The organism is Kitasatospora sp. NPDC101801 (assembly GCF_044766665.1).
Taxonomy (GTDB): domain Bacteria; phylum Actinomycetota; class Actinomycetes; order Streptomycetales; family Streptomycetaceae; genus Kitasatospora.
The window spans coordinates 1-56,868 of record NZ_JBIWML010000045.1 but is presented as its reverse complement, the minus strand read 5'-3'; the positions used below and the strand labels follow the sequence as shown (position 1 = coordinate 56,868).

Here is a 56,868-nt window from a genome sequence, read left to right as displayed (position 1 = left end):
GGCGGCGGCTATCTGAACGTGGGCGCCACCGGCAAGGTGCTCAAGGTGGTCAAGTCCGGCTGACCGCACGGTGGTACAGGGGTCAGAGCCCGCCGAGGCCGGTCGAGTCGAGGTTGAACTCCTGCCGTGGCGGGTCCGGTTCGCGGGGTGGAGCCGGGGGAGGAGGTGGCGGCGGGACGGGCTTCAGCGGGTGGCCCGCCGGGAGCCCGCGCTCCAGGCCCTGGGTGGCCACCCGGCGCAGGAGTTCGGCGTCGGCGGGCAGCGGCCGAGCCTGGGTGGCGGCGACCAGGGTCCGGCCGAGGTCGGTGCGGCCGTAGTGTTCCGGTCGCCGGCGTCGGATCGCTGCCGCGAGCAGGACGGCGAGCTGGGCGGCGAGTGGCAGCCAGGCCCGGGAGAGGACGGCGACGGCCGCGCCGGTGAGCAGCAGAGCGACCAGGGCGGCGACGCACCGGAGGCGTAGGCGGCGCCGCTCGGCCCGCCAGGCCGCGGCGGCGGGTGAGTCGGCCAGCACCCCGGCGGGCATCGTCCGCTCGGTCACCAGGCCCTCGGTCACCAGCCGTTCGCGAAAGCTCCGGGCGAGGTGCGCGGGCGGATCCCGGTCCCAGCCCAGGTGGTCGGGCAGCCGGCCCTTCCTGGTCCTCGCGATCTCGGCGAGGAGCACGCCCTCGACCTCGTCGCGGGGCACCGGGTCCGACACCCGGAACCAGAAGGCGCCGAACTGCTTGCGGGTCAGGCTGATCCGCCCCTCGGCGTGCATCCGTACCAGGGCGACGGCGGGCGCCCGGTAGAGGCCCATGCCGCTGTACAGGTAGGCGAACTCGTACAGGTCCAGCTCGGTGGTGGCCGGGCGCGGCGGGCCGGCGGTGGCGGCCAGGGCCTGCCAGGCCCGCCGGACCGCCCGGCGCCAGGAGAACAGGACGGCGAACGACACCAGCGCCGCCACCGAACCGGCCGCCAGGCCCGGCCCGGATCCGATCAGATCCATTCGTTCCCCCCAGCGCAGGCGACGCACGGTCCCTACCCCGGGAGTGGCTGGTTCACCCGGTGGCCGACGAATCGAAGTCGGTTGTCCGGCGGCCGATGTGACGGCCCATCAGCAAGGCAAGGTGCCCGAGGCGGTGGGCTGGTGCAGGGGATGCACCCACCGCCTCGGGCGGGCCGGGTCCGGGGGCGGGGCAGCGGGTCCGGACCCGGGTCTGTGGTGGACCGTCAGCTGATGGTCCAGCGCTGGAGGGCGCTGCCGGTGTCGGGCTGCTGGGTGACCTTGGCGCCGTTGGAGGTCGAGGCCGTGGTGAGCAGGAGCCCGCTCTTCTGGGAGGTGATCTTGAATCCGCCGGTCACCGCGCTGACCAGCCAGCGCTGGTTGCTCGCCCCGGTGCAGGTCGCCTGGAGCACCTGGGCACCGGCGGCGGTGGAGCCGCCGCTGACGTCGACGCACAGCTGGGAGAGGCCGTTGACGAGTTGGTAGGAGCCGTCGCTCTGCTGGGTGAAGACCCAGTTCTGGTTGGTGCCGCCGTTCGGTGTCCAGGTGATGAGCTGGATGCCGGAGGCGGTGGAGTGGTCCGGGTCGTCCAGGGCCTTGCCCGAGCTGACGACGGTGTGGGTGCCGTCGGCCACCACCCCGACCGACCAGGTGAAGGTGCCGGTGCCGGTGGCGGTCCCGGAGGAGGCGGTGACGGTGACCGTCGAGCTGCCGGTGCTGCCGGGCGTACCGGTGATCAGGCCGCCGGGGCTGACCGACAGACCGGCGGGCAGGCCGGTCGCCGAGAAGGTGAGCGGCTTGTTGGCCGAGTCGGTGGCGGTGAGTTGGAGCGAGACCGCCGTGTTGACCATGCTGGACTGGTTGCCGGGGCCGGTCACGGACACGGTCTCGGGCACGCTGCCGGTCGCGGTCAGGGCGAGGGCCTGCTCGGCGGCGGTGCGGCTCGCGCCGACCGGGCTGCCGGTGGTGTTGGTCCAGAACCGGGTGGGCGTGGTCTCGGCCGGGCGCGCGGTGTCGGCGGACAACCCGATCACCAGTCCGCTGTAGCGGTTGACCAGGCGGTACGTGCCGTCAGGGGTGTTGGTGGTCGACCGGCCCGGGATCACCCACCACTGCTGGCCGACGGAGGGTCCGCCCGCGGGGGCGGCGGTGACGGTGGGCTTGGCGCCCCAGGCGCGGCCCGCGGTGACGCCGGAGTCGACGCCGAGCAGCTGGCCGGTGGACCCGTTGGTGATCCGGTAGGACCCGTCACCGTTGCCGGTGAAGCTCCAGGTCTCGAGACCGGAACCGGTGGCAGCCGGCACCGAGGTGGTGGCCGAGCTGCCGGAGACCTGGGCGAGCACCCGGCCGGCCCCGTTGGCGATGCGGTAGGACTTGGTCGCGTCCACCGGCGGTGCGGCGGGCGTGGCGTTGTCGACGGCGAGGTTGACGTACTCGCTGCTGGAGCCGCCCGAGCAGCCGAAGGAGCAGTAGGTACGGAAGTTCTTGCCGACGATGCCGCTGCCGGTCTTGCTGGCGCTGTCCAGGAACCAGCGGTACCAGGAGGCCGTGTGGTAGCTGCCGGTGTCGCCGATCTTGTACCACTTCTGGGTGGTGAGGTCGTCCGTGGCGTAGAGCTCCTGCGGCGCGTTGCCGGACTGGTCGACGGCCTGGGGCTCGCCGATGTACAGGCCCAGGTGGGCGTTGTAGGTGATGTCCATGACGAACAGCGGCGAGGTGGCGGGCATCTTGCCCGCGGCGACCTGCTGGTCGGCGGTGCCGGTGTTCGCCGGGTTGTACTCGGCGGCGGCCGGGGTGTAGCCGGTGCCGCCGGTGGTCCCGACCGGCACCATGTTGCTCTCCTGGCCGCCCTTGCCGGGCTGGGACCAGGCGCCGTCGTACCACTTCTGCCAGGAGTTCGGCGCCATCTTGGCCGAGATCGGCGACCGGGCGACGTGCTCGTGGAACGCCTTCCAGCTGCCGCTCTTGTCGACCACCCGGGAGCCGTAGAAGACGTAGAAGTACCCGGAGGCGGTGTCGACGAACAGCCGCTGGTCGCCGTCGCCGTAGTAGTAGGTCTGGTTCGGGAAGGCGGTGGTGTCACCCCGCTTGGTGCCGTACGGGGAGGTGATGACGTGGTCCTTGATGGTCCACGTCCGGCCCTGGTCGGTGGAGACGGCGTAGTCGATCGCGTCGTAGTGCAGGCCGTCGCCGAAGGGCTGCGGGGTGAACTCGTTGTGCACCAGGCCGTACCAGTCGCCGGTGTCGGGATCGACCCAGAGGCCGGCCAGGTCGCAGAAGTTCTTCTGGGAGTAGCCGGAGCCGGCCGGCGGCACGGTCGCCTCCAGCCCGGTGGGGCTGTTGTTGCAGCGCCAGGTGGTGTCGTTGTTCTTGTCGTTGGCGTTGGCGGGGTTCACCGCGTTGCTGAGGGTGGTGTTGAAGGTCGCGGTGTCCAGGTTGCCGCCCGAGTAGAAGTCCCACACCCGGCCCTGGTTCGCACCGTAGAGGGCGGCGGCCTGCTGGTAGTAGAAGGTGCCGTCCTTGTCGATGTAGGGGAAGGCCGGGGTGTCGGTCGGGTGGGTCCAGGCGCCCTTGGCGCCGACGGTGACGGTGTATCCGGAGGTGGGGGGCGTGGCCTGGGCGGTGCTCTGGGCGAGCAGGCCGCCGGTCACCGTCATGGTGGTGGCGAGGAGGAAGGCGGCGAGCCTGCTGCGGCGGGACGGCACGGGGGTCTCCTGCTGCGGGGGCGGAGTCGTGCCGTGGTGGTCGTGGGGGACGGGTGCGGCCCATGAGCGGGGACGTGGCATGGGGGTGGCCCTCCTGGTCGGTGCTCCGGGCCGGGCGGCAGGTGGTGCGCAGGGGGGTCGCACGGCACCGGAGGGGGTGGGGGATGAAGGCTGCGACACCGCGAGGTCTGCAGTTAGATGCAGTATCCGGCCCTGTATCGAGCAGATGTCAACACGATCGACCAAAATGTTGCATCATTGGCCGGGTGCCGCACGGCCGCCTGCGACGTTCCCCGGACGGGTGGCCAAGGGCTTCGTGGCAGGTCGGGGGCGTCGGTCGGTGCACGTGCGACCGTGGTGGACCGGGCGACCTGACGGATCGCCAGGTTTGGCCGGCGGATGCGCGGTCAGACGAGGGGGTGGTGGCGGTCCCGGGTGTCGGCCCGGAGGCCCGGGACCGCTCCGTCGCGCAGACCCGGCCGCCGCAGGCTCACCTCGCCCGGCGGCCGGGGCATGCGGGCAGGGGGACCGGGGCCGGGGGCGGAAATTGGCTGTTGCGTGTTCGGGCCGCGCTGGGAGGATGACCGCAACCCTCAGGCCCCAGCTGTACCGAACTCCGTCCCCAGGAGACGTTCATGGCGTTGCCGCAAGGCCCGCTCAGCCACCGCTACCGTGGCGAACACCCCATCCGCACCCTCTGCTACCTGTTCCAGCCGGACCGCCGGCGGGTGCTGCTCGCCGTCGTCGTGTACTTCGCCAAGCACACGCCGGTCTGGCTGCTCCCGCTGATCACCGCGAACATCATCGACGTCGTCGTCCAGCACCGGCCGATCGCCGGGCTGTGGTGGAACGCCGCCGTCCTGCTGGTCATCCTGCTGCTCAACCTGCCGCTGCACCTGCTCTACGTCCGCTGCATGCACGGCAGCATCCGCCGGACCGGCACCCGGCTGCGCTCGGCGCTCTGTCACCGGATGCAGCAACTGTCGATCGGCTACCACTCGCGGGTGAGCGCGGGTGTCCTGCAGGCCAAGGTGGTCCGGGACGTCGAGGGCATCGAGAACGCGTCCCAGCAGACCGCCGACCTCGGTCTCGGCGCCGTCGCCACCCTGGTCGGCGGCGTCGTCGTGGTCGCGCTCCAGGCACCGGCCTTCCTGCCGGTGTTCCTGGTCATCGTGCCCGCCTCCGCGCTGCTGGTGGACCGGCTGCGGGAGCGGCTGCGCTCCGACAACGAGTCGTTCCGGGTGCAGGTGGAGCAACTCTCGTCGCGGATCAACGAGATGACCACGCTGATCCCGATCACCCGGGCGCACGGGCTGGAGCGCACCGCGCTGCGCCGGGTCGACCGGACGCTCGGCTCCGTGCTCAGCGCGGGGCTGCGGCTGGACCTGCTGAACGGCCGGTTCGGTGCCCTGGCGTGGATTCTGCTGAACGCCATCGGGGTGGGCTGCCTGGCCGGCTCCGCCCTGGTCGCGTACTACGGCTGGATGAACGTCAGCGCCGGGCAGGTGGTCATGCTCAGCGCCTACTTCACCACCCTGACCGGGTCGGTGACCAGCCTGATGAGCCTGACCCCGGTGATCGGCAAGGGGCTGGCGTCGGTCCGCTCGGTCGGCGAGGTGCTGGAGGCCCCCGACCTGGAGGTCAACTCCGGCAAGGCGGAGGTCGAACGGGTCCGTGGCCGGGTGGACTTCCAGGGCGTCGGCTACCGCTACGAGGAGGCCGGGCCGCCGTCGGTCAGCGCCTTCGACCTGACGGTCCGTCCGGGCGAGACCATCGCCCTGGTCGGCGGCTCGGGCGCGGGCAAGTCGACGGTGCTCAACCTGGTGATCGGGTTCCTCCGCCCCACCGAGGGCCGGATCCTGCTGGACGGCGCCGACATGGAGTCGCTGGACCTGCGCAGCTACCGCAAGTTCGTCTCGGTGGTCCCGCAGGAGTCGATCCTGTTCGAGGGCACCATTCGGGAGAACGTCACCTACGGCCTGCCGGAGGTGACCGAGGACCAGGTCCGGACGGCGCTCCGGGACGCCAACGCGCTGGAGTTCATCGACCGGCTGCCGCAGGGGCTCGACACCGTGGTCGGGGAGCGCGGCGCCCGGCTCTCCGGCGGGCAGCGGCAACGGCTGGCCATCGCACGGGCGTTGATCCGCGACCCCCGGGTCCTGGTCCTGGACGAGGCCACCTCCGCACTGGACTCGCGCTCGGAGGCACTGGTCCAGCAGGCGCTGGGCCGGCTGGTCCGGGGCCGGACGGTGTTCGTGGTGGCGCACCGGCTGTCGACCATCAAGGGCGCCGACCGGATCGTGGTGCTGGACGAGGGACGGATAGCCGAGATCGGCTCGCACGACCAGCTGCTGCGGAGCGGCGGCGCGTACGCGGGGTTGCAGGCGGCCCAACTGGCCTGACCAGGACGGCGCTGACCGTTGTCCCCGGGGGCGACGGTCAGCGCCGGGCGGGCGGGTCCGGTCAGCGCGGGGCGCTGAGCAGCTCGCGGTGCCGGACGGCCGGCACCGCGCGGAGGGCGCGGCCGGCCGCCCGACGCCGTACGAGGCGGGTGACGCCGCGGTGGATCACGACGGCGTAGACCCAGCCGACCAGGATGTCGATGACGAAGTGCTCCGCGCCGTACACCAGGGTGAACGCCATCGCGAGCGGGTATGCCGCCAGCAGCACGCGGACCCGGCGGGTGGCGGTCGGCCAGAAGAAGAGCGCGATCAGCATCGGGTACGCGGCGTGCAGCGAGGGCATCGCGGCCACGTCGTTGGCGAACCGGCTGCCGTCCTCGAACACGGAGGCGGCACGCGGCAGTTCGGCCTGGGCCAGCACGTCGCCGACGATCCTGGTCACCGGGGCGGTGTCGCCCTGGGCGCCCGCCATCCACGGCGGCACCGCCGGGTAGAGGACGTAGGTGAGGAAGCCCGCGTAGGTGACGGCGAGGTAGCAGCCGAGCAGGTGCCGGAACCTGGCGTGGTTCCGCCGCCAGAGCACCGCGAGCAGCACGAAGACCATGAAGAAGTGCGACATGTACACCGTGACGGCGGCGTAGTCGTACCAGTGCGCCGCACCCGGGGTGTAGAGGGCGTGCTGCAGGCGCACCGTCCACGTCCGGCCGAACCCGAGCGCCGTGTCGAACGCCAACTGGGGCCGCAGGTGCGGCAGCCAGGGCGTGTGGGCACCGTAACCGCGCAGCAGTGAGTACGTCCACACCACCGCCATCACCGGCACCCAGTCGCGCAGCACCAGCAGGGTGCGGCGCCAGCCCTCACCGCCGTGCACGGCGGCGGCCAGCAGGGCACCGATCAGCCAGAGGAAGACCAGGTCCTCGGTGTAGGCCAGGCCGTTGTCGTACGTCCACCGGGCGAGCAGCGTGAAGTAGACCGGCCAGGCCGCCCAGCGGAGCAACCGCCATCGGCCGGCCGGCTTCGGGGTCGGCGCCAGGGCCGGCTTCGGTGGCGGTGGGGTGGTGACGGTGGCGGGGGAGGGGGACGGGTGGAGTTCGGTCACGGGCGCGTCTCCTCGGGTCAAGGATGCGGTCGGGTGGTGCTGCGGGAGGGGGGAGAGCCCGGGCAGGGGGAGGCGTGCGAGCTCCGTGCCGGTGTGGTCACAGCTGCTCCTCGCGCCCTCCGGAGCGCGCCCAGCCGCACTTCGGTCACCGGCTCCGGGGAGCCCGGCGCGGGAGTGACGGTGTCCCCGCGTACGAGCGGGGCGGGGCGGCGGCGTACGGGGGCGGGGGTCATGGAGCGAATACGCACGAACGAACTCTCCGGGGACTGCGGGTGGGCATCGGGCCCACGCGCGCCCAGGCAGCCTGCCACGCACGGATGAGCCTTACCTGAGAGTTTCCTGATGGTCGCTTGGGAGCGCAGGCGGCTGCGCTTCGGGTCCGTGCGGGGCCGGAGCACGCCGGTCGGCGGCAGGTGGTGCCGCCGACCGGCATGCTGCCCGGGTGGGTTCAGCCCGTCTTCCGGATGGTGTAGACGACGTAGACCCCGCACTGGGAGCCGGACCCCTGGCCGGTGACGGTCCAGCCGGTGGGGATCGTGGAGTTGCCGCACACCTGCAGGCCGGTCTCGTTGGTGATCTTCAGGATGGTGTAGTCCCCGTACGTCCCGCAGGGGGTGCCGGAGGTCCGGATCGCGGTGACCACCCAGCCGGTCGGGATCGCGGACTGGGCGCAGGTGGTGAGGGTGGTCTGGTCGGTGATCCTCAGCAGGTTGTAGAGCGGGTAGTTGCCGCAGCCCGCGCCGTTCTGCCGGCTCAGGATGACCCACCCGTTCGGGATCGCGGAGTTGGCGCAGGCCAGGATCGAGGTCTGGGTGGTGAGCAGGGTGACGGTGTAGGTGCCGTAGCTCCCGCAGGGGGTGCCGGAGGTCTGGATCGCGACGATGACCCACCCGCTCAAGATGGCCGACTGGGCGCAGTCGGTGACGGTGGTCTGGGTGGTGATCCTCAGCAGGGTGTACTGCGGGAAGCTGCCGCACCCGGTGACGTTCTGCATCGCGGTGATCACCCACCCGTCCGGGATGGGGGAGTTGGCGCACGCCTGGACGGTCGTCTCGGTGGTGAGCTGCATGATGGTGCGCTGTCCGTAGCCGCTGCAGCCGGCCGAGGTCTGACTGAGGATCACCCAGCCGGCGGGGACGGGTGTGTAGCCGCAGATCGTCGTCGTCGCGCCGCTCTGCGTCTGCTGCACGGCCGTCGCCGCCGGGGCGCCGGTCATGACCAGGCCGCCGAGCAGGAGGGCGACGACGGTCAGCAGTCGGGTCAGCTGCTGCAAGGTTCTCATGTGAACTCCCCTGATGAGCCTGTCAGTTGGAGCTGTGAGCCTGACATGGCCACGTCTCCTGCCGCCACCCCGCCCGAAGGGCCGACTGTCGTCGATGGGCTCGGCGTCATCATCGGGCGGGGAGACTGTCCGGCCGCCACCGGGGAGCAGTTGGGCTGTTGACCGGCCGGCTCGTGGGCAGAGGCCGAAACACTGGTCGGATGAGTGGCGGCCGGAGTTCCCTGGCGAACGGGTGACGCCCGTCACATCTCGCCGGCCGGTCGAAGTCGCGGGGGGCGTCACGGTGGACGCGTGAGGGGATGCGACGATGAGCCGGCCATGGAAACGGGACGAGTCGCACGGGTGGGGCGGGCCGCAGTGTTCGCGGCTGCCTGCGTGCTGCTCGCGGCGACCGGCCATGTCCTGACGTCCGGCGTCCCCGTGCCCGGCTGGGCGCTGGCCGCCGCGTTCGCGGGCACCGGGGCGCTCGCCTGGCTCACGGCCCGCTGGGAGCGCGGCCCGCTGCTGGTCACCGGGCTGACCGTCGGCGGTCAGGCGGCTCTGCACGCGGTGTTCTCGCTCGGTCAGGCAGCCTCCGCAGCACCTGCCCCCGGTGGATACGCGACCCAGTGGGCACGGCTGCTCCTGTGCAACGCCGGACCACTGACCGAGGCGCAGGCGACGCAGCTCGTCGAGGCCGCGGGCCTTGACCCACGGTCAGCTCCCGGCGGCGGCCTGACCGTTGTCCCGGTCGACCTGCCCGACCCCTCCGCCCTGGCCGACATGCCGGGCATGACGATGCCCGCCGCCGCGCTTCCGCACCACGCCATGGCAGCGGTGGCGCATCAGCACGGCGGCGGCATGCTCGGCATGCTGGCCGCGCACCTGCTGGCGGCACTGCTGCTGGGCCTGTGGCTGTCGGCCGGCGAGCGCGCCGTCCACCGGTTGGCCCGCACGGTCGCGACCCGGCTGTTCGCCCCGGTCCTGCTGCTGCTCGGCGCCGTCCGGTCCGTCAGCCCTCTCCCGCAGCGCCGCCTCCGCACCGCGGTCCGCCGTCCGCGGCGGCTGCTGCTCGTCCACGCCCTCACCACTCGGGGACCACCGGTCGCACCCGCCGTCCACTGACGGCCCGTCACATCGGGGCAGCCCACGGCTGACACCGCGCCCGTGCCGGCAGCGGTGTCGCCGTCGCACGCCCCGAACCGGTCCTGCGGCCTGCCCGGCCGCTCCCACCTCCCGAGTAAGGACAACCGGCGATGACGCCTGTCCTGCCGTCCCCACGCACCGTGACCCGGCGCGTACGGACCGATGATCCGACCGTGACCGCCTGGGCGCTGGCCGCCCGCGGCGGCGACCCGGTCGCCGTGGACCGCTTCGTCCGCGCCACCCGCACCGACGTGTGGTGTTTCGTCGCTCACCTCAGCGGTGAGCCTCAGGCCGCTGACGACCTCACCCAGGACACCTACCTGCGGGCGCTGCGCAGCCTGCCCCGCTTCGAAGGCCGTTCCTCGGCCCGCACCTGGCTGAAGTCCATCGCCCGCCGCACGGTCGTGGACCGGATCCGCCTCGCCACGGCTCGGCCCCGGCTGCTGGACACCGACGACTGGCAGAGCGCCGTCGAGAAGGCCCAGTCCTGCGACCTGCCCGACTTCCCGGAGGGCATCGCGCTGACCGAGCTGCTGCACGCCCTGCCCGCAGAGCGCCGCGAGGCCTTCGTGCTGACCGCCGTGCTCGGCTTGCCGTACGAGGAGGTCGCCGAGCTCACGGGCTGCCCGATCGGTACCGTGCGCTCCCGGGTGAACCGGGCCCGGGGTGTCCTGATCCGCCAGCTCGCCGACGCCGAGCGGGTCGGCCGGGCCCCGGTCGATCGCGTGGCCTGATCAGTTCCCCGCTCCACCCGAAGGGGGCACCGGGCGGCGTGTCCCGGTGCCCCGCCACCGTCCATGCGTTGTCGTGGACGCACGCACCACGGCCCGCGTCGCAGGCCGTGAACGACAGTCTCCGGAGGAACCATCCATGTCGAGCACCACCGTTTTCGCCGTCGAGGGCATGAGCTGCGGCCACTGCGAGCGGACCGTCAGCACCCAGCTCTCCGCTCTTCCCGGCGTCACCGCCGTCACGGCCGACGCCAAGGCCGGGCGGGTGAGCGTCGCCGGGCAGATCGACGAGGACCTGGTCCGGGCCGCCGTCGACGAGGCCGGCTTCACGCTGACCGGCCGCATCTGACCGGCCGGCCACCTCGGCCACCGCGCAGCGCCCGGCCCACCTGGGCGCTCGCGGCGGACGGCGCGGGACGCTCCGGCACCGGTGCGGGACGAGCGGCGCGGGTGCGCTCTCCCACCTGACAAAGAATTCGGCAGGTATCCGAAACTTCTCAGGGGTGCGGTCCGACTCGTTTGCCGGGTGCCGTTGCAGACGGTGCCCGGTTCCGCGAGGAAGGGCGGGGTATGCGGCTCAACAGACGCTCGTCACAGCGGTTCAGACCCACCGTCAGGGAGATATCCCGGTGAGCGCGCCGACCGCCCACGAAGTGCCGCTCGCGGCGGCGGACCGCTGGAGCCTGGTGGCGGTCTCCGGGATGCTGTCCTTCGTGGCGATGTTCGACATGAACATCGTCAACATCGCCCTCGCCGACATCGCCGACGGCTTCCAGGTTTCGGCCCAGACCGCCCAGTGGGCCGCCCTGGGGTACCAACTTCCGCTGGTGGCACTGCTGTTGCCCGCCGGCCGCTGGCTCGATGCGGTCGGTACGCGCGCGGCGGTGCTGACTGCCGTCGGCGGGTTCGCGCTGTGCAGCGCCGCAGCCGCGGCCGCGCCGTGGGCCGGTGCGCTGATCGGGGCCCGCATGCTCCAGGGTGCCTTCGGGGCCGTGCTGTTCGTGCTGATGCCGGTGCTCGCGATGCGCTCGGTCCGGCCGGAGCTACGGGGCCGGGCGATGAGCGTCCCGGCCACCCTGGGGCCGCTGGGCGCGGTTGCCGGGCCGGCCCTGGGAGGACTGCTGCTCGACCACCTCGGCTGGCGCGCCATCTTCCTCGTCAAGCTCCCCGTCTGCCTCGCCGCCTGGCTGATCGCCCGCCGCCACCTGCCCCGGAGCGGATCGCCGACCCTGCCCGCGCGGGCCGAGCTCACCGACGCCGCGCTGATCGCCGGCGCCGTCGCCGCCCTGCTCCTGGCCCTGACCTTCTCGGTGAACGCGCCGCCGTGGCTGCTGCTGGCCGCCCCGGCCGTACCGCTGACACTGGGGTGGCTGCGCCGCTCCGGGGGACGGCCCGTCAAGGCGGCTCTGCGGGAGAACCGAACCGCCGGCCTGAACACCGCCGTGCTCGCCATCGCGGTCGCCTTCGCCGGCGTGCACTACCTGATCGCTCTGCACCTGCAGCGCGACGAGGCCCGGAACGCCACCGCCACCGGCCTGACCATCCTGTGCTTCCCCCTCGCCATGGGGCTGGCCGGCCTGCCCGGCGGACGCCTCGCCGACCGCGTCGGCGCCCGGCCCACCGCCACAGCGGGCGCCGCGCTGACCGCGCTCGGCTTCCTCCTGCTCGTACCGATGGGCGACAGCTGGTCCCTGCCCGGCATCGCCTGGCGCCTCGCGCTGGCCGGCGCCGGCATGGGCCTGTACGGCGGGCCCGCCCAGACCCTCGTCATGACGTCGGCGGCGCCACGGTCCGTCGCCACCGCGAGTTCCACCGTGCAGCTCGCCCGCAGCCTCGGCTTCACCCTTGGCCCGGCCCTGGCGACCGCCGCCTGGAGCCTCGGCGGCTCCGGTACGGGGGGCCTGCACCTGGGACTGGGCCTCGCCGCCGGGTCCGCCTGCCTCGCGGTTCCGCTGCTGGCCCTGCACGGCCGCGCCGGCACCCGTGCGGCCTGACCCTCCCTTCCCGCCCCGTCACTTCACGTCAGGAGCACGCGCATGTGCGGAATCACCGGCTGGGTGTCCTTCCACAGGGACGTCCGCCACAGCCCCGCCGTCATCGAGGCGATGACCGTCACCATGGCCCTGCGCGGCCCGGACGCCGGAGGGGTCTGGCTCGGCGCCCACGCCGCACTCGGCCACCGCCGCCTGTCCGTCATCGACCTCGAAGGCGGCGCCCAGCCCATGGCCGACCGCCCCGGCCACCCGGGCGCCGTGCTGACCTACAGCGGCGAGGTCTACAACCACCACGAACTGCGTGCCCAGCTCACGGCCCGAGGGCACCGGTTCGAGACCCGCAGCGACACCGAGGTCGTCCTGCGCGCCTACCAGGAGTGGGGTGAGGCGCTGGTCGACCGCCTGGAGGGCATGTACGCCTTCGGCATCTGGGACGAGCGCGAGCAGCGGCTGCTGCTGGTGCGCGACCGGCTCGGCGTGAAGCCGCTGTGCTGGGCCGAGGTCGACGGCGGCCTGGCCTTCGGCTCCGAACCGAAGGCCCTGTTCGCGCACCCCGAGGTCACCCCGGCGGTGGACGCCGACGGTCTGCGCGAGGCGTACAGCCTGCTCTTCAACACCGGGCCCACCGTCTGGGCCGGCGTGCGCGAGGTTCACCCCGGCGGCCTGCTGGTCCTCGACCGGGACGGCATCCGGGAGCGCTGCTACTGGCAGCTGGAGGCCCGCCCGCACACCGACGACCTCGCCGGCACCACCGAGCAGGTCCGCTCGCTCGTCAACCGCGCGGCCCGGGCCCAGCTGGAGGCCGACGTCCCGCTCTGCAGCCTGCTCTCCGGCGGCCTCGACTCCACCGTCGTCACCGCCCTGGTCGCCGACGAACTGCGTCTCGCCGAGGGCCCCGGGGCGAAGCTGCGTTCCTACGCCGTCGACTACAGCGACCAGGCCGAGCAGTTCACCGGCGACGTGCTGCGCACCGGCCACGACACCCCGTTCGCGACCGAGGCCGGCGCCTTCATCGGCACCGACCACTCCACCGTCATCCTCGACCCGCGCGCCCTGCTCGACCTCGGGCACCGCCGGGCCGTCGTCGTCGCCCGGGACTCGCCGATCGGTGTCGGCGACATGGACACCTCGCTCTACCTGCTGTTCGGCGAGATCCGCAAGCACTCCACCGTCGCCCTCTCCGGCGAGGCCGCCGACGAGGTGTTCGGCGGCTATCCGTGGTTCCACCACCCCGAGGCGCTCGCCGCGCAGACCTTCCCCTGGCTGCTGGTCACCGGCAACGAGGCCGCGATGCCGATGAACCCCGAGCTCTCCCGGATGCTGCGCATCGCCGAGTTCCGCGACGACACCTACCGCACCTCCCTCGCAGCCGTTCCGCATCTGGACGGGGAGAGCCCGGCCGAGCACCGGGGACGGGAGATGCAGCACGTCTCGCTCACCCGCTGGCTGCGCCAACTGCTGCACCGCAAGGACCGCCTGAGCATGGCGCAGGGCCTGGAGGTCCGCGTCCCCTACTGCGACCACCGCCTTGTCGAGTACGCCTTCAACGCCCCCTGGGCGCTCAAGAACCACGACGGCCGGGAGAAGGGCCTGCTGCGCTCGGTCGGCCAGGGCATCGCCCCCGACTCGGTCCTGTGGCGGCCCAAGAACCACTACCCGGCCACCCACCACCCCGACTACAACAGCGGCCTCCAGGACCTGGCCCGGGAGGCCCTGGACGCACCGCACGTGCGCGACATCGCCGACGAGGCGGTCATCAAGGCGACTCTCGACACCCCGGCCGACCAGCTCCAGTGGGGCCACCGGCTCCGCCTGGAACGGGTGGTGGACCTCGCCCTGTGGCTCGACCACCACAAGCCCGCAGTCACCCTCTGACCTCCCCTGTCCCCGTTACCTCCGAGGAATTCGCCATGACCACTCCTGACCGTGCCGAGGGCCGCTGCCCCGTCACCGGCGCGACCGCCGGCGAGCCGATACCGCTGTACGGCGCCGCCTACAAGACCGATCCCTACGAGCTGTACCGCCGCATGCGCGACGCCGGTCCCGTCCACCGTGTGCGCTTCCCGTCCGGGATCGCCGCCTGGCTCGTCACCGGCTACGAGGCCGCCCACTCCGCGCTCAACGACCCGCGCCTGGGCAAGAACCACCGTCTGGGCAACGACAACTGGCGTGCGCTCGCCTCGATCATGCCCGAGCCCCAGCACTCCCAGCTCCAGGTCCACCTGCTGCACCAGGACCCGCCGGAGCACACCCGGATGCGCCGCCTGGTCCTGGACGCGTTCGCCCCGCGCCGCATCGAGGCCATGCGCCCCCGCTTCCAGGAGATCGCCGACCGGCTCGTGGACGCACTGCCCGCCGAGGACGGCGCCGACCTGGTGGCCGGCTTCGCCGCGCACTACCCCTTCCGTGTCCTCGCCGAGGTGATCGGACTGCCGGCCGAGCAGGCCGCCCGCTTCGACCGGGACTGGGGCAAGGTCGTCCAGCCCGTCGGCCCCCAGGATCCCGGCCGCCCCGCCTACGAGGGCCGGTTGTCCGGCCTGCAGACCTACATCGCCGACGTCGTCGCCCACAAGCGCGAGCACGGGGAGGACGACCTGCTCTCCCGCCTGGTCGTCGCCCGCGACCGGGGGGAGCTCACCCCGGAGGAACTCGACTCGATGATCTTCCAGCTCCTGGTCGCCGGCCAGGAGCCCGTCACCAACCAGATCAGCACCATGATGATCACCCTGCTGCGCCACCCCGACCAGCTGGAGCGGCTGCGGGACGAACCGGAGCTGATGCCCCGGGCACTCGAGGAACTCCTGCGCCACGACGCCGCGTTCGAACTGACCACCTGGCGGTTCTTCGCCGAGGACAGTGACCTGCACGGCACCCGCATCCCGGCCGGCGACTCCGTCATCGTCTCGCTGTGCGCCGCCAACCGCGACGAGCGGCAATTCCCCGACGCCGACGCACTCGACCTGGAGCGCAGCCCGAACGCTCACCTGGCCTTCGGCCACGGCGTCCACTTCTGCCCCGGCGCCGCGCTCGCCCGTGCCGAACTCCAGATTGCCGTCGCCACCCTGCTCACGCGCCTGCCGGGCCTGCGGCCCGCGGCTGACCTGGACGAGTTGACCTGGATCCCGGCGGTCCTCGCCCGCGGCGTCGACAGCTTGCCCGTCGCGTACGACCAGCGCGTCTGACCCGGCCCACCCCAGCCACCCACCGGTCCCAGCGCCCGGGCACCCGCCCCATCGAACAGCGGCAGGAGCCCGGGCGCCATCTCGCCATGCCCTCACGGAGGAGAGACGTGCCCACCACCGAAACCGTCATGGCCCCACCCGCATCGACCTCCAGCGACGTCCGGCAGACCTGCGCCGCCGTTCTGGAACTGCTCCTGCCACACCGGCGCAGCACCGACACCGACCTCCCGGCGGCCGTTGGCGACTTCCCCGAACAGCTGTGCCAGATAGCCGAGTTCGTCGAGCAGGGCGACCCGATCGTCTTCACCCTGCTGGGTTTCCCCTGCAAGTCCCCGAGCCCCGCCAAGGTGCTCGGACACCTCCCGGACGAGGGGGAACGCCTCTCCCTCACCTTCCTCGACGACCTGTGCCGGAGGGTCGGCGAGGTGTACGGGCCCGGGGCGAGAATGGCGATCTGCTCCGACGGTCACATCTTCGGCGACCTGATCCGCGTCCCCGACCCGCACATCGACGCCTACGCCGACGAACTCGCCGCCATGATCCGCCGCGAGAACCTCACCCACCTGTCCGTCTTCGACCTGCGCGACGTCCTCGGCGACCTGGCATACGACGAGAAGCGCGCCCGCGTCCATGCCAGGTACGCGCCCACCGTCGAGGCCCTGCGCGCCGAGGTGAGGGCGGATGAGCACACTCTCGCCCTCTACCTGGGCATCACCCGTTTCCTCACCGAGGACACCGTCGACTTCACCGGCACCAGATCCGCCCTCCAGCGCGAGTGCAGACAGCGGGCCTACGGCGTCATCCAGCGCAGCCGCGCCTGGGGCGACCTGATCGCCGAACACCACCCGCGCACCGTGCGCCTGTCCATCCACCCGCAGCCGCGCGGCGCCGCCAAGTTCGGTATCCGCCTGCTCGACGCCCCCGACGCCTGGGCCACCCCCTGGCACTCCGCCGTACTGCACCGCCCCGACGGCACCTGGGAACTGGTGCGCCGACCCGAGGCCGAACGGCAGGGTCGGCTGGTCCTGCGTGACGGCCGCCCGAGCCACTTCGAGACCGGCTGACCGTACCGGGAGCCGGGCGGCCCCAGGTCCCGTGGGGACCTGGGGCCGCGCTCCGGCGAATCGTGCACCAGGCTCGGATCACACCGCCGTGCGGGACTTCTCGGCGGCCGGCGCGTCGGCGGTGAGCCGGTGGTCGAAGGCGATCAGCGGGTCTCCCGTCAACGGATGGTCCAGCACTGCGGCCCGGACGCCGAACACCTTCGCCAGCAGGTCCGGGGTGAGCACCTCCCGCGGAGTGCCCGAGGCCACCAGAGCCCCCTCGTGCAACACGTGCAGCCGGTCGCACAGCGAGGCCGCGGCGTTGAGGTCGTGCAGCGAGATCAGCGTGGTGCGCCGCTGCTCGCGCAGCAGGGCCAGCAGCTCCACCTGGTGCCGGACGTCGAGGTGGTTGGTCGGCTCGTCCAGCACCAGCACGTCCGGTTGCTGGGCGAACGCCCGTGCGAGTAGCGCCCGTTGCCGCTCGCCGCCGGACAGCTCCGCGAACCGGCGGTCGGCGTACGCCCGCAGACCCACCCGCCCCAGTGCCTCGGTCACCGCCGCCCGGTCGCTCTCGTCGTCCCCGGCGAAGGCCCGCTTGTACGGGGTGCGGCCCATCGCCACCACCTCGCGGACGGTGAACTCGAAGTCCGAGCCGCGCTCCTGCGGCAGCGCGGCGAGGTGTCGGGCGGCCTCGGCCGGAGCCATCGAGCGGACGTCCCGGTCGGCCAGCAGCACCCGCCCGGCGCGCGGCTTCAGGTGCCGGTAGACCGTGCGCAGCAGGGTGGACTTGCCGCTGCCGTTCGGGCCGACCAGGCCGACGATCTCGCCCTCGGCGGCGATCAGGCCGATGTCGGAGAGCACATCGCGTCCGCCGAGGGCGACGGTGACGTCCTCGATGGTGACCCTCATCAGCGTTCCAGCCGTCGGTCGAGGAGACAGAGCAGGACGGGGGCGCCGATGACGGCGGTGACGACGCCGATCGGCAGCTCCTGGGCGTCCAGGGCGGTGCGGGCGACGGTGTCCACCACCACCAGGAGGACGGCGCCGGTGAGAGCCGACAGTGGTAGCAGGCGGCGGTGGTCGCCGCCGACGACCAGGCGGCACACGTGGGGCACCAGCAGGCCGACGAAGCCGATCGCGCCGGAGACCGCGACCAGCACCCCGGTCAGCAGACTGGTCACCGCGAACAGCTCACGGCGCAGGCGGGCGGTGTCGACACCGAGCCCGGCTGCGGTCTCGTCACCCATCAGCACGGCGTTGAGGTGCCGGGCCCGGGCCTGGAGCGCGAGCCAGCCGAGCGAGACGGCGACGGCGGGCAGGACGAGCTGGTCCCAGGTGGCGGCGCCGAGGCTGCCCATCAGCCAGAACAGCACGCCCCTGGTCTGCTGCTCGTCCCCGGCCTGGAGGACGAGGAAGCTGGTGAACCCGGACAGGAACTGTCCGATGCCGACCCCTGCCAGGACCAGGCGCATCGGGGCGAAACCGCCGCCGCGCCGGGCCATCGCCCAGACCAGGGCGAAGGAGGCCAGTGCCCCGGCGAACGCGGCGGCCGAGACGCCGAAGCCGAAGGCGAATCCGGTGCCCGCGCCGAGGACGACGACGGCGACGGCACCCAGGGAGGCACCGGAGGAGATGCCCAGCAGGTAGGGGTCGGCGAGCGGGTTGCGGACCAGCGCCTGGACAGCGGTGCCCACCAGGCCGAGCCCGGCGCCGACCAGCGCGGCGAGCACGGCGCGGGGGGCGCGCAGCTGCCAGACGATCAGGTCCCGGGTGCCGGCCTCGGGGACGGCGCCGGTCAGCCGACGTCCCACCACCGTCCAGACCTCCCCGACGGGGATGTCCACGGAGCCGAGCGAGACGGCGAGGGTGAGGGCCGCGACGAGTGCGGCGGTGAGTGCGGTCGCGACGACGCCCGCCCGCGCAGCGCGCGTCGGCCGCCGGTCGGTCGCCGCAGTGGCGGCGGTCATCTACTGCGCGCCCTTGACCAGGTCCGGGTGGATGGCGGCGGCGATCTGCCGGACGGTGTCGGCGTTGCGGATGCCGGCGATCGTGGTCACCTCGGAGCCGACCCGCAGGAACCTGCCGTCCTGAACGGCCTTGAGGCTCCTGGTGGCCGGGAACTCGCGCAGGAACTTCTCCGCCTCGTCGTAGGCCTTCTTGTTCTCGGCCTCGCTGCCGCGATTGCGCACCCCGAGCTGGATCCAGTCGGGGTTCTTGGCGACGACGTCCTCCCAGGAGACGGGCTTGAAGTCGCCGTCGAAATCACCGAACACGTTGCGTGCTCCGGCCAGGGTGATCACGGCGTTGGCGACCTGCCGGTTGCCCACCGCCATCGGCTGCTTGGTGCCGGCGTCGAAGTCGAAGAAGAAGTAGCCGGGCCGCTTCTCCGCCGCCACACCGGCGAGCGCGGTCTTCACGGCGCCGACCTTCTCCTCCATGTCCGAGACCAGCGCGTCGGCCTTGGCCGAGGTGCCGGTGACCTGGCCGAGGCTCTTGACGTCGGCCTCGACGCCGGTCAGGTCCAGCACCGCTGCCGGGGCCATCGCCGCGCACGCGGTGGAGTGCAGGAAGACCCGCTTGATGCCGGCCGCCTGGTACTCCTGGTCGGTCGGGGTCACCCCCATGCCGCCCATGCCCCCCATCTCACCGAAGGTGTCCACGTACAGGTCGGCGCCCGAGCCCAGCAGCTTCTCCTTCGGGATCACCATGTCGCCGAGCACCGGGACCTTGGCGCCCGCGTCCGCGATGTCGCCGGGCAGGGTGCCCCTGCCCGGCGGGAAGCCGGTGCCTATCACCCTGGCGCCCGCGCCGAGCTGCAGCAGCGTCTCCAGGCTGGACGCGTTGCTGGTGACGATCTTCTTCGGCGCCGCGTCGAAGACGGTCTCCTTCCCCGCACAGTCGGTGGCCTTGACCGGGAAGGCCGCGGCGGCGGCCGAGGTCGTACCACCGGCCGGCGCGGACGCCGTGCCCGTTCCCGCGTCGCCCGACTTCGCACCGCCGGCACTGCCGCAGCCCGTGACGAGAAGGGCGACCACGGCAGCGATGCCGCACAACACGCGAGAACGCATGGAACTCTCCTGGAAGATCCGAGTGCACGGGCGCGCCTCTGCGTGCCCTGCCGGTAGTCGTCCGGATCATGGACCGAGTTCCCACGAATCCCGGAATTCTTCCCGGGTGACCGCCACGCGCAGTCGGTGCGCCCGTGTCCGTGCACGGGCCCGAGCCGCCGCACATGGCGGTCACCTCGGTCGTGTTTTAGAAGGGGGTTCTTCCTCTTGGTCTGGGCTGTGATGATCTCGGTGTGGGGCGAGGCGGACAGCGGGCGGTGGCGGACCGGGACGAGCGAGAGTCTGACCGCGCCGCGCACCACGTGGGAGTACTGCTTGGCCGTCGCCGACGGCCTGGTCCAGGGCCATGCCCCGGCCGACCGCGAGCAGCACGAGCGGGTGGTGCTGCTGATCGCGGCGGTGATCGCCGCAACCGCGGACTCGGTCGGCCTGAGCGAGCGAGGCCGGGGTCGGCGACGCGATGCTGGACGGCATGCCCGGTGTGCTGGACCTGCTGCTGGTCGGCGCTCGCCCGCCCGCGCGTGCGGGCCTGCCCGGCAGGCCCGGGACAGGGAGCGGAGCGGGCCGCGTTCCTGCTCGACGCCGACCGGCAGACCTTCGCCGAGATCCGGTTCCTCGCCGAGAGCGTCCTGCGTACCCACCTCGCCGCCTCCCCGGGTACGGTGCCGACCGTCCGGGCCGCCCTCACCCGGACGCTCTGAGCCCAGCCGTTCCACGACATCGGCACCGCGCTCGACATGAGCGGGGAGGACTGACCCGGTGCCCCCCGATCAGATCCTGCGCGTCCTCGCCGCCCTTGAGGCTGCCTGGACCGGCGACGCCCAGGAGCTGGAGAGCGTGGCTGTCACCGGCCCCGGCGAGAAGCCGCTGCACGCCGCCATCGCCGACTACGCCGACCCGGCGCTCCAGAGCCTGACTGCCACCGGCCCCGGCGTCCACGACGGCCTGCTGCCCGACCAGTTACAGGCCCTGATCGCGCAGATGGGCGCCGAGACCGGCAACCGCACGACCAAGCTCCTCGCCCGGACCCTCCAGCTCTGGGCCGCACCGCCGGCCGGACTGACCACGGTCGACGACATGGCTTACGTCGTCATCAGCGCCATCCTCACCTTCACCCCCGACGGCGGCCAGGAGCAGGTCCCGCCGATCCTCGCCCAGCTGCGCACGGCCGCTCAGGCCAACCGCCGGTGATCTGTGCTGGGGGAGGTGCTGACCCGCGGTTGTGAGCGTGCGGTGAGCCTCGGCGTGGCGCATCCGGCTTCAAGCTCGTCGCGGTCCCGAGCGCGGGTCGGCTGGCTCACCGGCTTTCGTGGAGGACGACAGTGATCCTTGAGACGGCGGCGGTGAGGTCGGTCAGGCCGTCCTGGATCATGGCCGTCCCCTGGGACGCGCGGGCCGTGTCCTTCTTCTGCAGCCCGTCGGAGCAGATGTAGCCGCCTTGCTGAAGCTGCGTCAGGGCCTTGCTCCACGACGCCTGGGCCTGGGCGTCGGGGATGGGCGGGTACGCCTGAGCAGCGGTGGCGTCCCGGGCCACGCTGAGGCAGCCCAAGGACTGCATGACGGGATCGTTGCCGCTGGTGGCGGTCTTGCGCGTCGAGTCGGTGAGCGCTGTGATCTTCGCCCGGCCGCCCTGCTCGAACCAACTGGTGACCTGTCCGGCTGCGTCGGCAGCGGGGGCGGAGGTGGGCGGCGTGGTTGCCGAGGCAGCCGGGCTGGGCGGCGCGGTAGCCGTGGTTGCCGAGGCGGCCGGGCTGGGCGGCGCGCTGGTGGCGGCGGTACTGCCCTGATTGCTCCCGCAGCCGCTCAGCAGCACTGCGGCGGCCAGGACGGTCACGGCGATCGCGGCGGTCGAGGTTAAAGGTGACGGGACGCGGTCGTGCATGGGAACCCCCTTGATTGACGAGCAATCAGGTTTTCACGGACTGGACGTGCGTGGTCCGAACGTGATCGATCTGTTGCGTGCCCCGGAGCAGCCCGCAGGGACGGCGAAGGCGGGGTCGGCGGGCAGTTCGGCCCAGATGGTCGTTCGTCGCGAACGCCCTCAAGGCCGCCCGCCATGCACAGGACGAGAGCGCCGCTGAGCGTTGATACCTCACCCCCTCCGCCGTCACACCCCTCCGCCGGCGTGGCCCGCCGACCCGCGCACCGTCACCGGCTGACCAGTACGGTGCGCAGGCCCGGCTACTCGGCCGGGCGGCGCGGACGAAGCGGACCTGGCCGTGGCGACCGGTCCCGACCAGCACCTCCACCACCGGCCTTGGGGCGGCGAGTCGGCGCACCCGGGCCCGCCTGGCGCTGACCGGCGCCGGGCCGGACCCGGCGATCCGGGACGGGCCCGGCAGTGACCTGGCCAGGGCAGCAGCGCGGCCACCAGCTGGGCCAGCCGGTCCAGCACCCACCTGAGTGCCGTGGCCGCCAGCGCGCCGAGGACGGTTGCCAGCAGTCGGCAGCTCAGCCGCTCCGTGACCGCCAGGCGGACCACCTGCCGGCCGTCGTCACCACCAGTGCCACAGCCCGCCGCTCCCGAACGGCCCACCAGCGCCCGGTCCCGTCCCACCCCGCCGCGCCCGTCGCCGGGCCGCACGGCCACATCGAAGGCGGACAGCCGGACCGCCCCGGTCACCGCAGCATCCTGCGCCGTCGCAACGCAGCCGGAGACGACCAGGGCAGAACCCGGCGGCCGCCGCCCGCCGCGCCGCTCGGCGGGGCCAGGTGGCGCAGCCGAGCGGGCGGCGGCCGGCGCGGGCGCATAGCTTCGGTGGCAGGGGCGGAACTCGCCGCCCCCGCAACGGAAGTGACACCCCATGAACCAGCGCATGACCCGCTTCGTGGCCGCCACCGCTCTGGCCGCGGTATCACCGCCGTCCCGGCCGCCGGCTCCGCCTTCGCCGACAGCCGGGGTTCCGAGCAGTTCTACCACCACCAGGTGAACGCCTCCACGAGCAACGTCAGCTACAGCGAGAGCACCACCTACTACACCAGCAACGACTGGAACGGCGGTTGGTCGGGTGACGACCGGCACCAGCAGGGCCAGTGGGGCCACGGCCACAACGACCACGGCTACTACGGGCACGGCCTGCTGGGCCTCGGCCTGATCGTGCTCTGAGAACCCTGCCCTACACGTGAACATCTCGCCCGGCTCCTGAGCCGGGTGGTGGGACCCGACACCTCCTCCGGGCCCCACCCGTGCCCGCCGTCCCACCTGAACCGAACGGCGCGCACACCCCCACTTCGACGGCCCCACCGGCCCGGACTGGTCACATCACCCGGACGGACCAGCAGGACCCGCCGCCGCAGGTAAACCCGCGCCCCGGGCCAAGCCGACCCCGCCACCACCCCGAAGACTCCCCGTGAGCACCCGGCCTCCCGGCCGGGCACCGGCCGAGGAGCTTCGAGCGTGCTGTCCCACCCCGCCCCCTGCAGCAGCAACCACCCCCAGCAGTGCGCACTCCTGCTGCGCCGCTCCGTCATCAAAACCACCGGCTGGACGGCAACCGGGCCAGTCCTCGCCATCGGAACGCAGGCAGCCAGACTGGCCGCCGCGCTGGCCGAGCGCCACAGCCCCGTCCTCACGCTCGCCACCGACGGGTCCACCACCTCCCGCAGCGGGCCGCACACCAGGACGCTGGCGGCCGACCCCCTTCTCCTGCCGACCCTGGGCCTGCCCGCCCTCTCCCTCGCCCTCGTCAGCGGCTGCCCGCCCAGCCGCACCGAACAACTCCTCCGGGACCTGGACACGCTGCTGCTCCCGGGCAGCACCGTGCTGTTCGTGCCGGCCCGGCAGGTCCCCGACCTGCTGCCCTACATGGCTCCGGCCGAGACCACCGCCTTCCACCGGCTGCAGGCCGTCCGGCTCGACCACGCGCGCTGCGCCAACCGCCCGGAGCCGGAACCCGCCGCCCCACCGACGTCCCACGGCGCGACCGCGCTGGCAGCCGCCCGGCCGCAGCCGGGAGACCACCGCACCTCGCCGCCGGGGGTCGCGGGTGAGTGACGAGAAGGCTGGTCAGCGGGCCAGGTGCAGGGCGCAGATGTCGTCGCGGCGCATGGTGGGCGTGACGAGTGCGCTGAGGAGGCGGTCGAGGAGGTGCGGTGTGCCAGCGCTGGCTGCCTGGGCGGCGGCGGCGAGGCGGGCCATGCCCTCGTCGATGGATTCGCCGGGTTGCTCGATGAGGCCGTCGGTGTAGAGCAGCAGGTGGTCGCCGGGTCGCAGGTGGAGGGTGGCGGTGGCGTAGTGCGGGTGGTGGGCGGCGCCGAGGAGCATGCCTTCGGGGGCGGGCAGGAGGTGGGCGTGGCCGTCGCGGAGGAGCAGTGGCGGCGGATGTCCGGCGCGTACCCAGGTCAGGCGGGAGGTGGTCGGCTCGTACACGGCCATGATCATGGTGGCGGTGTGGAGCTGGCGCTCGTAGCTGTGCAGGAGAAGAGTGTTGAGGTTGGAGAGGATGTCGGGCAGGGGGGTTCCGGTGATGGCCATGCCCTTGGCGGTGAAGCGCAGCAGGGCCATGGTGGCGACGGCGTCGAGGCCGTGGCCGGCGACGTCGCCGACGACGAGCAGGGCGTTGCCGTCGGGTAGTTCGATGGCGCTGTACCAGTCGCCTCCGAGCTTGAGCCCTTCCTGGACGGGCAGGTAGGCGACGTCGACGGTCACGCCGGCCAGGTGCAGCTGCTGCTGGGGGACGGGCAGGAGGGTGTTCTGGAGGCGGGCCGCGAGGTCGCGTTCGGCCGTCAGGAGACTCAGCTGGATGAGCGCGCTTCGTTTCTGGTCGAGGATCTGCTGCTCGGCGCGCATGGCGGCGCTGAGGTCCTGGAAGAGGCCGTGGACCCGGACGGGCTGGCCGTGGGCGTCGTTCTCGGTCTCGGCGAGGATCCGCACGTGGCGCATCTGCTGGGCGGGCAGGCGGATGCGGAAGGTCTGGTCGATGGGCTGGCCGGCTTTGAGCAGGCCCTGCACGGCCTGCTCCATCAGCGGGCGGTCGTCGGCCTCGGCGTGGGTGGCCAGCTCCTCCAGGGGGATGGGGCCGAGCGCGTGGTCGCGACCGAAGATCGTGTAGACCTCGTCGGACCAGGTGATGCGGCTGCGGACCAGGTCGCGGTCCACCCAGCCCACCCGCCCCAGGCTCTGCATCAGGGCGAGCCGGTGCCGCTCGCGTTCTCCGCTGTCCAGGCGGGTGAAGGAGACCACGAGGCCGCCCTGGCTGCGCGCGGCGCGCACCTGGTAGCGGGAGCGGTGCGGCACCCCAGCGGTGCTCTCCTCGTACTCCAGCTCCCCTTGGTACGGGTCGTCGCGTCCGGCGAGGACGCCGAGGTAGGCGTGCCACAGGTCGGTGGCCTCGATGCCCGGGTAGGCGGAGACCACGCTGAGCCCGGTCAGTTCCGGGCCCCGGCGCCCGGCTATGTCGACGACCTCGCGGGAGGTTGCCTCGATCAGGAAGTCCTCGACCTGTCCGTCCGGTCCGTACCGGGGCCGCAGGAAGACGACGGAGCCCGGCATGGCCGCAAGGACCTCGTGGACCACCGCCGCCCGCAGGTCTCCTGTCCCGTCGGCGCGGGTGTCGGGCGCGGCCGTCAGCCGCCTGTGGTCCGTCATGTACCGAGCATTCCACGGCCCCGCGCCTCGAACACCTCTGTCTTCGTCCGCACGCCGGGAGCGTGACCCCCGCACCGCCTGCCGGGGTCGGTGCAGCGTGTCGTCAGGATCCGGCAGGTGAGCCACCGAGCGGAGCACGGCGCGCTGCGATCGGACGTCGGTCGTCCGGCCGGTGAGGGCGCCCGCACGCCGGGAGCGCAGCACGGTGTGCGTCCACCAGACCTGGCACAGCGTCCGGGGCCGGCCCACGGCGGCCATGTCGAGCCAGCGCGGCCACCGAGCGCGCCGGCCGCGCAGCACAGCGAGCGTGCCGGACGACTAGCCGGAGCACCTTGAGATCAGCCACCCAGCCTCCTGTGCACGACCGTGCGAGGAGATCGATCGACAAGCTGACCTGGATATTCCGCCCTCGGCGCGGCCTCGGCTTCACCGAGCTGAAGGATTCCCCGTGGTGGGCAGTCTGGCTGTGACCTTGGCTGGCGCAGCCCTGTCCGCCGGCTGGTGGCTGCGCCTTCGCAGCTGCCAGGATCTCAATGGCGCGAAGTACAAGGTCATCCACGAGAGGGGGAAGACTCTCTCGGTCAGTGTCTTCGCCGACGAGTGGAAGCATCTGAAAGGACCGCTCGATCAATTCTTGGGCAAGCGATACGCGGAACTCGGCCTCTCTGGCTGGGCGATGAGGGATGGCTCGGGTCGCTGCAGGTGTGCAGAGTGGTAGCCGTGAAGGGGAGGCAGCGTCAGGAACTGGCGCTGGATCGGGCGGCGGAGTGATGCGCAAGGGCCGGCCTGCGTTGCGATGAGCTTGGGCGTGCCGCAGGCCTAACGGGCTGGCGCCTGACTCCGGTTGGTGTGCCGGTCGGCTGATCTGCTGGCTCCGGAGAGTTCCCGACGGGAACTGCGCTGCTGTGTCTGGTGTTTCGGTGGCGGCCGACTAACATGAGGTTTCCTCATGTTCCAGGCTGGTGTGAGCAAGGAGTCAGGCTGTGCCGAACCGACTCGACCTGCCGGCGGGCTTCCGCTGGGGAGTCTCGACTGCCGCGTACCAGATCGAGGGGGCGGTGGACGAGGACGGGCGCGGGCCGTCCGTCTGGGACACCTTCGCCACCCGGCCCTGGGCTGTGCGGGACGGGCAGACCGGGGCGGTGGCCTGCGACCACTACCACCGGTGGCCCGAGGATGTCGCGTTGATGCGGGGTCTCGGACTGGACGGCTACCGGTTCTCGATCGCGTGGCCGCGCATCCAGCCGACCGGTACGGGAGCGGTCAACCCGGCGGGGCTCGCGTTCTACGACCGGTTGGTGGACGGGCTGTTGGAGGCGGGGATCACCCCGCTGCCGACCCTGTTCCACTGGGACCTCCCGCAGGTGTTGGAAGATGCGGGAGGCTGGCTGAACCGCGACACCGCGTACCGGTTCGCCGAGTACACGGCGGCGGTCGTGGACCGGCTCGGCGACCGGGTGCCCGCCTGGATCACGCTCAACGAGCCCTTCGTGCACATGGTCTACGGCTACGCCCTGGGCATCCACGCGCCGGGGCGCGCCCTGATGCTCGACGCGCTGCCCGCCGCGCACCACCAACTGCTGGGCCACGGCCTGGCGGCCGAGGTGCTGCGCGAGCACGGCCGGGAGGTGCTGATCGCGAACAACCTCACCCCGGTCCGCCCGGCCACCGACGACCCCTCCGACGTGGCGGCCGCCGACGCCTACGACGCCCTGCACAACCGCCTGTTCACCGACCCGCTGCTGCTCGGGCGCTACCCCGACCTGTCGGCGTTCGGCGTCACCGAGGACCTCGGTGGAGCGGTCCGCCCCGGGGACCTCAAGCTCATCGCGGGCCCCGGCCTCGACGGACTCGGCGTCAACTACTACAACCCCACCCGGATCGCCGCCCCCACCGACCCCGGCCTCCCCTTCACCGAAGCCCCGATCGAGGGCGTCCCCCGTACCGCCTTCGGCTGGCCCGTCGTCCCGGACGGCCTGCGCGAACTCCTCACCGGTCTGCGCTCCCGGTACGGCACTGCCCTACCCCCGGTCACCATCACCGAGAACGGCTGCTCGTACGGCGAGGAGTTGGACGACCAGGAGCGGATCAGCTACCTGGACGGCCACCTGCGTGCGGTCGAGGCGGCGGGGGCCGAAGGGGTCGACGTGCGCGGCTACTTCACCTGGTCGCTGCTGGACAACTTCGAATGGGCCGAGGGCTACCACCAGCGGTTCGGCCTGGTGCACGTCGACTTCGAGACCCAGGTGCGCACCCCGAAGGCGTCGTACGCGTGGTACCGCGACCTGATCGCTGCTCAGCGGGATCGATCGGCCGGCTAGGAGCCGTCCGGCCGCCGAACGTTGCGGTGCTTGCAGCACAGGCCGAAGGCGGCCCACCGCCGGTGCCGTGACCTGACAGATGGCCCGTCAACGCGAGGGTCGGAGGGTGTCAGGCGGAGTCGGGGGTGCCGGCTCCGGTGGCGTCGTGGGCGGCCAGGGCGGCGCGCAGGGTGAGCTGGTCGGTGCCTCGGGCGGCGTCCAGGCCGGTCAGTTCGGTGGCTCTGCGGAGGCGGTAGTCGACCGTGTTGGGGTGGACCTGGAGGCGGGCGGCGGCCCGGCGGCGGTCGAGGCCGCAGGCGAGGAAGGTGCGCAGGGTGTCGAGGAGTTCGGGGCGCCGGGCCAGGGGGACGAGCAGGGCGGCGAGCCTGTCCCGGGCGGGGCTGGGGCGGCTCAGCTGGTACTCGAGGAGGAGGTCGTCCAGGAGGTGGAGGCCGGGGCCCCGGCCCGAGGACCGCGCCACCTCCCGCAGCTCGCCCACCAGTCGGGCGGCGTCCGCGACGCCGGCCGGGGCGGCGGCGGCCGCCGCCACCAGCAGTTCGGCGCCGCACATCCGGCCGAGGTGCTCGACCAGGCGGGCGAGCCGGTCCCGGTCCGCGGGGCCGAAGTCGGCGGGCGGTACGTCGGTCGGGATCAGGACCAGCCCGCCGTTGCCGGACAGCGCGGACAGCGGTACGCCCGGGGTCTGGCGCTGGAGTTCGTTCCGCAGCCGGCGGAGTTTGCGGCGGGCGGCCACGGCGTGGTTCACCCCGGGGAGCAGCTCGTCGGGGTGCGGTCCCATGGTGATGCCCAGGACCAGGTAGCAGGGCGGCAGCGCCAACCCGGCCCGGTCGGCTGCGGACCTCGGGTCGCCGCCCTCCAACAGCCGTGACAGCAGCGCCTGTCGGGCGACCTGCTCGTCGCCGAGTGCGGCCTGCCGCTCCTGGACGTACCCGGCCGCGACCGCGCAGCTCACCAGCCGGAGGTAGTCGAGCAGCCGCTGCTGCACCAGCAGCACGTCGGGCAGGTCACCCGGTACGGCGGCGGAGAGGACCCGGGCGGCGCACTCCTGCGCGCCGAAGTGGTACGCCCCGACGACGGCCTCCAGCGGGACGCCCTCGTCCGCGCGCCGGGCGGACGACTCGTTGATCCTCGCGAGTTCGGTCTCGCCGGGCAGCTCACCGGTGCGCAGCACCTCGGTGAAGGCCCGGATGCCGCGCTCCACCTCCCGGGTGATCTCGCCCCGGAGCTGCTCGGAGGGGAGCGCACCGTAGGCGGGCAGCTGTTCGACCAGCCGGGCCATCACGGCGGGAGCCAGCGCCACCGCGGCGGCCTTGAGCCGTTCGTGGACGGGTACGCCGCCGAGCTGCGGGACCGAGGCGCGTTCCGCCGCGTTGGATGAGATCACAATCCACCTCGCGAATCTCTGTGCTCCGGCCCGGGGGCGCGGCGCCGTACTGCGGCCATCATGTTCTTCGGGACGTTACTGACCAGTTGGTAACACGCTCGCCGGTGGGACCACCAGAGGGGTGCGCCTGCCGACCGCACCGTTCACCGGACCCCCGCGCGCCGACCCCCACCCCCCACACCGGCGCCGTGCGGTTCACCTCCGGGGACCGGACGCCTGACCACCCCTCAGGCCCTGCACCGTCACCAGATCCCGACCATCCCACCCACGAATCGGGGGAGTCATGCCCAAGCACACCTCGCGGCTGCTGGCCGTCGCCGTCACCGCCGCCCTGTCCCTGGCCGTCGCCGCAGGTCCGGCCGCAGCTGCCACACCGTCAGCCGCCTCGGCGGGCGACCGGTTCTACACCTACGACGGCAGCGCGCCGCTGGCCTCCTTCGCACCGGGCACCGTCCTGAAGACCCGGACCCTGCAGTACCACCTGCTGGGCCTGCCCACCCCGGTGAAGGCGATCCAGCTGCTGTACCGCACCACCGACGCCCAGGGCCGCCCGTCCGCCAACGTGACCACCGTGGTGCGGAGCCTGACCGGCGACGGCAGCAAGGCGGTCTCGTACCAGTCCTTCTACGACTCCCTCAACCCGGCGGACGGCCCGTCCCGGGCGATCGCCGGCGACCTCTCCCTCGGGGGGCTGATCCCGAACGTCGAGGCCGTCTTCCTGGTGCCGCTCCTGGCGCAGGGCTACACCCTGGTCATCCCGGACACCGAGGGCCAGACCGCCGACTTCGCGGCCGGACCGGAGTACGGGACCACCACCCTGGACTCGATCCGCGCCGCGACCGGATCTGCGGCCACCGGCCTGGACGCCGACACCTCCTTCGGCCTGATGGGCTACTCCGGCGGTGCCATCGCGACCAACTGGGCGGCCGCGCTGGCGCCGGGCTACGCACCCGACGTCAACCGGAAGCTGGTCGGCTACACCGAGGGCGGGCTGCTGGTGGACCCGGCCCACAACCTCAAGTACGTCGACGGCTCGCTCGCGTGGAGCGGCGTGATCCCGATGGCGGTGATCGGGGTCTCCCGCTCCTTCGGCATCGACCTCAAGCCCTACCTGAGCGACTACGGCCTGACGGTCTACCAGCAGCTGGAGCACGGGTCGATCACCGACGCCGTGGGCCACTACCCCGGGCTCACCTGGAAGAAGATGGCGAAGCCGCAGTACGCCGACCCGAACTCGGTGCCGGCCTTCCTCGCGGCGGTGAACCGGATCAACCTCGGTTCGGCCCCCACCCCGACCGTCCCCGGCTACATCGCCCAGGGCAACGGCGGCGTCCTGGAAGGGACCTTCGGCAGCCCCGCCGGCATCGGCACCGGCGACGGGGTGATGGTCGCGGGCGACGTCCGGGCCCTGGCCCGGCAGTACTGCGCCACCGGGAACGACCCGGTCAAGTACCAGCAGTTCGACCTGCTCAGCCACGTGGGCGTCCCGGTCGTCTGGGCCCCGCAGGCCCTCGGCTGGCTGAACGACCGCTTCGCGGGCCGGACCGCCCCCTCCGACTGCGGCCACATCCCGGCCGGGAACGTCCTGACCCCGGAGCTGCCCGCCCCGACCTCCTGACCCGGCACCGTCCGCGAAGCCCGAGGCCCCGCCGCAGAGTGCCCCACGCGGCGGGGCCTCGGGCGTGTGATGGCAGGTCAGCCGTCCGCCGACTCCATGATCACCAGGGTGCCGTGGCTGCCCGGGCGGACCGTGTGCGCGGCTCCCGCCGGCACCACGTACAGCTCGCCGGCCCGTACCGACACCGGCGTGCCGCCGACCTCCAACTCCAGCCGGCCGTCGAGCACGAGCAGTGCCTCGTCGGTGGCGTGGCTCTCCTCCTGCACCGGCAGCTCGTCCATCCGCAGGACCTTCACGGACGTCGCCCCCACCCGGCCCAGCGCGCGCGAGCTCCACGCCTGCGGCAGTCCGGCCGCCGTGGCCCTCAGGTCGACCGCAGTCATGGCACACCCCTCCCACCGGGGCCGTCCGGTGGTGCCGACCGGGCCCGTCTCAAGATCAATGGATGCCTTGGAAGCTACCCGAGCGGGAGCGCGGAGTGGTCGACCGTTTGGCAAAGACTTCCGCCGGCCGAGGGCGGCCGGGGTCGGCCGGGGCCGGGTCGATCGGCTGCCCGGGTGAAGTACCCGTCGGCCAACGGGTGGAGAGCCCTCCCGGGGGTGTGCGGTCGGTGATCGAGGGAAGGCGGAGGTCACGGTCCGTCACTCGTGGAGGTCCCGACATGGTGCTCTTGCTTCTGGTGCTGCTCGTCCTGGCCGTGGTGGAGATCGGCTGGCTCGGCGGGCAGGGACGTCACCGGGGTCCCCGCCAACCGGTGCGGGTCGCGACGGAGCCGCCGTCGGTGCCCCGGCACCGTCGCTGAGCCCGCCCCGGCCGGGGCGGGGCCCGGTACGGTGCCGGGATGGGAAAGACCGTCACGTATCTGGAGATGACCGGGCGCGGGGAGCTGACGCCCGGTCAGGTGGTGCCCGGGTTGGAGCTTCGACGCGAGGAGGGCCTGTCGGAGCTGGTGCGTTCGGTGCAGGCCCGGGTCGGCGCGGCCTACGGGTGGCGCAGTTCGACGCGGACCGACCGGGAGTGGGAGGAGCTGGCGCGGGCGCACCCGCAGCGCCAGTACTGGCTGGTCGTGCTGGCGGGCGAGGTGGCGGGGATCGCCGCGCTGGAACCGCAGCCGGGCGGGGAGGTGGAGCTCCGGACCTTCGGGCTGCTGCCGGCGTACGTCGGCCGGGGGCTCGGCGGGAACGCGCTGACCCTGGCGCTGCAACAGGCGTGGGAGACCGAGCCGTCGGAGGCGGAGTCGGTGCGCCGGGTGTGGCTGCAGACCAACTCGAACGATCACCCGAGCGCGCTCGGCAACTACCGGCGCCGGGGCCTGCGCGTCTACCGCACCGAGGTCGAGCCGTAGGGCCTGTCGTCGAACTCCCGCCTGCCCCACGACGCCTGGCACGCACGCTCGCCGCACCGGACGAAAGCCCACGTACGACCAGTAGGAGGGCTCCCGCCCGGTACGCCGAGAGCACGCACCGGACGCCGCAGGGCCGCCCTCCGGGCGACGACGGGAGTTTGACGGCAGGCCCTGCGAGCCGGCCTGTCAGAGCCGGACCAGCGCCTCCCGGGTCAGGTCGGCGAGGCCGGGGTAGCCGTCGACGGCCATGATCAGGTCGGCCTCGGCGAGCAGGGCGCGCAGCACGTGGACGATGCCGTCGGTGCCCTCCAGGGCCAGGCCGTAGGCGTACGGGCGGCCCACGCCGACGGCGGTGGCGCCGAGGGCGAGGGCCTTGACCACGTCGGCGCCGGTGCGGACCCCGGAGTCGAAGAGCACCGGCAGTCCGTCGGCGGCCTCCACCACACCGGGCAGGGCGTCGAGCGCGGGCAGCCCGCCGTTGGCCTGCCGGCCGCCGTGGTTGGAGCAGTAGACGCCGTCCACGCCGCCGTCCCTGGCACGGCGGACGTCCTCGGGGTGGCAGAGGCCCTTGAGCACGATCGGCAGGTCGGTGAGCGAGCGCAGCCAGGGCAGGTCGTCCCAGGTCAGCGGGTTGCCGAAGACGCGCACCCACTCCAGTACGGCGGCTCCCGGGTCCTCCTCGGGGGCCTTGGCCAGGCGGGCCCGGAAGACCGGGTCGGAGGTGTAGTTGGCCAGGCAGTGGCCGCGCAGCTGCGGGAAGTTGCCGGCGGCCAGGTCGCGGGGGCGCCAGCCCGTGACCCAGGTGTCGAGGGTGACCACGATGCCCCGGTACCCGGCGGCCTCGGCCCGGTGCACGAGGCTCTCGGCCAGAGCCCGGTCGGTGGGGGTGTAGAGCTGGAAGAAGCCGGGGGTGTCGCCGAACTCGGCCGCCACCTGCTCCAGCGGGTCGACGGTCAGGGTGGAGGCGATCATCGGCACCCCGGTCCGGGCGGCGGCCCGCGCGGTCGCGAGGTCGCCGTGGCCGTCCTGCGCGCACAGGCCGATCACGCCGACCGGTGCCAGGAACAGCGGCGAGGGCAGTCGCAGGCCGAACAGGTCGACCGACAGGTCCCGCCGGGCCGCGCCGACCATCATCCGTGGCACCAGGCCCCACCGGCCGAAGGCGGCGACGTTCGCCCGCTGGGTGGACTCGTCGCCCGCCCCGCCCGCGACGTAGGAGAGCAGGGACGGAGGCAGCGCCGACTGCGCCCTGGCCTCCAGCTCGGCGAAGGTCATCGGCATCGTCGGCAGCACGCCGGCCAGCCCGTTGAAGTAGATCTCGTTCTGGTAGTCGCCGAACTGCTGGGCCATCGCTCGGAAGCCTTCCTGCTGTCAGGCTGGTGGGTCCGCCACCGTCAGCGGGGGGTGGTCGAGGGGCTGGGCGGCCAGGGCGGCCACCAGGGCGAGCCGCGAGGTGACTCCCAGTTTGCGGTAGATCCGGGCGAGATGGGTCTCCACCGTACGGGGGCTCAGGAAGAGCGCGGTGGCGATCTCCTTGGTCCGGGCCCCGGTGGTCAGGATCTCGGTGATCTGACGCTCCCTCGTGGTGAGGGCGGTGAGGCCGGCGGCGGGAGTGGCGGGAGCGGCCGGCGGTGCGGGTTCGGACCGGGTGTGCGCCGTCGCGTCGACCTGTTCCCTGATCCGGCGGGCCCCGGTCTCGTCGGCGAGTTCGCCGGCCTCGTGCAGCCAGGCGGCGCCGCGCTCCGGCTGCCCGTTGGCGGTCTGCACCGGGGCGCCCAGGGCGAGCGTCCAGGCCCACTGCCCCTTCAGGCCGCTCGCCCGGAAGCGGTCGACGGCCGAGTCGAACAGCCGGGCGGCCTGCTCGGTGTTCGCGTGGGCGGCGAAGACCGCCGCCTGGGCCCGCTCCGCGTAGGCGAACTGGGACGGCAGTGCGACCGCCCTGGCCGCGCTCTCCGCCCGGGTGGCCCAGCCGTGCGCCGCCGTCCGGTTGCCGGCCTGGAGCGCCGCCGCCGACAGGATCGCGTACGAGGACGCCCGGTTGCCGGCCGGCACCAGTGGCAGGTCCGGTCCGCCGCCCGCCTCCAGCAGGACCCGGCCGCACCGGGAGTGTTCGCCCGCCATCAGCAGGGTCTGGGCGAGCACCCCCGCCGCGACGCAGCTCCACCAGGTCGAGGGGTACGGGCCGGTGTCGACGGCCCGGGAGGCCAGCTCCACCGCCCGGCCCGCCTCCGCCGAACCGCAGGTCCACACCAGGCAGCTCGCCTCCAGGGCCAGGGAGAGCCCGAGCAGGTCCTGGTTGCCCAGGTCGCGGGCCGCCTCGGTGGCCTCCTCGGCCATCCGGCCGGCCCGCTCCGCGCTTCCGGTCCAGAGCTGGAGGAAACCGTGGCCGAGCAGCAGGTGCGGCAGCAGATGGCCCTGCCCGCCCTGCCGGGCGAGTTGGAGGCCGCGCTCCAGGTGGCGGCGGGCCTCGGGATGGTGCTCGGTCAGTAACTCGCCCCAGCCGAGCTGGGTCAGCGTCTCCGGGGAGGAGGCCAGTTGGGCGTCCGGCAGCGCGTCCGTCCGGGCCGCGCTCCGGGCGAGTTCGCGGACGGCCCGCCGGGTGGCGCCGAGTTGGGCCTGGCCGAGGCCGCTGAGCGCCAGCAGGCCGGCCTCGCCGACGGCGTAGCCGAGGTCCTGGGCCATCGTCAGGGCCGACTCCACCACCGGGATGGCGTGTGCGTAGTCGCCGCGGAGGATGCTGGTCGAGCCGTACTCCCGGATCAGCTCGACGGCCTCCGGTGAGGCCCCGGTGGTGAGTTCGGCCAGCTCGGCCTCGATCACGGCGGTGGCCTCGGGGTAGTGCCCCAGCATCCGTTCGGTCCGGGCGCAGACGGTCACCACCTCGGCCCGGGCGCGGGCCCGGTCCGGGCCGGTCGGCTGCTGCCGGAGCACCTGCTGGATGAGTGCGCGGCTCTCGGTCAGCCTGCCGCAGGTGTGCAGGGCCTGACTGCACGTCAGCAGCAGCCGCAGCCGCTGGGAGCCGGTGCCCGGGTGGTCCGGCAGTGCCCGCAGGGCGGCCTGGAGCCACCCGGCGGCGGCCTGTGGGAGGGTGTGCAGCACCTCCAGGGCGGCCTGTTCCAGGGTGTTCGCCGCCGCCTGGTCGTGACCGCTCAGCGACCGCTCGACGTGGGTGGCGAGCTCGGTGGCCAGGGCTCCCCGGTCGGTGAGTTCGGCCAGTGCCCTGCGGTGCGCGCCCAGCCGCCACACCGGGTCGCCGTGGTCGTAGACGGTGCGGCTGAGCAGCGGGTGGCGGAGGCGGAACAGGGCGGTGTGCGGGACGGCGCGCAGCAGGTCGCGGCGCACCAGGTCGGCCGCCGCCGTGAGCACCCGGTCGGGCGGGAGCTCGGACACCGCGTGCAGCGACTCCACCGAGAACCGGTCGCCCAGGACGGCGGCCGCGGCGGCCAGCAGCGCCGAGTCCGGCCCCAGGCCCGCCAGTTCGCCGAGCAGCCGGTCGGTTGGCTGCTCGAAGCGGCCGTCCGCGCCGAGTGGGCGGTCGGTGTCGGTCAGGGCCAGCAGGAGCAGCGGGTTGCCGCCGCACTGGAGGAAGAGGTCCCGGGCGTTCGCCCGCGGGTTCACCAGTGCGGCCAGTTCGGCGCAGGCCTCGGCGGTCAGCGCCGGCAGGGCCAGTCGGTGCACGCCGGTGCCCGGCAGGCCGTTGGCGAGCGTGCCGAGCAGCCGGGGCGGCAGCTGGCGGGGCCGATGGGCGGCCAGCAGCAGGAACGGGCCGGTCAGTTGATGCCTGATCAGGTGGTCGGTGAGCTCCACCGACCTCGGGTCGGCCCAGTGCAGGTCGTCCAGCACCAGCACGGTGGGCTCGTCCTCGGCGAGCCGCTGCAGCAGGCCGCCGACGGCCTGGCAGACCCGGAACCGCTCGACGTCGAGCAACTCCGTTGACCCGGCAGGGCGGTGGGGGAGACTGTCGGGCCCGAGCGGTCCGAACGCCTCGTCCAGCCGGTTGCCCAGCGCGTCCCGGTAGACCTGGAACGGCACGTCTGACTCGAACTCGGTGGCCCGGCCGGACAGCACCCGGACTCCCCGCCGGGCGGCGCGCGAGACGAACTCCGCGAGCAGCCGGGTCTTGCCGATGCCGGGCTCACCCGCCACCTCGACGAAACCCCCGCCGACCGGCAGCCGGTCCAGGAGCCCTTCCCAGTAGAGGAGTTCGGGCTCGCGCCCGATCAGCGGTGTGGGCGGGATCTCCCGTGCATGGTGCTGCCGCACGCCGGCCACCCCCTTCCAGCCGCTCCGGCCAGGACGGGAGGTGCGCCCTGCTGGCCGGCGGATCACGCCCAGAGCAGGACAGAGACTATGCCGATCCGGGCTTCTACGTAAGGCCACTTCAGTACTAATACGGATGGTCGGCCCGTCGCCGCGCACCCTAGATTCCGTGCTTGGGCCCGGCTCGCCGGCCGGGCCGACAGGTGCCCACAGGGTGCCGACCGGAGAGCACTGCCCGCTCTGATGCGGGTGGTGGTCCCCTTGTCGTCGGCCCCTCCACGGAGGCGGAATGACGCAGATCGAGCTCGACCGGCAGCTTCCCGGCGGGTCGGTGCACAACTCGACGCTGGTGGGCCTCGCCGCAGCGGTCGGCCTGCTACGGGAGATGACGAACGGTCACCCGGGCGAGCTGCTCTGGATGGGATCCGGCGACTGGGCGGGCTCACCGCTGCCCGGGCTGGTCCGGCAGGCGCTCGCCGGGCCCGGGCGCCCGGACCGCCTGCTGGTGCTGATCGACGGCGCCTGCCGGGTGGCGGAGGTCGCCCCGTGGCTCGACGAGCCGGAACCGGACCGGGTCACGGTCCGGACGGCGCGCCGACTCCCGCACGACCTGCTGATCGTGGACCGGCACGCGGTGCTGGTGCCGGCCGGTGGCGGTGCGGACGAGCCGCTGCTCGCGGTGGTCCGGGAACCCGTCAGCGTACGGACCATGCGAGGGCTGTTCGGCACCGTCTGGGGTGGCGCGGCGGCCCGGGGTGAGCTGTCCGAGCCCGTCGTGCTCGGCGAGGACGACGTCAAGCAGCGCATCCTGGAGTTACTGGCCGAGGGGGCCAAGGACGCGGTGATCGCCCGCAAGCTCGGCGTCTCGCTGCGCACCTGCCGTCGTCATGTGGCGGAGATCCTGTTGGAGTTGGGCGCGGTCAGCCGGTTCCAGGCGGGCGCGGCCGCCGCCCGCCTGGGCCTGGTCGCCGCCCGGCGGGCGGTCTGTGATTCACCCTGACCGCCTGACCGCCCCGCCCGGTCAGGGCAGGTCGCTCCCGGTCAGCCGGAGCAGCAGCGCGGCCGTCCGCCCCTCCTGTCCGGCCCCGGCTCCGAGCCGGTTGGCCGTCATGTGCAGATGCGAACCGAGGATGCCGTGGGCCCGGCGCACCCCGCCCGGCGCCGTGCTCCACACCGGCACCGCCGAGCGCAGCGGGTCGGACCAGGTGTCCCACGGCGCCCCGGGCTCGCGCATCAGCCGGAGCAACTCGGGAACGGCGGGGCGAAGTTGCTCGGCCTGGGCGGCCAGCCGCTCGTCGTCGGGGGCCGGACCACCCGCGCCGCCGTCCTCCCGTACGTACGCGTGGGTCCAGGACGCCCAGCCGTCCCGGACGGACTCCAGGAAGGGGCGGATCTCGGTCCGGGGGAGGGTCGAGGCGGCCACTGCGGTGGCCGCCAGGGTCTGGCCGAAGACCTGCGGGCGGCCGCGCGGGGTGAGGCAGGCGCGGAGGGCGACGGTGCTGGAGCGGTGGAACAGGCGCTCGCTCAGGCCGAGCAGCCCGGGGCCGCCGTAGCGGTCCGTCTCCGGCTCGTACCGGGCGCGGACCACGCCCGGCGGGTGCAGGGTGCCCTGGTCCAGTGCGCCGGTGCCCTCGCCGGTCCGCGCCAGTACGCCGACCGCGTCGGCGTACTGAGGGGTCGTCAGGCGCCGGTCGACCGGGACCGTGGCGTCGACCGCCGCCACCGCGCGGGCCAACTGCTGCTGGATCGCCCGGGCTTCGTCCTCGTCCGGGCCGTGGATGCGCAGCCGCAGGTGCGGGCCGCCCTGCCAGTAGCGGACGAAGAACCAGGGCCGTTCGGCGCCGCCCGGTGCGACGGTGTGCCGGGCGACCACCGGCGCCACCGCCCGGGCGAGCGCCTGGTCCGACACGTCGGTGCCGAAGGCGGCCAGGTGCAGGTGCCAGCTCCGCCAGCCGGAGTCGGTGGTCATGTCCGCAGGTCCAGCATCGGTTCGGCGAACCGCGAGCGGCCGCACACGGTCATGAACACCGGCACCGTCCGCCGGGAGAGGCCGGCCAGCCGCTGCACGCGGAACTCGTCGTAGGAGCGGGCGGGGCGGGCGTACAGGCCGAGCGCCGCCGCGGCCAGTTCGAGGCCGTGCGCCGTCCAGCCGCACCAGAGTTGGAGCAGCGACCAGGCCGCCGGGCCGAGGTCGGCGAGCAGCTCGGGCACGTCCACCACGTAGGTCCACACCATCGACGCGTGCCGCAGCCCGCAGTCCGTCCCGGGGGAGACCGGATAGCCGAAGGCCGCCTGCAGCGAGGTCATCACCGTCGGGTTCTCGCGGACCGGCCGCAGTCCGTCCGGGGACGCCTCGTAGTAGCCGGTCGGCCGGTCCCCGACGTTCTGCAGGGCCACCAGCAGGCGGACCCGGCGGCCGATCTCGGCCAGTTCGGGGCTCGGGGCCGGTACGGCCGCCCAGGCGAGGAACTCCTGCACGGCCGACTCCGGCAGCCGGACGGGCCGGCCGGAGAAGCCCGACAGCCGGTCGGGCACCCGCCCGGCCGACCTGTTCCAGAACACGCCGTCCCAACCGGTGCCGGGGGGTGCGGAGTCGGCGGTGGCGGCGGGGATGCCGAGCGCCGGTGCGGCAAGCGGGTACCGGGCCGCGAAGCGGTGCCCGTTGACCTGCTCGGCCTCGGTCAGCGAGGGATGCCCGGACTCGGCGGCCAGCAGTCGGTCCGCCGCCGCGAAGACCGCCGGGTCGCTCGGGGCGCCCGGGAGCGGCTGCCCACCCGCCGGAGCGGTCAGACCGGACAGCGCCACCCGCACCGGAGCGGACCAGCGCCCGGGGTCGGCGGCGCCGATCAGCCGGGCGGCGGTGGCCGAGTCCTCGCCGTCCAGGGACAACCGGGCCGGGACACCCGCGAGTTGCGCGGCGACCAGCAGGCTGCGGAGGTTGATCCCGGTCTCCAGGTCGCCCAGCGCGCAGCGCAGCCGGCCGTACGGCGTCGGCAGGTCGGTGTAGCGGGCCGCCAGCAGCACGTCCAGGTCGCCGAGCGGCGCCGGTACCTCGGAGTCCGGCAGGTCGAGGTCGACCAGGGCGTGCCGGTAGAGGTCCAGGTAGGCGGCCCCGCCGTCGGAGACGGTGAGCACGTGCACGGGGAACTTGCTGCGGACCGAGGCGACCACCCGGTGGTCGTTGAACCGGTTGGAGGGCTCCCGGCGTTGCAGCCCGAAGGCGGTGAGCAGGAGGTGGCCCGCCCGGTCCCCGGCTGCGGCCCCGGTGCGGCCGTGCGGGTACGGGGCCGCCGCCAGCAGGTCCACGGTGCCGTGCGGCAGGGGGTGGCCGGTCGAGCCCCGGGCCGCCGTCGGCGGCAGGGCGGCGGTGGTCGGTGCGGAGTCGTCGATCTCGATCGCCCCGCCGAACAGCCCCTTGCCCGGGCCCTGTCGGTAGGCGAAACGGCGCACGTCGGTTACGGTCAACGTCGCTTCCTGTCATGGGTGCTGGGCGGCGGGCCGGGTCGGGCCCGCCGGACGGATCAGGGGAACGGGTGCGGATCGAGCGACGCGGCCGGGGCCGCCCGGGCGCCCAGCAGCCGGTCCAGCCCGCCGAAGCGCTGGTGGACCTGGCCGAAGCACATCGGGACGATGCCCGGCACCACGGCCTTGACCACCGCGACACCGGCGTCGCCGTGCTCCGGGGTGGACTGGTCGACCAGCACGATCTCGGTCAGGCCCGCCCGGCGGTAGAGCTCCGCCACGAACTCCAGCCCGCCGTTGACGTCCCCGCCGGCGGCGTGCCGGTAGACCTCTGGCCAGCCGGGGAACGCCTCACCCAGCGTCAGCCGCGCACCGCCCAGCACCGTTTCGACCCGGGGCAGCAGCCTCGGGTCCGCGTTCCGGCGCGGATGGTCCATCAGCTCGGTCACCAGCCAGGGGTCGGCGAGCATCGCCTCGGTGCTCGCCGGATCCCAGGTCAGCCCGTTCTCGGTGAGCTGGGCGAGCTCCCAGAGCGCGGACCGGACGGCCACCTCGGGGTCGGGGTGGCAGCCGGCCGTGCTGAAGGCCGCGGGCAGCGCCCGGTCGGGCCGGACCGCGAGCGCCCACACCACCGGCACCGGGATGTCGGCGGACGCGGCGAGCAGGTGCACCTCGAAGCCGCGGGCCGCCGCCATCCGCAGCAGCAGGCGGCTCTGCGGGTCGGTGACGGTGGCCGGGTCGATCACCGGCAGCGGGCGCTGCCGGTGCCAGCCGATCAGGAAGGCGTCGCGCTCCGCGAGTTCGAGCAGCGACTGGAGCGCCGCCTCCTCCGCCGAGGACCCCAGGGCGCAGCCGCTGGAGGACTCCAGCACGTGGTTCAGCCGCCGGTCGCCCGGGGCGCGGGGCGGGTAGCGGTACTGGTAGAAGCCCGCGTCGGCCGGGACCAGCAGCGGCGCCCCGTCGTTCAGCCGGTGGCCCCAGACCCAGTCCATCGGGGTGTCCCGGGTCCACGGCCGGATCCGGCTCAGCGGGTGCGCGAGCTGCTCGGCGGTGTAGCTGCCGAGCCGGGCGGGGTCCAGCGCCCGGTCGCCGAGCTCGCGCGCCGTCCGCCCGGTGACCAGCGGCGCGGCGTGCGGGTAGCCGGCCACCCGCTCGTACGCCTCCAGGTAGGCGACCGCCTCGGCCTCGCGGTAGGTCCGGGCCCGGCCGTGGCCGGCCGGGGCGCCGCCGAGCAGTTGGACCTCGGACATCGCGAACGGCACGTGGCCGTCCCGGCTGATCCGGACGGCCGGGCCGAACCGGGAGTCGGCCAACGCGCGCCGCATCCGGTCCGGGTCCATCCCGTAGGGCGCACCGGCCCGGGTGGGCACGGCGGCGTCGGTCGGGCGGGGGTGCCGGGGCGGGGCCGGCGGCGGCACGGCGGGGTCCCCGGCGGCGGTGCGCGGGGTGCCGCAGATCGGGCAACGGTGGCTCCGGCGCACCCGGTGCCGCCGGATGGTGCCGTCGCCCCGCAGCACCACGAGCTCGCCCGGGCGCAGCGGCGCCGCGCCGAGCACCAGCCCGTACGCGCCGACCGCCTGCGGCAGCCAGGGGGAGGCCCGGTGCGGGGCCGGGCGGCCGGTACCGGCGGCCTCGGGCGCCGCCGGAGCCGCCCGGCCCGCGGCGGCCGCGAAGTCCACCAGGGCCTCGCCCTCCGGGCGGTGACGGTGCGACAGCCGGGTGACCACGCAGCCCGCGCAGGAGACCGGGGTCCCGTCCAGCAGCAGCGGGGTCCAGAGCGGGCCCAGGACCACGGCGTCGTCGGCGATCCGGACCGAGAGCAGTCCGACCCCGCGCAGCCGGGCCTCGGCGAGCGCCTCGGCCTCCCACCGCCGGTCCCAGCCGGCGCTGACGGCGAGCAGGCCGACCCCGGGGTGGGCGGCCCAGCCGCTCCAGTCCCAGTCGGCGGGCGCGCCCGGGCCGAGCAGGGTGCGGGCGGCGGTGCCGGACGGCGGCGCCGTCCGGTGCGGCGCGTTCATCGCCACTCCAGCAGGCCGCAGACCAGCGGGAGCCGGTCGAGCACACCGTCACTGAGCAGCCGGTGGGCCCGGAGGTCGCGGCCCGGCCGCGCCAGCAGCTCGGCGGCCCGGGCGGTCAGCGTCGCCAGCCGGGGTGCGGGCAGCGCGTGCAGCACCCAACTCCCGGGCCCGGTGGCCAGGTCGGGCGCGCGGAACAGCCCGGTCTGCACCCGCGCACAGCTCTCCACCAGCGCGGCGTGCACCGCCGACTGGGTGCCCGGGCCCCACTGGCGGCCCAGCACGGCGCCGTCGGTGGCCCGGGTCGCGGTCGCCACCAGCCCGCCGAGCTCCGGCAGCGGCTCGGTCCGCAGGGTGACGGGGACGTCGAAGTGGTCGAGCAGCGCACCCCAGAGCGACCGGACGTCCGGGTGCGTCACGTCGGGCCAGTCGAACTCGGTGCCGGCGTCCGGCGGGGCGAGCAGCCGCACCAGGCCGTCCAGCAGCCAGAGTTGCCCGGTGGCACCGGCGCAGGGCACGGTCCGGCCGCTGGTGAGCGGCCCGGTGTGCTGTGCCAGGGCGTCCAGGGTCGCGGTGTCACGCAGCCCGGCGAGCAGCGCCTCGACCCCGGCGACCGCGCGGGTCGGGCCCCAGCCGAGGTACCTGCTCCCGCCGTCGAGGAAGCGCGCGGTGGCGGTCGAGACCGGGATCTGCGGGAGGTCCAGATCCGGTTCGAGCCGGGCCGGGCCGCTCCAACGGGCGGTCAGGGGGGCGGCGGTACGGAACACCGACAGGGCGTCAGGTGCGCCGCCCGGCCCGGCGTCCGCCGGCAGCGCCGCGACGTCGGGGGAGTCCCAGCGGGCCGCCGTGGTGGTGTGCAGCCTCGGGGTGGGCAGGCGGCGGGATTCCAGGGCGTGGCCCCAGACCAGCGTGACGTGGTGGCCGGCGTCCTGCTCCGGGCGGGCGGGGCCCGCCACCCGGCCGGTCACCTGGTCGGCCACCGGGGCCGGGCCGTCGGCCGCCTCGGGCAGCGGGGTGGCCAGCCCGGTCAGCGCCTCGAAGCAGGCCCTGGCGGCCAGCGCTCCCGCGAGCACGGCGCTCATGGTGGGCGGCGCCGCCGCACCGGGCTCCAGTGCCGCCCAGGCGCGGGCCCGGGCGGTGGCCGCGGGGAGCCCGGCGAACGAACCGGGGACGCCGGGCCCGGCGACCACGGCGAGGTCGTCCAGGGTGAGCAGCGGGATCACGGCGGACCCGGCCGCCGGTGCGGCGAGGCGGGCGTCGTTCTCCCGGTCCAGGACCAGGACGGTGAGGTCCGGGACCGACCCGTCCGGTGCGGCACCCGGGCCGGTGACCCGGACCCGCTCGATCCCGTACGCCGCGAGGCCGCGGAGCAGGCCGGGCACGGCCGGTCCCGAGCCGCTGATCCCGACGGTCGAGGCGCGCAGCCGGGCGAAGACCGCGTACGGGTCGTCGCTGTGGTCCTCCAGGTGGGCGAGCACGTCGGCGTACCGGGCGGCGGTCGCCGGGTCGGGTTCGCCGACGGTCAGGGCCGCGAGGTCCAGCAGGACGCCCTGGTCGAGCAGGGTGCGCAGCAGGTGGTCGAGGACCGGGCGGGCGGACTCCGAACCACCCGCCGCCACCAGCTCGTCGACCGAGGTGCCGTCCGCCAGCCGTCCGAGCTGACCGTCGATCAGCTGGTGCAGCGCGGGCGGCCCGGCGAGCACGAACGAGCTCCGCAGGTGCGAGACGTGCACCCCGCGGGCGACCGGCGCGAAGTGCGCCCCGGGGCGGAGCCTGACCCGCGCCGCCGGATCGCGCCGGGCCGGGGCCGGCCGCTCGGGGGCGGTCGGCGCGGGGGCGGTGGCCTGGGTCATCGGACGGTCTCCTCGGGGTGCGGGGCGGGGCGCGGACCGGCGCCTGGCAGGTCGAACTCCACCGCCCACTCGACGGCGTGCCGGGCGGCCCGGACGCCGGGCAGCGCCTCCTCCAGGTAGCCCCGGCCGCGCCGGTCCAGCAGCCGGGGCAGGGCGCGGGCCATCAGCGCGCTGCCCAGGTCGAGGTACTGCGGCTTGTCCCGGCGGCGGGCCTTCACGTAGGCGCTGACCCCCTCGGCCCCCTGCCGGGACGGCAGACCGCCGAGCGGGGTCTTGGCGACCACCTCCTCCGGCACCTGGTGGGCCGCCCGCCAGGTGGTGAGCGCGATCAGGTGCTCGGCCTCGGTCCGGCTCCCGGCCGCTTCGGGGAAGTCCGCCCCGGCGTACCAGCGGCGGCGCTGGAGCACCACCTGACCGGCCGTCAGTCGGGGCAGCCGCAGGGTGGCCGCCCGGTCGCCGTCCGCGCGCAGCCGGCCGGCCCGCACGGCGGCGAGCGGGTCCAGGGTGACGCGTCCGCTGTCGGCGAGCCACATCGCCACCCGCAGCGGTTCGGGCAGCAGCTCCGACCACTTCATCCCGCAGGACACCGGGGTGATCCGCCGGCCGTCGCGGTCGCGCAGCGACAGCGCGCCGGTGGCCGGGTCGTGGGCGATCTTGACCCCGGCCCAGTCCTCCGGGGTGACGGTCTCGGGCAGCAGACCCACCCGGTGGTTGATGTTGGACCCGTGCAGCCCCCGGTCCTCCAGCACGGCGCCGCCGTCGCCGCCGAGCTGACGCAGCGTCCGGGCGGCCGTCCGCTCGGCCGCGTCGCCGCCGAGCTCCCGGTCCGAGCCGAGGAAGCGGCTGCCGAGCAGGCCCCGGCCGCCGTAGCAGTCGTTGACCACCAGGCGGCCGTCCACGGGCTGCACCAGCAGGGCGTACGAGGAGGCCGAGCGGCGGAAGAAGCCCGGCAGGCGGCGCCCGAACGCGCCGAGCCCGGCCGGGTCCAGCCGGACCTCCGCCGCGTCCCCCGCGGCCTCGACGGCCGTGGTGACGTGGGCGAGCGCCTCGGCGCGCAGCCGCAGCAGCTCCGCCAGCGAGCCGTCGGCGGGGCCGAACTCGGCGGCGTTGCCGGCGGTCAGCGCGCTCTCCCGGCGGTAGACCATGGCGACCAGGTCGGGCGCGGCGGTTGCCAGGCCGACCTCGGCGCCGGGGCCGAAGCGGTCGGCGAAGGCGGTGCCGAGCAGCGCCCGTACCTCGTGGTGCCGGTCGAAGACGGCCAGGTAGGCGGTCACCTCGGCCAGGTCGTCCAGCGCCTGCCGGTACCCGTGGGCGGTGATCGCGGTCGGCGGGAGCACCAGGTCCTCGTTGACGTGCAGCCGGGCCGGGCGGGTGGACAGCGCGTTCAGCCCGGTCTCGGCCTCCTGGAGGCGGGCCAGCGCGGTCCGGCGGGCGACCACGCCGCCGGCGGCGATCTCGGCCAGGCTCCGGACGGCGGAGTCCAGGACCGGTACGGCCTCCGGCGCGCGCTCGGCCAGCACGGCGCGGGCGGCGGGCAGCGGGTCGACCAGCTGCTCCGGGACGGCGGGGCCGGGGAGCAGCAGCTGCGCCGCCAGCGCGTGGGCCACGAACCGCTGGGCGACGGGCAGCGGCACCGTCAGCTCGCGGGCGAGTTCCGCGAGCAGCACGGTGGTGCGGATCGGCCCGAGGCCGGTGAGCGCCAGCAGTGCGGTCAGCGGGCGGGTCAGCGGCGTGCTGGCCAGGGTCGCGGTGCCCTGGCTGCGGCGGACGAACCGGACCTCGAAGTCGCTCGGCCGCAGGGTGCGGTTCTGGTCCACCACCGGCGGCAGCGAGGTCCGGGCGCCCTCCGCCCAGGGGACCTCGCCGACGCCGGTGACCAGCGCGGAGAACAGGGCCCGGTCGAGCGAGACGTACGCGCGGGCCGCCTTCCGGTCGAAGCCGACGGCGTCCAGCGCGGTGCCGTGCTCGGACCAGTGCGCGAAGCCGACGGCGGTGAACCGGGACAGCGGACTGGTGCGGACCATCGCCCGGGTGAGGTGCTGCAGGATGCCGCGCTCGGACTTGCGCAGCCGGGCCGAGGGCGCGTCCGCGCCCGAGCGGTAGCGGCGTACCGCGTCCAGCACCTGGGGCGAGTTGAGGGCCAGCGAGAGCTGGAAGGGTTCGGCCGCGCACAGCTCGGCGAGCACCGTCCGCTCGTGCGCCAGCAGGTCCTGGTGCCCGGCGGTGAGGGCGGTACGGGCCAGCAGGCTGCGCTGCTGGGCGTCCAGCCAGGCCGTCACGGCCTCCGGCCAGGGGCCGGTCTGCAGTGCCGGTTCGGGATCGCGGTGGTTGTGGATGTCCCGGCGCAGGCGCAGCGCCCGGTGGCGGTCCCGCCCGGCCGGGCCGCCGGCCAGCTCGTACAGCTCCGCGCAGGCCGCCTCGGCGACCTGGAAGCGCGCGGTCTCGGCGGCGGCGAGCGCCCGCAGGGCCACGCCCAGGATGGGCGAGGCGAGCCGGCGGCCGGGCAGCGGGTTGATCCGCAGCAGCGCCGTGTCGGCGAGCACCGGCCGGGCCGTGCTCGCGCGGTCCGCCGCCAGCGGTGGGTGGATCAGCTCGACGGTCATGGGGTGGGGAGCACCTTCCTCGGCAGGGCGCGCGGGCGCGGGGCGGTCATCGGCGCGGCCCTCACCGGGCGGCGGCGACGGCCGGGGTGCGGTCGCCGCCGACGGCGGGCATCACCTCGGCGGCGAACAGCTCCAGGCTGCGGAGGGCGTCCGGGCCGCCGAGCCCGCCGAAGTCGGTCTGCCAGAGCAGCACGTCGGCCGCCATCCGGTCCTGGAACCGGCCGATCTGGTCGATCACGTGCTCGGGTGAGCCGATGAAGGCGGTGCCGGAGGAGCGCAGGTCCTTCGCGGTCAGCGTCCGGGCGATCCGGTTGAAGCCGGTGTAGCCCTGGTAGTCGCGGGAGGCGGTGTCGTCCCAGCGGGCCAGTGCCGCCGTCCACACCCGGAGGTACTCGGTCAGGTGCGGGTCGGCGATCCGGCGCGCCTCCTGGTCGGTGGCGGCCACGTACAGCGGCAGGCTGGCGGCCACCCGGGGCACGGCGGTCGACCCGTGGGAGCGCTCGAAGCTCTGCCGGTAGGTGCCGACCAGCGCGTCGTCGAACGCGGTGCCGGACGGCGTGATGAGCAGCCCGTGCCCCAACTCGCCGATCCGGACGAAGCTCTCGGGCGAGCGCACGGCGGCGATCCAGAACGGCGGGCGCGGGTCCTGGGTGGGCCGGGGCAGGACGGTGGCGTCCCGGAACGAGAAGAAGGGGGTGTCCTCGGTGACCCGCTCCTCGGTCAGCAGCCGCCGAACCGCCTCGATGGTCGCCTCGAACCGGGCCCGGCTGCCGTCCATCGGCACGCCCAGCGCCTCGAACTCGTAGGGCAGGTAGGCGCGGGCGAAGCCGATCTCCAGCCGGCCGCCGCTGAGCGCGTCCACCATCGCGATGTCGGAGGCCAGTTGGACCGGGTGGTGGAAGACCGGCAGCACACAGCCGGTCATCAGCCGGATCGAGCGGGTCTGCGCGGCGACGGCGGTCAGGAAGGTCAGCGGGCTGGGACAGTAGCCGCCGTACGGGTTGAGGTAGTGCTCGGTCATCTTCACGTAGTCCAGGCCGGCTTCGTCGGCCAGCCGGGACATCCGCAGGACCTCGTCGAAGTAGTCGACCGCGGACTTGGTGGCGGGGGAGGAATCGGGCAGGAACGACACGCCGAATCGCATGGGTCTCCAATCGTGGAAGGTCTGGGGCCGGGTCAGCGGCCTGACGTGGCCTCGGCGGCGGTCCGGATGTCCTCCGGGAGCTCCCGGTCGGCGAAGCCGGCGAAGCGCTCCAGCCAGCTCTCGCCGAGCAGTTCGTCGGCGGCCTCGCTCAGCCCGAAGCACAGGTAGTAGCGCTGCAGCGGGCTGACGCCGAAACAGGTGAGCGCGGTGTAGAGGGTGTTGAGGACGAGACGGTGCGCCAGCTGCCAGTACGGCTCCTGCGCGGTGAGGCCGGAGTGGTGGGCGGCGGAGTGGAACGCGCTCGGCACCGGGCGGTCGTCCGTCGGCGCGGTGACCGCCCCGACGGCCGCCAGTACGGACTGGTCCACCAGGCCGGCGGCCGCCATCGCCTCGGCCGCGCCCCAGCAGCGGGCGAAGCCGAGCTGCCAGGCGTCCAGGGCGGCGGCCTGCTCCGGGGGGTGAGCGTCCGTCAGGGCCGCGGCGAAGAACGCGGCGTCCTGGGCGTACCTGGCCCGGAACACCGTGCGGAGGTCGGTGCGCGCACCGACGGCGGACATCACGCCCTCCACGTGCGAGCGGTACGGCAGCGTGCCGACGCCGATGCCGTACGGGTGGGAGCGGGCCAGCAGCGCCAGCACCCGGGCCAGGTGCCGGAGCAGGTCGGTGCCGTCGAGCGCCACGCTGCCGAGCACCGGTTCCAGCAGGTGGGCCGAGAGCTGGTCGCGGGCCTGCACCAGGGCCGGGGCCCAGTCGGGGTGCGGGTCCTCCGCGGAGACCTCCACGTACCCCTGCGGCCGCAGCGGCGGGAACGGCGGGTGCACGTTCTCCCAGCGGCCGAGCTCGGCGGCCCGGGCCAGGTAGGCGGCGCCGTCCGGCGGTCCGGCCGGCAGTGAGCCGGCCAACTCGGCGGCCAGGGCGGCGAATTCGTCCAGGCGCAGGGTGTTGCTCTGCAGCGGTCTGAGCAGCAGCTGGAGATGGGAGCCGCCGAGCCAGCCGCGGCGGACGTGCACCAGCGGCACCCACTGCCCGGCCTTCAGCCGCCGCAGCGGCTCCGCGAGCAGCCGCAGCAGCGGGCGCGGGTCGGGCGAGTGGTCGTAGACCCGGATGACGCCGGGCCGGCCGGGCAGATCCACGGGAGACTCCTCCGGGACGGCGCGGGGGGACCTCGATGGGACGAGGTCCCCCCGCTGCGGGTGATCGGTCAAGATGACGCCGGCGTCCGGGCCGGCGGGGTGCTGCGGCCCGGGTCTGAGGACCGGACCGGCCGTGCCGCGGGGCTACCGGATCAGCAGCAGCAGCAGGACGAGGAGGAGGAGATGGAGACGGTGTCGACCATCGACATCTGGGTCTCGTCGAGCATGCCCTCGGCGTCGTCGACGAAGGCGTTGATGATGATCGAGGCGCCCATCTCGGGCAGGGCCACCGCGTTGTTGGTGTCGAGGACCAGCAGGTCCTCCACGTCGAAAGCGGCGAAGTCGACCGAGGTCTGGCTCATCTGAATGTCCTTCCGTGATTTCCGGCGGCCGGTGGAATCACCGGCCGCTGCTGGTGCGTCGCCGTCGGTCGGGAACCGGGTAATCCGTCGTCCGAATTGCGCCGGACGGAATCCTTCGCGTTCGGCGGAGTCGAATTCCACCGCCCCCGACTTCGGCGATCCCCATCGTGGTCGCCCGTCCCTGACCACCGCAAGAGCCGTTGCGCGGCAGCAAAGTGCGACCTTCGGCCGGTTCGCTGCAGCTTGCTGCCAATGCGCTCCTGGGGCGTCGGCGGCACTGGACCGATCGCTCCGAATTCGGCATCGTCACCTTTCGTGCCACCGCTTCACCGTCGTGCTTTCGGTGCATTGCACGGCATCTCGGGAAGTACGTCGAAAGGGGAAGGGCCACCATGACAGAGGGCCACCAGGGACGGGTGCGCGGATGATCGCCGCCCACGGACTAGCCCGCTCCTTCAAGGCGAGGTCCGGCGAAGTCGCAGCCGTCCGGGGGATCGACCTGGAGGTCGGCGCCGGCCAGGTGGTCGGTCTGCTCGGCCCCAACGGCGCCGGGAAGACCACCACCGTGCGGATGCTCACCACGCTCCTCGACCCGAGCTCAGGCAGCGCCCGGATCGCGGGCTTCGACGTCGTGACGGAACGGGAGGAGGTCCGGCGGCGGATCGGTCTGGTCGGCCAGGGCGGTTCGGCCGGCGCGGAGCACCGGGTGATCGACGAACTGCGCATCCAGGCCCGCCTGCACGGCCTCGACAAGCGGCAGGCCACCGAACGCGCGGCCCGGCTGTGCGCGGACTTCGGGCTGGAGGGGCTGGAGAACCGCCTCGCCAAGACCCTCTCCGGCGGCCAGCTGCGGCGGGTCGACATCGCGCTCGGGCTGGTCGCCCGGCCCAAGGTGCTGTTCCTCGACGAACCCACCGCCGGGCTCGACCCGCAGACCAGGGTGGCGCTCTGGGACCACGTCCGGGCGCTGCGCACCGAGCACGGCGTCACGGTCCTGCTGACCACCCACCACCTCGACGAGGCGGACCAGGTCTGCGACCGGATCGCCATCGTCGACCGGGGCCGGATCATCGCCGACGACACCCCTGAGTCCCTGAAGGACGCCTCGGCCGGCGACACCGTCGTGCTGAGCACCGAACAGGTCGGCGACGCCGCCCGGGCGGTCGCCAGGGTGGTCCCCGAAGGGCGGCTGGACACCTCGGCCGGCACCGTCCAGCTGCGGGTGGTGGAGGCCCGGAGCGTGCTCGCCGCGCTGCTCCGCGAACTCGACCGGGACGGCGTCGAACTGAGCTCCGTCACGGTCAAGCGCCCGTCCCTGGAGGACGTCTTCCTCGCCCTCACCGGGCGCGCGGTCGGCGACGGGGGCGACCTGCCCGCCGTACCGACCGCAGCCCCCGAGCCCGAGCCCGCGCACGCACCCGCCCTGGAGGAACGGTGAAAACGATCACCGACTCGCTGGCCATCTTCCAGCGGTCCGTCAACTACACGCTGCGCAACCCCGTCTGGGTCGCGGTCGGGCTGATCCAGCCCGTGCTGTACCTGCTGCTGTTCGGACCGCTGCTGGTCAAGCTGTCGGCCGGGCCGGGCTTCCGCGCGCAGAACTCCTGGAGCGTCTTCGTCCCCGGGCTCCTGGTCCAGCAGGCGATGTTCAGCTGCATCTTCGTCGGGATGGGCATCCTGTCCGAGCAGCGCTCCGGCGTACTGGACCGGCTGCGGATCACCCCCGCTTCGAAGACCGCCCTGCTGGCCGGCCGGGTCGCCCGGGACGTCCTGGTGATCCTCACCCAGGTGGTCATCCTGGTGCTCGGCGCGGTCGCTGCCGGGTTGCGGGCCCAGCTCACGGGGGTGCTGCTGGCGATCCTGCTGATCGGGGTGCTAGCCGTCGGGCTGTCCGCGCTGTCGTACGGGCTTGCCCTGAAGCTGCGTCAGGAGGAGGCGTTCGGCGGCCTGTTGAACGCCGTCGGCCTGCCCGTCCTGCTGCTCTCGGGCATCCTGCTGCCGATGTCGCTGGCCCCGGCCTGGCTGTCCTTCCTGTCCAAGGCCAACCCGCTCACCCACATCGTCGAGGCGGAGCGGCACCTGTTCGCCGGGGACGTCGGCAGCGGTCCGGTCGCGCTGGGGGCCGGCCTCGCCGTGCTGCTGGTGCTGGCCGCCGGGCGGCTGGCCATCCGCACCATGCAGGACACCGCCCGATGACCCGCCCGGCGGAGCGGGCGCCGGTGCTCGGGGGCGTCGAACGGCTGCGGCTGGACAACGGGTTGCGGGTGGTGGTCGCCGCGGATCCGAGCGCGCCCGCGGTCTGCGTGGCGGTCCACTACGACGTCGGCTTCCGCTCCGAACCGGTCGGGCGGAGCGGCTTCGCCCACCTCTTCGAGCACCTGATGTTCGAGGGCAGCGAACGGGTCGGCGCGGGCCTGCACGGGCGTCATGTGCAGGCGGCCGGCGGGACGTTCAACGGCATCACCTACCGGGACCACACCGCGTACCACCAGGTGGTGCCGCCCGAGGCGCTGGAGCGGATGCTGTTCCTGGAGGCCGACCGGATGCGCGGCCCCCGGCTCACCGAGGCGACGCTCGCGCACCAACTCGCGGTCGTCAAGGAGGAGATCCTCCGCAACGTCACCGCCCAGCCCTACGGCGGCTTCCCCTGGATCCCGCTGCCGCCCGTGCTGTTCGGCGGCTACGCCAACACCCACAACGGCTACGGCGACCTGGCCGACCTGGACGCGAGCACGCTCGCGGACTGCACCGCCTTCTTCGACACCCACTACGCGCCGGGCAACGCCGTGCTCACCGTCTGCGGCGACGTCGACCCGGCCGACTGCGCCGAGCTGATCCGGCGTCACTTCGACCAGGTCGCGGCCCGCCCGGTGCCCGTCCGCACCCCGGTCACCGAGGACCGGCCCACCGGGGACCGGCAGGACGAGATCCCGGTCCCCGGGCTGCCGATGCCCGCCCTGGCGCTCGGCCTGCGGCTGCCCGACCCGGTCGCCGAGACCGACCGCTACCTGGCGGCCGCCGTGGTGGGCGCCCTGCTCGGCGGCGGCGAGACCTCGCTGCTGCACCGCAGCGCCGTCCGCGAGGCGGGCACCGCCGTCAGCGTGCACGCGGGTGCCGGGCTCACTGGGGCACCGCTGGAGGCCCGGGACCCGGACGTCTTCGTGATCCGCGCCATGCTGCCCTCGCCCGGCACGGCGGACGCGGTGGCCGACGCCGCCTGGGCCGGCCTGCGCTCGCTGGCGGACCGCGGGCCCGACCCGGCCGCGCTGGCCCGCGCCACCGCCCGGATGGCCGTCGAGCGGCACCGCAGGCTGGACCGCCTCGGTGCGCGGGCCGAGCAGTACGGCCGGTTCGAACTGCACCACGGCGACGCCGCCCTGGCCGCCGGGCTGCCCGGCCGGATCCGCCGGATCACCCCGGCGGCGGTCGCCGAGGCCGCCGCCGACCTGGCCGGGCAACGCCGCCGCAGCGTCCTGCTCGTCCCCGCCGCGCCCACCCCGGGAGGCCCCCGATGACCGCACCCGCCACCGAGCCGCCGGCCGACCTGCTGCCCCCGCTCGCCGCCGCCCGCCCGGCCGCGCCGCTGGACGCGGTCACCGTCGTGGCGGAGAACGGGCTGCGCGTGCTGGCGGCCCGCAGCAGCACCGTTCCGCTGGTGGAGCTGCGCCTGCTGATCCCGTCCGACGGCGGGCCCGCCCAGCTCGGAGCCACCGCCGAGCTGCTCGCCGCCACCCTGCTCGGCGGCACCCGGAAGCACGGCCGCGCGGCCCTGGACGACCGGCTGGCCGACGTCGGGGCGCAGCTCAGCGCCCGGGTCGACCCCGAGCGCCTGGTGCTCTCCGGCAGCGCGCTGGCCGACGGGCTGCCGCGCCTGCTTCAGGTGCTCGCCGACTGCCTCACCGAGCCGGCCTTCGACCCGCAGGACGTCGCCGAGCAGCGGGCCCGCCTGCGGCAACGCATCGACGTCGCCCGGCGGCTGCCCAAGAACGCCGTCCGCGAGGCGCTGCTGCGCCGGTGCCACGGCGACCACCCGCTCAGCCGGGAGACCCCCGAGTCCGGCCTGCTGGCCGCCGTCGACCCGGACGCGATCCGGCAGCTGGCCCAGCAGCGGCTGGTGCCCCGGGGCGCCACCCTGGTCGTGGTGGGCGGCGCGGAGCCGAAGGTGACGGCCGATCAGGTCGGCGCCGCGCTGGCCCGGTGGCGCTCCGACCGGACGGTGACCGCGCCCACCGCACCCGACCCGGTCCGGGGCGGCGGCCTCGACCTGCTGCCCAGGCCGGGCGCCCGGCAGGCCCAGATCCGGCTCGCGGCACCCGCGCTGCCCCGGAGCGATCCCGGCTACGAGGCGCAGCTGGTGGCCAACCTGGTGCTGGGCGGCTACTTCTCCTCGCGGCTGGTCGCGGAGCTGCGGGAGAGCCTCGGCTACGTCTACCACGCCCAGTCGACCGTCGAGGAGCACGCCGGCGGCAGCGCCCTGACCGTGCTCGGCTTCGACACCGACACCCGGACGGCGGGCGCCGCGCTCCGGGCGGCCCGGCACGAACTCGCCAAGATCGCCGACTCCGCGCCGCCCACCGACGCCGAGGTGACCGCCGCCCGCTCGTACGCGGTGGGGATCACCGCCCTGGCGCTGACCGGGCAGAGCGGGCTCGCCCACCACCTGCTCACCCTGGCGTCCGCCGGTCTCGACCACGGCTGGCTGCCCGGCCACCTGCACCGCCTGCGGGCGGTCACGCCGGACGCCGTCCGGGCCGCCGCCCGCAGCTTCGCCCCCGACCGGTTCACCGGCGTCGTCGCCGGCGACCCCGAAGTCCTGCGGCCCGAGCTGGAGTCACCGGGCGGCGGATGGACCCTCTGAGGTCCGAGGTGGTGCTCCGGCGGAGCGTCCCCCAGCATGACGGTCGGGCGGCACTCGCCGCCGGGGGACTCGGGACGGGAAGAGCGATGCGCAGAGCGTGGGCGGTACTGCCGGCCTGGCTGGCGGCCGCAGTGCTGATGGCGGCGGTGGTGCCGGGCACGGCCACCGCGCGGACCGGGGCGGCGGTGGGCACGGCCGCCGAACGGCCGGCCTTCCAACTGCCGTTCCCGTGCGGCACGGTGTGGCAGCTGGACACCTGGGGCCACGATCCGGCGCTGGACATGGTGGTGGAGGGCAACACCGGCTCCGACGGTCTGCCGGTGCTCGCCTCGGCGGCGGGCACGGTGTCCGCCACCTACCGGGACAACGGCTCCGGCAACACCGTCCAGATCAGCCACGGCAACGGCTGGTTCACCGCGTACTACCACCTCAAGGACGACCCGGCGACGTACGTGAAGAAGGGCGACCGGGTGACCCAGGGCAGCACCATCGGCCGGATCGGCATTTCGGGCGCCTCGGGCTGGGCGCACCTGCACTACGAGCAGCGCTACCTGGCCACGGGCGACTTCACCGACGAGAGCCACCGGGTGCCGGCCCTGCTCGACGGCGTCCGGTACTCCGGCCCGAACGCCGAGTGGCCGAGCGTCACCAGCCGCAACTGCACCACCGCACCGTCGGCCTGGCAGGACTGCCCGAGCGGCAACGTCTGCTTCTACTCCGGCGCCGACGGCACCGGCACGGTCTGCCGCTCCGGCTCCGACCAGCCGGCCAGCACCTGCGGCCTGCGCCGCTCCTTCTTCAACAACGGGACGGCGCAGCCCGGTTACGACCACGTCCAGGTCTACTTCCGGGAGGGCGGCAGCCAGTGCCTGCACTTCGGCTGGACCGAGGGCCGGGGCAACCTGCCGGCCGGCGGGCGGACCATCGACCGCTTCGTGTGGCGGGGGGAGTGCTGAGCCGTCCGGCGGGCCGACGGTGAGGGCCGGGTGAACGGCCCGGCACCCTTGTTACCCTTCCCCCAGGACCGTCGGGGGAGGGGAAACGGCTCGTGTACAGCATCATCGTGGTTCCGGGGCCCGGCATGGAGCCGGCCGGTCAGCAACGGCTGGCCCCCGGGCGGACGCTGCGGTTCGGCCGGGAGGGCGGGGCGGGCGACCTGCTCATCCCGCACACCGGCATCTCCAGGGCCGCGGGCGAGATCGTCGCCGACGGCACCCACTGGCTGCTCAGCAACTTCAGCCGGACCGCCACCTACGTGGTGGAGAACCCCGAGGGCGCCGGCGAGCACCTCAAGATCGCCCCGGGCCGGCTCGGCGCCCCGGTCCCGTTCGAGTTCTCCCGGCTGGTCCTGCCGGCAGGCTCCGACCTGATCACCCTGGACGTCTGGGCGCCCCGGCACGACTACGCCGACCGCGACCAGGCGTCCGCGGCCGGCGGCGAGCCCACCCTGCTGGCCTTCCCGCTCGACCGCTCCAAGCGGTACTTCCGGGTGCTCACCGCCCTCTGCGAGCCACGCCTGCGGGTGAGCCCGCACGCCCCCACACCCACCGCCGACCAGATCGTCGAGCGGCTGCGCCCGATCTGGCCGGCCGTCAACCGGGCCGCCGTGCAGTGGAACATCGACTACCTCGCGGTGAAGCTCCGGATCAAGCCCGGCCCGGACAGCGCCGCGCCCGGCCCCAGGCTGGCCGGCAAGAAGGACTCGCTGGTCTCGCTGGCCCTGCGCTTCGACCTGGTCCGGGAGGAGGACCTCGGCACCCTGGAGGCCGACCCGTCCGGACCGGAGCGATGACCACCCGGGACGGCGGCCCGCCGGACCTGCTGCACGTCCCGGCCGGCTACCGGATCGGCCCCTGGACGGTCGGGCACCTGCTCGGCTCCGGTGCCTTCGGCCGGGTGTACGCCGCCCGCCGCTCGGTGCCCGAGGCCGGGGTGCCGACCCGGGCCGCGCTGAAGGTCCTGCCGACCGGCACCAGCACCCCGCGCCAGCTCGGCCACCTGCGCGAACTCGCCGAGCGGGAGACGGCGTTGCTGCGTCGGGTGCGCGCCCCCCGGCTGATCCGGCTGTACGAGGTGCACACCGTCGACGACCCGGCCCGCCCGGAGCTCGACGGTGCCACCGTGCTGGCGCTGGAGGCGGCGGAGGGCTCGCTGGACGACCTGCTCGCCGCCCAGCCCGTCCCGCGCGGCGGCCCGGCCCTGCTCGCCCACGTCTGCGAGGGGCTGGACCAACTGCACCGCGCGGGCTGGGTGCACGGCGACCTCAAGCCCGGCAACGTGCTGCTGATGCCCGACGGGACGGCCCGCCTGGCCGACTTCAGCATGGCCGCCGAGCTGGAGGGCACCCACGCCTACGCCCCCGCCTTCGGCACCGCCGACTACACCCCGCCGGACCTGCTCTGGTGCGAGATCGGCGAGCGCGGGCGCAAGGTCCGTCCGAGCGCCGACATCTGGGCCTTCGGCGTACTGGCCCACCTGGTGCTGACCGGCACCCACCCGCTGCCCGGCGGCACCCCGGCGACCCGCCGCGACGCGGCCGTGCGTTACGCCCGCGGCGAGGAGGAGCTGCGGCTCTCGCCCGACCTGTCCGACGCCTGGCGGGACGTCCTGGGGGACTGTCTGGCCCGCCGGCACGAGGACCGGGCTCCGCACACCGCGGCCTCCCTGCTGCGCCGGGTGGAGGCGGCCGCGGCCGGCCGCCGCGCGTCCTGGCGCCCCGGTCCCTTCCTGCGGCGGCACCGCCCGAGGCTGCTCGCCGCGGCCCTCGCGCTCGGCCTGCTGCTGGGCGGGCTGGCGGCGGTCCTGCCGGGCACCGCCGCGGCGACCGGCTACGACCGCTGCCGGCGCGGCTCGGTGTGCTTCTTCGCCGAGCCGGACGGGCAGGGCGAGTTCTGCTCCTGGGTCGACGCGGACACCGACTGGTCCGAGGGCGAGACCGGCTGCGCCTGGGCGGGCCGGCTCGCCCCCCGGTCGGTCTTCAACAACGGCCAGGACCTCTCCGAGGGCGCCACCCAGGTCGACGTCCAGTACTTCGCCGGCATCGACCACCGGGCCCTGCTCGGCTGTATCGGGAACGGCCACCGCGCCAACCTCCCCGGCGACCAACGGCCACGCTCCCACCGGTGGCTCAGGAGCTGCACGCCCTAGGGGTTGTCCCGTAACTGCTGGCCACAGGTGAGATGATCTTGTCCGTGGCTGGTGTGATCACGGCGTCTGAGCCGTCCTGGATAGCCCCGTTCACCGGGCTGAGCCCGCGCGACTTCCGCAAGCTGATGACAGCGCTGCGGCGCGAGGGCGCCGACACTGTCAG

The 56,868-nt window shown here is 74.0% G+C and carries 47 protein-coding genes and 1 pseudogene (1 of these 48 only partly in view); 27 read left to right on the top strand and 21 right to left on the bottom strand.

The window, feature by feature from the left end; translation table 11 throughout:
• Window positions 1–63, top strand: partial view of a serine/threonine-protein kinase gene (locus ACIRPK_RS32180; RefSeq protein WP_403045168.1) — the final stretch only. Its footprint begins 1,608 nt before the window's first position; 63 of the gene's 1,671 nt are visible here — the last part of the coding sequence; its start codon lies off the left edge, out of view; the stop codon is at window positions 61–63.
• 19 nt (window positions 64–82) lie between these two features.
• Here ACIRPK_RS32180 and ACIRPK_RS32175 read toward each other — a convergent pair whose 3' ends face one another.
• Both ACIRPK_RS32175 and ACIRPK_RS32170 read right to left on the bottom strand, forming a co-directional pair.
• Entirely contained in the window at window positions 83–985 is a 903-nt protein-coding gene (locus ACIRPK_RS32175) for a hypothetical protein (RefSeq protein WP_403045165.1), read from the bottom strand.
• Between the two features lie 224 nt (window positions 986–1,209).
• Window positions 1,210–3,639, bottom strand: coding sequence for an RICIN domain-containing protein (locus tag ACIRPK_RS32170; RefSeq protein WP_403045190.1), 2,430 nt, complete (start codon window positions 3,637–3,639; stop codon window positions 1,210–1,212).
• Window positions 3,640–4,322: 683 nt separating this feature from the next.
• On the opposite strand from ACIRPK_RS32170, the gene ACIRPK_RS32165 reads away from it, so the two are divergent.
• The gene (locus ACIRPK_RS32165) at window positions 4,323–6,089 is read left to right on the top strand and encodes an ABC transporter ATP-binding protein (protein WP_403045163.1); all 1,767 of its coding nucleotides are present in this window, start codon (window positions 4,323–4,325) and stop codon (window positions 6,087–6,089) included.
• A 61-nt stretch (window positions 6,090–6,150) separates the two neighbouring features.
• On the opposite strand, the gene ACIRPK_RS32160 is transcribed toward ACIRPK_RS32165, so the two are convergent.
• Both ACIRPK_RS32160 and ACIRPK_RS32155 read right to left on the bottom strand, forming a co-directional pair.
• Window positions 6,151–7,188, bottom strand: a complete 1,038-nt coding sequence (locus tag ACIRPK_RS32160) for a phosphatase PAP2 family protein (RefSeq protein ID WP_403045160.1) — start codon at window positions 7,186–7,188, stop codon at window positions 6,151–6,153.
• Window positions 7,189–7,636: 448 nt separating this feature from the next.
• The gene (locus ACIRPK_RS32155) at window positions 7,637–8,470 is read right to left on the bottom strand and encodes a hypothetical protein (RefSeq protein WP_403045158.1); all 834 of its coding nucleotides are present in this window, start codon (window positions 8,468–8,470) and stop codon (window positions 7,637–7,639) included.
• 318 nt (window positions 8,471–8,788) lie between these two features.
• On the opposite strand from ACIRPK_RS32155, the gene ACIRPK_RS32150 reads away from it, so the two are divergent.
• From ACIRPK_RS32150 to ACIRPK_RS32120, 7 genes are all read left to right on the top strand, one after another.
• Complete coding sequence (locus ACIRPK_RS32150; RefSeq protein WP_403045155.1) at window positions 8,789–9,574, top strand: hypothetical protein; 786 nt, start codon at window positions 8,789–8,791, stop codon at window positions 9,572–9,574.
• A gap of 131 nt (window positions 9,575–9,705) precedes the next feature.
• Window positions 9,706–10,329 carry a sigma-70 family RNA polymerase sigma factor gene (locus ACIRPK_RS32145; protein WP_403045153.1) on the top strand — a complete coding sequence of 208 codons (624 nt, stop codon included), beginning with the start codon at window positions 9,706–9,708 and terminating at the stop codon, window positions 10,327–10,329.
• 136 nt (window positions 10,330–10,465) lie between these two features.
• Window positions 10,466–10,675: a heavy-metal-associated domain-containing protein gene (locus tag ACIRPK_RS32140; RefSeq protein ID WP_403045151.1), complete on the top strand. Its 210-nt coding sequence runs from the start codon at window positions 10,466–10,468 to the stop codon at window positions 10,673–10,675.
• 280 nt (window positions 10,676–10,955) lie between these two features.
• Window positions 10,956–12,320, top strand: a complete 1,365-nt coding sequence (locus ACIRPK_RS32135; protein ID WP_403045148.1) for an MFS transporter — start codon at window positions 10,956–10,958, stop codon at window positions 12,318–12,320.
• Between the two features lie 42 nt (window positions 12,321–12,362).
• Window positions 12,363–14,195 carry an asparagine synthase (glutamine-hydrolyzing) gene (asnB, locus tag ACIRPK_RS32130; protein WP_403045145.1) on the top strand — a complete coding sequence of 611 codons (1,833 nt, stop codon included), beginning with the start codon at window positions 12,363–12,365 and terminating at the stop codon, window positions 14,193–14,195.
• Between the two features lie 35 nt (window positions 14,196–14,230).
• Window positions 14,231–15,502 (top strand): cytochrome P450, encoded by a 1,272-nt coding sequence (locus ACIRPK_RS32125; protein ID WP_403045143.1) that lies wholly within the window; start codon window positions 14,231–14,233, stop codon window positions 15,500–15,502.
• Window positions 15,503–15,630: 128 nt separating this feature from the next.
• On the top strand, window positions 15,631–16,566 hold the full coding sequence (locus ACIRPK_RS32120) for an L-tyrosine/L-tryptophan isonitrile synthase family protein (RefSeq protein ID WP_403045187.1): 936 nt from the start codon (window positions 15,631–15,633) through the stop codon (window positions 16,564–16,566).
• A gap of 78 nt (window positions 16,567–16,644) precedes the next feature.
• Here ACIRPK_RS32120 and ACIRPK_RS32115 read toward each other — a convergent pair whose 3' ends face one another.
• Genes ACIRPK_RS32115 through ACIRPK_RS32105 form a run of 3 tightly spaced genes read right to left on the bottom strand, consistent with a single transcriptional unit; the run spans window position 16,645 to window position 19,613 of the window.
• On the bottom strand, window positions 16,645–17,454 hold the full coding sequence (locus tag ACIRPK_RS32115; RefSeq protein WP_403045140.1) for an ABC transporter ATP-binding protein: 810 nt from the start codon (window positions 17,452–17,454) through the stop codon (window positions 16,645–16,647).
• Window positions 17,454–18,512 carry a FecCD family ABC transporter permease gene (locus ACIRPK_RS32110; RefSeq protein ID WP_403045137.1) on the bottom strand — a complete coding sequence of 353 codons (1,059 nt, stop codon included), beginning with the start codon at window positions 18,510–18,512 and terminating at the stop codon, window positions 17,454–17,456. Before ACIRPK_RS32110 ends, ACIRPK_RS32115 begins: the two co-directional genes overlap by 1 nt.
• Window positions 18,513–19,613, bottom strand: a complete 1,101-nt coding sequence (locus tag ACIRPK_RS32105; RefSeq protein ID WP_403045135.1) for an ABC transporter substrate-binding protein — start codon at window positions 19,611–19,613, stop codon at window positions 18,513–18,515.
• Window positions 19,614–20,092: 479 nt separating this feature from the next.
• Here ACIRPK_RS32105 and ACIRPK_RS32100 point away from each other — a divergent pair, with 479 nt between their 5' ends.
• Window positions 20,093–20,314, top strand: coding sequence for a hypothetical protein (locus ACIRPK_RS32100; protein ID WP_403045132.1), 222 nt, complete (start codon window positions 20,093–20,095; stop codon window positions 20,312–20,314).
• Window positions 20,315–20,372: 58 nt separating this feature from the next.
• Window positions 20,373–20,804, top strand: a complete 432-nt coding sequence (locus ACIRPK_RS32095; RefSeq protein ID WP_403045130.1) for a hypothetical protein — start codon at window positions 20,373–20,375, stop codon at window positions 20,802–20,804.
• A 106-nt stretch (window positions 20,805–20,910) separates the two neighbouring features.
• Here the strand turns inward: ACIRPK_RS32095 and ACIRPK_RS32090 are convergent, their stop codons facing one another.
• A complete protein-coding gene (locus ACIRPK_RS32090) occupies window positions 20,911–21,495 on the bottom strand; it encodes a hypothetical protein (protein WP_403045128.1) in 585 nt (194 codons plus the stop codon).
• A gap of 1,044 nt (window positions 21,496–22,539) precedes the next feature.
• Between ACIRPK_RS32090 and ACIRPK_RS32085 the strand changes: the two genes are divergently transcribed.
• Window positions 22,540–22,719, top strand: a complete 180-nt coding sequence (locus ACIRPK_RS32085; protein ID WP_403045126.1) for a hypothetical protein — start codon at window positions 22,540–22,542, stop codon at window positions 22,717–22,719.
• Window positions 22,720–23,010: 291 nt separating this feature from the next.
• Window positions 23,011–23,607, top strand: coding sequence for a hypothetical protein (locus ACIRPK_RS32080; protein ID WP_403045123.1), 597 nt, complete (start codon window positions 23,011–23,013; stop codon window positions 23,605–23,607).
• A gap of 12 nt (window positions 23,608–23,619) precedes the next feature.
• On the opposite strand, the gene ACIRPK_RS32075 is transcribed toward ACIRPK_RS32080, so the two are convergent.
• Entirely contained in the window at window positions 23,620–25,200 is a 1,581-nt protein-coding gene (locus tag ACIRPK_RS32075) for a PP2C family protein-serine/threonine phosphatase (RefSeq protein WP_403045120.1), read from the bottom strand.
• A gap of 448 nt (window positions 25,201–25,648) precedes the next feature.
• On the opposite strand from ACIRPK_RS32075, the gene ACIRPK_RS32070 reads away from it, so the two are divergent.
• A complete protein-coding gene (locus ACIRPK_RS32070) occupies window positions 25,649–25,918 on the top strand; it encodes a hypothetical protein (protein WP_403045118.1) in 270 nt (89 codons plus the stop codon).
• A 265-nt stretch (window positions 25,919–26,183) separates the two neighbouring features.
• Window positions 26,184–27,521, top strand: coding sequence for a GH1 family beta-glucosidase (locus ACIRPK_RS32065; RefSeq protein ID WP_403045116.1), 1,338 nt, complete (start codon window positions 26,184–26,186; stop codon window positions 27,519–27,521).
• A gap of 109 nt (window positions 27,522–27,630) precedes the next feature.
• On the opposite strand, the gene ACIRPK_RS32060 is transcribed toward ACIRPK_RS32065, so the two are convergent.
• Window positions 27,631–28,905 carry a PucR family transcriptional regulator gene (locus ACIRPK_RS32060; protein ID WP_403045114.1) on the bottom strand — a complete coding sequence of 425 codons (1,275 nt, stop codon included), beginning with the start codon at window positions 28,903–28,905 and terminating at the stop codon, window positions 27,631–27,633.
• Between the two features lie 283 nt (window positions 28,906–29,188).
• Between ACIRPK_RS32060 and ACIRPK_RS32055 the strand changes: the two genes are divergently transcribed.
• Window positions 29,189–30,523 carry a lipase family protein gene (locus tag ACIRPK_RS32055; RefSeq protein WP_403045111.1) on the top strand — a complete coding sequence of 445 codons (1,335 nt, stop codon included), beginning with the start codon at window positions 29,189–29,191 and terminating at the stop codon, window positions 30,521–30,523.
• 77 nt (window positions 30,524–30,600) lie between these two features.
• On the opposite strand, the gene ACIRPK_RS32050 is transcribed toward ACIRPK_RS32055, so the two are convergent.
• Entirely contained in the window at window positions 30,601–30,906 is a 306-nt protein-coding gene (locus ACIRPK_RS32050) for a cupin domain-containing protein (RefSeq protein ID WP_403045109.1), read from the bottom strand.
• Between the two features lie 278 nt (window positions 30,907–31,184).
• Here ACIRPK_RS32050 and ACIRPK_RS32045 point away from each other — a divergent pair, with 278 nt between their 5' ends.
• Both ACIRPK_RS32045 and ACIRPK_RS32040 read left to right on the top strand, forming a co-directional pair.
• On the top strand, window positions 31,185–31,325 hold the full coding sequence (locus ACIRPK_RS32045; protein WP_403045107.1) for a hypothetical protein: 141 nt from the start codon (window positions 31,185–31,187) through the stop codon (window positions 31,323–31,325).
• Between the two features lie 39 nt (window positions 31,326–31,364).
• Window positions 31,365–31,868: a GNAT family N-acetyltransferase gene (locus ACIRPK_RS32040; protein ID WP_403045105.1), complete on the top strand. Its 504-nt coding sequence runs from the start codon at window positions 31,365–31,367 to the stop codon at window positions 31,866–31,868.
• Between the two features lie 186 nt (window positions 31,869–32,054).
• Here ACIRPK_RS32040 and ACIRPK_RS32035 read toward each other — a convergent pair whose 3' ends face one another.
• Both ACIRPK_RS32035 and ACIRPK_RS32030 read right to left on the bottom strand, forming a co-directional pair.
• Entirely contained in the window at window positions 32,055–33,218 is a 1,164-nt protein-coding gene (locus tag ACIRPK_RS32035) for an alpha-hydroxy-acid oxidizing protein (protein WP_403045103.1), read from the bottom strand.
• A gap of 21 nt (window positions 33,219–33,239) precedes the next feature.
• Window positions 33,240–36,131: an ATP-binding protein gene (locus ACIRPK_RS32030; RefSeq protein ID WP_403045101.1), complete on the bottom strand. Its 2,892-nt coding sequence runs from the start codon at window positions 36,129–36,131 to the stop codon at window positions 33,240–33,242.
• Window positions 36,132–36,417: 286 nt separating this feature from the next.
• On the opposite strand from ACIRPK_RS32030, the gene ACIRPK_RS32025 reads away from it, so the two are divergent.
• On the top strand, window positions 36,418–37,128 hold the full coding sequence (locus ACIRPK_RS32025; protein WP_403045098.1) for a helix-turn-helix domain-containing protein: 711 nt from the start codon (window positions 36,418–36,420) through the stop codon (window positions 37,126–37,128).
• Between the two features lie 21 nt (window positions 37,129–37,149).
• Here the strand turns inward: ACIRPK_RS32025 and ACIRPK_RS32020 are convergent, their stop codons facing one another.
• The 8 genes from ACIRPK_RS32020 to ACIRPK_RS31985 form a co-directional block, all read right to left on the bottom strand.
• On the bottom strand, window positions 37,150–38,097 hold the full coding sequence (locus tag ACIRPK_RS32020; RefSeq protein WP_403045095.1) for a lantibiotic dehydratase C-terminal domain-containing protein: 948 nt from the start codon (window positions 38,095–38,097) through the stop codon (window positions 37,150–37,152).
• Window positions 38,094–39,593 carry a hypothetical protein gene (locus ACIRPK_RS32015; protein WP_403045092.1) on the bottom strand — a complete coding sequence of 500 codons (1,500 nt, stop codon included), beginning with the start codon at window positions 39,591–39,593 and terminating at the stop codon, window positions 38,094–38,096. The genes ACIRPK_RS32020 and ACIRPK_RS32015 overlap by 4 nt, the downstream gene beginning before the upstream one ends.
• A gap of 56 nt (window positions 39,594–39,649) precedes the next feature.
• A complete protein-coding gene (locus ACIRPK_RS32010) occupies window positions 39,650–41,608 on the bottom strand; it encodes a YcaO-like family protein (protein ID WP_403045089.1) in 1,959 nt (652 codons plus the stop codon).
• Complete coding sequence (locus ACIRPK_RS32005) at window positions 41,605–43,458, bottom strand: hypothetical protein (RefSeq protein ID WP_403045086.1); 1,854 nt, start codon at window positions 43,456–43,458, stop codon at window positions 41,605–41,607. Before ACIRPK_RS32005 ends, ACIRPK_RS32010 begins: the two co-directional genes overlap by 4 nt.
• Window positions 43,455–46,061 carry a lantibiotic dehydratase gene (locus tag ACIRPK_RS32000; RefSeq protein WP_403045083.1) on the bottom strand — a complete coding sequence of 869 codons (2,607 nt, stop codon included), beginning with the start codon at window positions 46,059–46,061 and terminating at the stop codon, window positions 43,455–43,457. The genes ACIRPK_RS32005 and ACIRPK_RS32000 overlap by 4 nt, the downstream gene beginning before the upstream one ends.
• Before the next feature lie 61 nt (window positions 46,062–46,122).
• A complete protein-coding gene (locus tag ACIRPK_RS31995; RefSeq protein WP_403045081.1) occupies window positions 46,123–47,205 on the bottom strand; it encodes an LLM class flavin-dependent oxidoreductase in 1,083 nt (360 codons plus the stop codon).
• 32 nt (window positions 47,206–47,237) lie between these two features.
• A complete protein-coding gene (locus ACIRPK_RS31990) occupies window positions 47,238–48,338 on the bottom strand; it encodes a hypothetical protein (RefSeq protein WP_403045078.1) in 1,101 nt (366 codons plus the stop codon).
• Window positions 48,339–48,490: 152 nt separating this feature from the next.
• Window positions 48,491–48,700 (bottom strand): hypothetical protein, encoded by a 210-nt coding sequence (locus ACIRPK_RS31985; RefSeq protein WP_403045076.1) that lies wholly within the window; start codon window positions 48,698–48,700, stop codon window positions 48,491–48,493.
• Between the two features lie 424 nt (window positions 48,701–49,124).
• On the opposite strand from ACIRPK_RS31985, the gene ACIRPK_RS31980 reads away from it, so the two are divergent.
• From ACIRPK_RS31980 to ACIRPK_RS31945, 8 genes and pseudogenes are all read left to right on the top strand, one after another.
• On the top strand, window positions 49,125–50,138 hold the full coding sequence (locus ACIRPK_RS31980) for an ATP-binding cassette domain-containing protein (protein WP_403045073.1): 1,014 nt from the start codon (window positions 49,125–49,127) through the stop codon (window positions 50,136–50,138).
• The gene (locus ACIRPK_RS31975; protein ID WP_403045071.1) at window positions 50,135–50,896 is read left to right on the top strand and encodes an ABC transporter permease; all 762 of its coding nucleotides are present in this window, start codon (window positions 50,135–50,137) and stop codon (window positions 50,894–50,896) included. Before ACIRPK_RS31980 ends, ACIRPK_RS31975 begins: the two co-directional genes overlap by 4 nt.
• Window positions 50,893–52,215 (top strand): M16 family metallopeptidase, encoded by a 1,323-nt coding sequence (locus ACIRPK_RS31970; protein ID WP_403045068.1) that lies wholly within the window; start codon window positions 50,893–50,895, stop codon window positions 52,213–52,215. Before ACIRPK_RS31975 ends, ACIRPK_RS31970 begins: the two co-directional genes overlap by 4 nt.
• Window positions 52,212–53,558, top strand: coding sequence for a M16 family metallopeptidase (locus tag ACIRPK_RS31965; RefSeq protein WP_403045065.1), 1,347 nt, complete (start codon window positions 52,212–52,214; stop codon window positions 53,556–53,558). Before ACIRPK_RS31970 ends, ACIRPK_RS31965 begins: the two co-directional genes overlap by 4 nt.
• An 86-nt stretch (window positions 53,559–53,644) precedes the next feature.
• The gene (locus ACIRPK_RS31960; RefSeq protein ID WP_403045063.1) at window positions 53,645–54,514 is read left to right on the top strand and encodes a peptidoglycan DD-metalloendopeptidase family protein; all 870 of its coding nucleotides are present in this window, start codon (window positions 53,645–53,647) and stop codon (window positions 54,512–54,514) included.
• Window positions 54,515–54,606: 92 nt separating this feature from the next.
• Window positions 54,607–55,350 (top strand): FHA domain-containing protein, encoded by a 744-nt coding sequence (locus tag ACIRPK_RS31955; RefSeq protein ID WP_403045061.1) that lies wholly within the window; start codon window positions 54,607–54,609, stop codon window positions 55,348–55,350.
• Window positions 55,347–56,705 (top strand): serine/threonine-protein kinase, encoded by a 1,359-nt coding sequence (locus ACIRPK_RS31950; RefSeq protein WP_403045058.1) that lies wholly within the window; start codon window positions 55,347–55,349, stop codon window positions 56,703–56,705. The genes ACIRPK_RS31955 and ACIRPK_RS31950 overlap by 4 nt, the downstream gene beginning before the upstream one ends.
• Before the next feature lie 44 nt (window positions 56,706–56,749).
• Window positions 56,750–56,868, top strand: a pseudogene (locus ACIRPK_RS31945) (IS5/IS1182 family transposase); the annotation flags it as partial.

Excerpts from the sequence above, each read along its gene's own strand:
- ACIRPK_RS32110 (WP_403045137.1), bottom strand. The coding sequence starts at position 18,512 with ATGACCGCCGCCACTGCGGCGACCGACCGGCGGCCGACGCGCGCTGCG.
- ACIRPK_RS32020 (WP_403045095.1), bottom strand. The coding sequence starts at position 38,097 with ATGACCACCGACTCCGGCTGGCGGAGCTGGCACCTGCACCTGGCCGCC.
- ACIRPK_RS32115 (WP_403045140.1), bottom strand. The coding sequence starts at position 17,454 with ATGAGGGTCACCATCGAGGACGTCACCGTCGCCCTCGGCGGACGCGAT.
- ACIRPK_RS31960 (WP_403045063.1), top strand. The coding sequence starts at position 53,645 with ATGCGCAGAGCGTGGGCGGTACTGCCGGCCTGGCTGGCGGCCGCAGTG.
- ACIRPK_RS32145 (WP_403045153.1), top strand. The coding sequence starts at position 9,706 with ATGACGCCTGTCCTGCCGTCCCCACGCACCGTGACCCGGCGCGTACGG.
- ACIRPK_RS32090 (WP_403045128.1), bottom strand. The coding sequence starts at position 21,495 with ATGCACGACCGCGTCCCGTCACCTTTAACCTCGACCGCCGCGATCGCC.
- ACIRPK_RS32155 (WP_403045158.1), bottom strand. The coding sequence starts at position 8,470 with ATGAGAACCTTGCAGCAGCTGACCCGACTGCTGACCGTCGTCGCCCTC.
- ACIRPK_RS32140 (WP_403045151.1), top strand. The coding sequence starts at position 10,466 with ATGTCGAGCACCACCGTTTTCGCCGTCGAGGGCATGAGCTGCGGCCAC.
- ACIRPK_RS32025 (WP_403045098.1), top strand. The coding sequence starts at position 36,418 with ATGACGCAGATCGAGCTCGACCGGCAGCTTCCCGGCGGGTCGGTGCAC.
- ACIRPK_RS31965 (WP_403045065.1), top strand. The coding sequence starts at position 52,212 with ATGACCGCACCCGCCACCGAGCCGCCGGCCGACCTGCTGCCCCCGCTC.
- ACIRPK_RS31985 (WP_403045076.1), bottom strand. The coding sequence starts at position 48,700 with ATGAGCCAGACCTCGGTCGACTTCGCCGCTTTCGACGTGGAGGACCTG.
- ACIRPK_RS32165 (WP_403045163.1), top strand. The coding sequence starts at position 4,323 with ATGGCGTTGCCGCAAGGCCCGCTCAGCCACCGCTACCGTGGCGAACAC.
- ACIRPK_RS32170 (WP_403045190.1), bottom strand. The coding sequence starts at position 3,639 with ATGACGGTGACCGGCGGCCTGCTCGCCCAGAGCACCGCCCAGGCCACG.
- ACIRPK_RS32150 (WP_403045155.1), top strand. The coding sequence starts at position 8,789 with ATGGAAACGGGACGAGTCGCACGGGTGGGGCGGGCCGCAGTGTTCGCG.
- ACIRPK_RS31980 (WP_403045073.1), top strand. The coding sequence starts at position 49,125 with ATGATCGCCGCCCACGGACTAGCCCGCTCCTTCAAGGCGAGGTCCGGC.
- ACIRPK_RS32010 (WP_403045089.1), bottom strand. The coding sequence starts at position 41,608 with ATGAACGCGCCGCACCGGACGGCGCCGCCGTCCGGCACCGCCGCCCGC.
- ACIRPK_RS32105 (WP_403045135.1), bottom strand. The coding sequence starts at position 19,613 with ATGCGTTCTCGCGTGTTGTGCGGCATCGCTGCCGTGGTCGCCCTTCTC.
- ACIRPK_RS32050 (WP_403045109.1), bottom strand. The coding sequence starts at position 30,906 with ATGACTGCGGTCGACCTGAGGGCCACGGCGGCCGGACTGCCGCAGGCG.
- ACIRPK_RS32045 (WP_403045107.1), top strand. The coding sequence starts at position 31,185 with ATGGTGCTCTTGCTTCTGGTGCTGCTCGTCCTGGCCGTGGTGGAGATC.
- ACIRPK_RS32125 (WP_403045143.1), top strand. The coding sequence starts at position 14,231 with ATGACCACTCCTGACCGTGCCGAGGGCCGCTGCCCCGTCACCGGCGCG.
- ACIRPK_RS31970 (WP_403045068.1), top strand. The coding sequence starts at position 50,893 with ATGACCCGCCCGGCGGAGCGGGCGCCGGTGCTCGGGGGCGTCGAACGG.
- asnB (WP_403045145.1), top strand. The coding sequence starts at position 12,363 with ATGTGCGGAATCACCGGCTGGGTGTCCTTCCACAGGGACGTCCGCCAC.
- ACIRPK_RS32120 (WP_403045187.1), top strand. The coding sequence starts at position 15,631 with ATGGCCCCACCCGCATCGACCTCCAGCGACGTCCGGCAGACCTGCGCC.
- ACIRPK_RS32175 (WP_403045165.1), bottom strand. The coding sequence starts at position 985 with ATGGATCTGATCGGATCCGGGCCGGGCCTGGCGGCCGGTTCGGTGGCG.
- ACIRPK_RS32000 (WP_403045083.1), bottom strand. The coding sequence starts at position 46,061 with ATGACCGTCGAGCTGATCCACCCACCGCTGGCGGCGGACCGCGCGAGC.
- ACIRPK_RS31995 (WP_403045081.1), bottom strand. The coding sequence starts at position 47,205 with ATGCGATTCGGCGTGTCGTTCCTGCCCGATTCCTCCCCCGCCACCAAG.
- ACIRPK_RS32055 (WP_403045111.1), top strand. The coding sequence starts at position 29,189 with ATGCCCAAGCACACCTCGCGGCTGCTGGCCGTCGCCGTCACCGCCGCC.
- ACIRPK_RS32035 (WP_403045103.1), bottom strand. The coding sequence starts at position 33,218 with ATGGCCCAGCAGTTCGGCGACTACCAGAACGAGATCTACTTCAACGGG.
- ACIRPK_RS32005 (WP_403045086.1), bottom strand. The coding sequence starts at position 43,458 with ATGACCCAGGCCACCGCCCCCGCGCCGACCGCCCCCGAGCGGCCGGCC.
- ACIRPK_RS32075 (WP_403045120.1), bottom strand. The coding sequence starts at position 25,200 with ATGACGGACCACAGGCGGCTGACGGCCGCGCCCGACACCCGCGCCGAC.
- ACIRPK_RS32040 (WP_403045105.1), top strand. The coding sequence starts at position 31,365 with ATGGGAAAGACCGTCACGTATCTGGAGATGACCGGGCGCGGGGAGCTG.
- ACIRPK_RS31950 (WP_403045058.1), top strand. The coding sequence starts at position 55,347 with ATGACCACCCGGGACGGCGGCCCGCCGGACCTGCTGCACGTCCCGGCC.